We start from the raw sequence: 57,377 nt of genomic DNA, 5'->3' as shown, positions 1-57,377 counted from the left end.
CGCCACGATGCGCGTCTCGACCCACCACGCGTCCCCGTCGACGATGTCGCGCTTGGAGGCGGTCTCGATGAGGCGGGCGGCCGCGTCGAGGTCGTCCTCGCGGCGCTTTTCCTCGATCTGGGCCAGACGGTAGCCGGGACGCTTGCGCAGATCCGCCGGTACCGACGCCAGCGCACGGCCGCCGCGCCCGTTGTTGGTCGCGACCGCGATGCGCGCGTCGAGGTAGGCGCGCGGGCCGGTGCCGAGCCGGCCCCGCAGCGCCTGCGCCTCCTCGAACCGGTTGTTGGCGATCAGCTTGTCGATCCGCTCCAGGTGATCGTCGATGGTGAGGCGGGCCGCGAAGTCGTCGACATAGGCGGACTGCAGCCCGGTGCCCAGCGCGCGCTCGTGCCAGACCGAGCGCACCAGTTTCATGCCGCCGGCGACGTCCCCCTCGGCGATCATCGCGTTGGCGAGGAGGCGCTTGCCGACCAGCGAGGTGGCCTGCCCGCCCATCGCCTTGATGACGGCGTCGGCCCCCGGATTCTCGCGCGAGAGGGCCTCCTCGGCGCGGCCACGCACCAGCTCCGGCTCGGGCCAGTCGGGCGCGCGCACCGCATAGTCGGCAATCATCGCGGAGGACAGCTCGTTGGTGCCGGCGCGCACCAGGAAATAGTCGACGATCTTCTGATCGAGCGGGTCGCTCAGGCCGTTGCGACGCTGCAACGCCTCCTGGTACCGGTCGGCCTTCAGGGCATCGAGCGCGCCTTTGAGGGAGCTGGCCTGGCGACCCTCCGCGGCGAACGGAGAGGGTCCGCCCGCCCGCGGCGCTCCGTGCCCGGCGAGGAGCGCCGGCGAGCTGCTGCGCGCGGCGACCGCGGCGATGGAGGCCACGGGGGCGTTCGGGTCGGCCTGCTTCTCGGCGGCCTCGAACAGGGTCTTCATGGGGCCGCGGTCGGCGCGGGCGGCAAAGGCGGCCGCGGCCACCGGCACGGCCTGCCCGTTCTCGACGCGGCCGATGATCCTGGCGGACGGCAGCGCGGCACTGGTGCTGGTACTCGTGCCCGTTCCCGCTCGGGCCGCCGCGCGGGGATGGGGCTGCGGCACCGGCACGCGCTCGTCGACCATCAGGACGCCGGCCGCGACCGGAGCCCGTGGCAGCGACGAGAGCGGCGCGGCGGACACGGCGCCCACACTCGCCGCCAAAGTTAGTATCGTCACACTGTTCACAACGCAGAACCGCATTGCGTCCCCCAAAACGCCGGTGCACTACGGACCAGTATCAACTCTAGCTTACCTTTTCGGTAACGCATGCCGACAAGAGGGCGGTCCGTGCCCCACCCGCCGGATCGACACCCAACAAGAAAGGCCCGGCCATGTTCAAGGGATCAATGCCCGCACTCGTGACACCCTTCCGTGATGGGAAGGTGGACGAGAAAGCGTTCATCGATCATGTGGAATGGCAAATTTCCGAAGGATCTCATGGGCTTGTTCCCGTCGGCACGACCGGCGAGTCGCCCACGTTGACCCATGACGAGCACCAGCGCGTCGTGGAAATTTGCGTCGAGGTCGCCGCGGGGCGGGTGCCCGTCATCGCCGGCGCCGGCTCCAACTCCACCCGCGAGGCGATCTCGCTCGCCCAGCACGCCGAGTCGGTCGGCGCGACGGCCGTGCTCGTGGTGACGCCCTACTACAACAAGCCGAGCCAGGCCGGGATGAAGGCGCATTTCGCCGCCATCGCGCAGGAAACCAGCCTGCCGATCATCATCTACAACATCCCGCCCCGCTCGGTGATCGACATGTCGGTCGAGACGATGGCCGAGCTCGCCGCCGAACACGTCAACATCGTCGGCGTGAAGGACGCGACGGCCAATCTCGCCCGCCCCTCGCGCCAGCGTGCCGCGTGCGGTCCCGCCTTCGTGCAGCTGTCGGGCGAGGATGCGACGGCGCTCGCCTTCAACGCACACGGCGGCGTCGGCTGCATCTCGGTGACGGCGAACGTCGCGCCGAAGCTGTGCGCCGAGTTCCAGAACGCCTGCCTCGCCGGCGACTTCGCCAAGGCGCTGACGATCCAGGACAAGCTGATGCCGTTGCACGACGCGCTCTTCCTGGAGCCGAGCCCGGGCGGGGCGAAGTACGCGCTCGCCAAGCTCGGCCGGATGGCGAACGAGCTGCGCCTGCCCATCCTGCCAGTGTCAGGCAAGGTGGAGGCCGCGCTCGACAAGGCGCTCGCCCACGCCGGGCTCATTTAACGGCGAGGTCGCTGGTGGGGCGGGCGCGGGTCGGCTAGCATCGGCCCCGCGCGGGGAGGCAGGGGTTCCATGGGGCGACGAATCTTGCTGGGCCTTATTGCCTTCACGCTGTCTGGCTCCCATGTCATGGCCCGCCCTGCCACCTGCGTCACCGACGATGACGGCCGCTACGCGTGCGATTTCCGTTACGCCGGCGGTGACGGTAGCTTCACCGTCGGTGCGCCGGGCAAGCCGTTCTACACGGTGTCCCTCACCTCCCCCGGCGTTGCCGACGCGTTCGCGGACTTCGGCACCGGGCGGAACGTCCCGCTCCCCGGCCCGTTCCTCCGGTCCGAGCGGGATCGAGCCTGCTGGGTGTCGGACGCCACGGGCTATTCCATCTGCGTCTACTAGAGGACCTCCGTCGCGAGACTGAACCATGGCGAAGAACCCCCATCCCGCCTCGCGCACCGTCGCCGAGAACCGCAAGGCGCGGTTCAACTACGAAATTCTGGACGACCTGGAAGCCGGTATCCAGCTCCAGGGCACGGAGGTGAAGTCGCTGCGCGAGGGTCGCTCCAATCTGGGCGAATCCTATGCCGGCGAGTCGGGCGGCGAGCTGTGGCTCTATAACGCCTACATCCCCGAGTACCAGCAGGCGAACCGCTTCAATCACGAGACGAAGCGGCCGCGGAAGCTGCTGCTGCACCGGCGCGAGATGGGCAAGCTCATCGGCGCGATCGCGCAGGAGGGGCTGACGCTGGTGCCGCTCAGCATGTACTTCAACGCCCGCGGCATCGCGAAGGTGAAGCTCGGCCTCGCCAAGGGCAAGAAGACGCACGACAAGCGCGAGACCGAGAAGAAGCGCGATTGGCAGCGCGACAAGGCGCGTCTGCTGCGCGAGCGGGGCTGAGCGGCCGTGAACGCCGAGGCCGCCCCTCCGCCCGGCACCCCGCCGGACGCGGGCGAGCGTACCGCGAGCGAGCCGGCCGAACCCACGCGGACGCCGCCCGATGCGTCCTCCGCATCCGCGCCAGCCGCGTCCTCCGCATCCACGCCCGCAGCGCCGCTCGCCTCGCCCGCCGCCCCGGCGGTCCGTTCGGAGCGCGAGGCCAAGCCGCCCCTCGTCATCATCACCGGGGCATCGGGCGGCATCGGCCAGGCGCTGGCCGAGCGGCTGGCGCGGCCGGGTCTGGTGCTCGGCCTCGTGGGGCGCAATCCGAAGGGGCTGGAGGCCGCGATGGAGGCGGTCGAGCGCCGCGGCGGCCGGGCGATCACCAGCCGGATCGACATCACCACCCCGGCCTTCCAGCACTGGGCCGACGATACCGCCGAGCGCTACACCTTCGAGGCGCTCTACGCCAATGCCGGGCTCTCCGCCGGCCCTCCGGGCCCGAACGCGCTGGAGAGCGCGGAGGACACCGAGCGGCTGGTGCGCACCAACCTGCTCGCCAACATCAGCTGCATCCGGGTGATCGTGGAGCGCATGCGCCGGCAGACGGTGACGACACGGCCCGAGCGGCACATCGGCATCGTCGCCTCGACCGCCGGGCTGATGCCGACCCCCGACCTCGCCGTCTATTCCGCGACGAAAGCGGGGCTCATCGCTTACGGTCACGCCCTGCGCCCGCGCCTGATCAACGACGGGATCACCGTCACGGTGCTGTGCCCCGGCTTCGTGACGAGCCCGATGTCGGCCCGTCACAAGGGCGCCAAGCCGTTCGAGATCAGCGCCGAGCGGGCCGCGCGCAAGATCGTCGCCGCCACCGAAGGCGGGCGCCGCACGTCGGTCTTCCCGCTTCCCTTCCGGCTCCTGTCGCTGGGTGAAGCGATCGCGCCGGGCGGGATCATCGACCGGATCGTGCCCACCTTCCGCGCCGAGATCGAGCCCGACCCGCGGATCGAGCCCTCCTTCAAATCCCGCCGGCTGGACCGCGACCGCTTCGACGATACCCCGGTCGACGACGGCTGACGCCGAGCCGCCCGCGCAGCGCTTGTGCCTACCGCAAGCTGGCGGCGAGCTGGGTCAGGCCGGCGCCGTCCTTGCGGGTGCGCTCGAGGCATTCGGCCGTGAGGCGGACGGCGGTGTCGATGTCGTCTTCGGTGTGGGTGGCGTTGACGAAGAAGCGCAGCCGCGCCGCCTGCTCGGGAACGGCGGGGAAGATGATCGGCTGCACGTTCACGCCCGCCTCCGCGAGGCGGTGGGCGACGAGCGCGGAGACGATGGAATCGCCGATGATGACCGGAAGCACCGCGAGCCCCTCGGCGGTGCCGGTGTCGAGCCCCGCGGCCTTGGCGGCCTTGAGGAAATGCTGGCCGTTGTGGACCAGCCGGGCGACGCGCTCCGGCTCGGCCTCCAGCGCCAGCAGCGCCGCATTGGCCGAGGCGGCGACGGAGGGGGCGAGACCGACGGAGAAGACGAAGCCCGGGGCCGTCGCCTTCAGGTATTCCACCAGCGCCGTGGAGCCGGCGATGAAGCCGCCGCAGGACGACAGCGTCTTGGACAGCGTCCCCATCCAGATCTCGACGGCGTTGGGGTCGATCCCCTCCCGCTCGGCGAGGCCCCGTCCGGTCTGGCCGACGACGCCCAGCGCGTGCGCCTCGTCCACCAGCAGCCACGCGTCGTGGCGGGTCTTGAGGCGGATCAGGCGGTCGAGCGGCGGCGTGTCGCCGTCCATCGAGTAGAGGCCCTCGACCGCGATCAGCACACGGTTGAACTGGTGGCGCTTGGCCGACAAGAGCTCGGCGAGGTGGTCCATGTCGTTGTGGCGGAAGGTGAGCCGCGTCGCCCCGGCGAGCCGCACCCCCTCGACGATGGAGTTGTGGATGAACGCGTCCGCCAGCACCAGGTCGTTCGGCCCCAGGAGGTGGCCGATCGTGGTGACGTTGGTGGCATGGCCGGAGACCATCGCCACCGCGTCCTCCACACCCAGGAAGCGGGCGATGTTCTTCTCCAGCTCGCGGTGGAACGGCCGCTCGCCGGAGACGACGCGCGAGGCGGACACGGAGGTGCCGAAGCGCTCCATCGCCTCGCGGGCGGCGGCGGTGACGCGCGGGTCACCGTTGAGGCCGCAATAGTCGTAGGAGGAGAAGTTGATGTACTCGCGGTTGCCGATACGCGTGTGCGCGGCGGCCTGCACGTCGTGCGGGCGGAAGAACGGCACGTCGATGTTGAGCATCTCGGCGGCGGCGCGCTGGATCTTCAGCTGCCGCGCCGTCTCCAGCGTGGAGAAATCGAACGACTTGCCGACGGAGCGGCCGTCGGAGTTGTCCGGCACGAGGCGCTCGAGCTTGCGTTCGAGACCCGCCTGACGGGAGGCCCGCGCGGCGGCGAGGAGCTGATCCTTCGCCGCCGACTTGAGGGAGCCGATGCCGCGCTTCTTCATGACAGGATGGTCCTCACACCCGCGGTTCGCTCGCGCACCGCGGCTTCGATCGCCTCACGCGGCGCATCGGCGGACCCGATGTGGCGGGCGATCAGCTCGTCCTGGTCCTCGTCGCTCGCCTCTTCTCCGGTGGTGCGATGCACGACCTTCTTGGCGATGTCGGCGAGCGTGGCGCCCGCCGTGAGCGACATCAGCGGAATGTCGACGCCGAGCTTCTGCTCGGCGCTCATTCTGAGCTCCACGCCCATCAGCGAATCCATGCCGAGCGTGGTGAGCGGCTTGTGCGGGTCCACCTCGGAGGCCGGCATCTTGAGGATGCGGCTAATCTCCACCGCCAGCAGGCGCGTCACCTCGGCCACCGCCTCGGACGGCGAGAGGCCGGCGATACGCTCGGCGAGGTCCAGCGAGCCGGCGTCGTCGCCGTCCGCGTCGGCGGCGTCGGCGAGATCCTCGAACGCGGGGCTGCGGGCGATGATCAGCTCCTTGCGCGCCGTCGCCCAATCCACCTGACCGATCAGGCGCACCGCGGGTCCGGAGGTCATCGCCCCCTCGTCGAGGAAGCGCTTCAGGACCGCGAGCCCGTCGCCGGCGGTGATCGCGTGGCGGCCCAGCTTGCGGCGCAGCAGGTCGGACGTCTCCAGCGATCGGGCGAAGACGCCGGCGTCGGCGATCGCGCCCCAGGCGATAGTGAGCCCCGCCTGCCCGCGCGCCCGGCGGCGACGCGCGATCGCCTCCAGGTAGGCGTTGGCGGCGACGTAGTTGGCCTGGCCCGGATTGCCGAGCTGCACCGTGATCGACGAATAGAGCACGAAGAGGTCGAGCGGGATGTCCGCGGTCGCCGCCTCCAGCGCGTTGGCGCCGGCGATCTTGGGGTGCATCGCCGTCTCGAACCGGCCCGCGTCCAGCGAGGCGATCAGCGCATCGTCGAGCACCATCGCCATGTGGAAGACGCCGCCGAGCGGGCGCGTGGTGCCGATCTCGGCGACCAGCTCGCGCACCGCCGCCTCGTTCGTGACGTCGAGCGAGCGCACGTCGATGGCGATGCCCTTGCCGCGATAGGCCTCGATCGCCTCGGCGACGGCCTGGTCCTTGACGCCGGAGCGGCTCACCAGCACGAGGTCCTCGGCGCCGTGCTCGATCAACCATTCGGCGGTGCGGAAACCGAATCCGGAGACGCCGCCGACCAGGAGGTAGGCCTTGTCGGCCACGATGGCGACCGGCTGATGCGCCACCGTCGGCGCGACGGGCTGCGGCGGGGTGACGACGATTTTGCCGATATGCCCGGCGGCCTGCATCAGGCGATAGGCGTCCTTCACGCCGCCGGCGTCGAACGGGCGATAGGGCAGCGGCGTCAGGTCGCCGGAGTCCATCATCGCGACGATCTGGCCCAGCACCCGGCGCGCCACCTTGGGGCGGTGCTTCATCAGCTGGTCGGCGTCGATGCCGAAATAGCTGAGGTTCTGCCGGAACGGGCGCAGGCCGAGCTTGGTGTCGGCATAGAAGTCGCGCTTGCCCAGCTCGCAGAAGCGGCCGAACGGCTTCAGCGTGTCGAGCGAGCGCTCCATCGCCTCGCCCGCGAGCGAGTTGAGGACGACGTCGACGCCCTCCCCGTCCGTCGCGGCCTTGGCCTCCTCGGCAAAGGTCAGACCGCGCGAATCGAACACCTCGTCAGCGCCCAGCTCCCGCAGCAGTGCGCGCTTTTCCGGCGTGCCGGCGGTCACGAAGACGCGCGCGCCGCGCCACTTGGCGATCTGCAATGCCGCGAGGCCGACGCCGCCGGCGCCGCCGTGGATGAGGACGGTCTCGTCTTCCTCCAAGTGCGCCAATTCGATGAGGGCGTAGTAGGCGGTGAGGAAGGCGACCGGCATGGTCGCCGCGGCCTCGGCCGCGAGCTCCACCGGACGCGGGATCACCGACTGCGCCGTCACCGTGACGTGGCTGGCGAAGGACTGCGGCGCGAAGGCGAGCACCAGGTCGCCCGGCTTCACGTCCGTGACCTCCTCGCCCACCGCCTCGACCACACCGGCACATTCCATGCCGAGCGTCGGGCCGGCGAAGCCGTCCTCCAGCGCCTCGTGCGGCAAGAGGCCGAGGGTCCACATCACGTCGCGGAAGTTGAGGCCCGACGCCTCGACCTTGATGCGCACGTCGCCCGCGCCGAGCGGCGGATGCTGCGTCGGCGACCAGACGAGATTGTCGATCGAGCCGCGACGGGGCACGGCGAGGGTGAGCGCCTCGCCGGCGGTCTCCTCCGCCAGCGGCACGTAGCGCATCACGCTGCGGTGGTCGCTGGAGAGGACAATCTCGCGCTCGCCGTTGGGCTCGACCAGCTCGGCCATCAGGCGCACGGCCGCCTCACTGGCGTCGAACGACGCGGCGATGTCGACGAGGCGGATGTCGAGGTGCGGGAACTCGTTCATCGCGACGCGGCCGAAGGCGGAGACGGCGGCGGCGGTCGGGCGGACCTCCTTGGCTCCTTCCACCTGGGCGCCGAACGTCACCAGGGTCACGGTGCGCGCCTCGGTGCCGAGGGCGACGAGCCACGAACCGACGGCGGCGAGGCGCGCCGGGAGGTCGGCCGGCTCTGGCACGTCGACGGCGAGCACCACCGGCCCGTCGGGAGTGGCGGTCAGGTCGGCGAGCTCGGGCGCGTCGTCGGCCATCGCACGCAGGGCTTCCAGCGTGCGCCCGGCGGCCGGGCCGTCGGCGACGAGGGCGGGGAAGGTCTCGAGCGTCGGCGCCTTGACACCGGCGGCACGGCTCGCGGTGAAGATCATCGCGTCGGTCTCGTCCGACGGCAGGGTGTGCACGTCGATCGCTTCGAGGCCGGCTTCGGTGAGCGCAGCGGTCCACTCCTCGGGCGCATTGAGCGCACCGACGGGGCTTTCCGCATCGAGCGAGGCGGCCCACCAGTCGGTGGTGAGGCCGCCGATCACGTCGGCGAAGAGGTTGCCGGCGAGCGCGCCGCCCAGGAGCCGCCCGCCCGGCCGCAGGCACTCCGCCGCGGCGGCGACGTCCATCGGTCCGAACTGCGGCGTCATCACGACGAGGTCGTACCGGTGCTCGCGGGCGGCGGAGAACGGCTCCAGGTGGACGCCCTCGTGCCGGTCCCACACCAGCGCGGTGCGCTCCAGCGTGACGGGGCAGGTATCGGTGATCGTGAGGCGGACCCGCTCCGGATCGATCAGCGCGGCCACCTCCCGCGCGAAGGCGACGTTGCCGGCGCCGACGAGGCAGACCGTCAGTGCCGCGCCGCTGGAGCTGAGCGCCGTGTCGGTCAAGGCGCCGATCGCGGCGTAGAGCGGCGCGGTGAACGGGGCGCTGACGAGGAGCTGGTCGAGGAGCGCGTCGGATGCCGGGTGCTCGGCGGCGAGGCCGGAGCGGAAGGTCTCGGCGAGCCACTCGGGAAGCGCGGCGAGGAGCGTCGCCTCGGCGAGCCGCTCGGGATGCTCCTCGATCAGGAGGGTGACGATCTCGGAGATGTCGACCGGTTCGCCGGTGAGCGCGAACGTGCCGCCGTCCTCCTCGGCGAGGCCCGCGGCGACGAGCGCCGGCAGCACGCGCGCGGCCAGCGGCACGGCGTTGCCGGCGAGGCGCCCCTCGGCGACGCAGCTCTGCAGCGACGCCGGCGGCGTCAGGATCGGCCCCAGCGCCTCGACCGCGGCGGCGAGCACCCCGGCCTCGACGAAGAGTGCGGTCTCGGACGGCTCGGTCGCGGTATCGACCGACGGGGCCAGCGGCGGCAGGTCCGATGCGGGCGCGCTGACGCGGGCGACGCGGCGCAGCTTCGGCGCGGCGACCACCGGCTCGCCGACCGCGTGGGCCAGCGGCACGGCCTGGAAGCGCACCGCCTCGGCGGTGGCGACGACGGCGCCGGCGGCATCGCGCAGCACGAAGTCGGCCTCGACGATCCCCTCGGTCGGGCGGCGAACGGTGATGTCGGCTTCGGTCGGCGTCGCGGCGTCGGCGGCGAGCGTCAGGCGGCCGAGACGGATCGGCAGGACCGCCACGCCGCGGACCTCGTCGCGCCCCGCCAGGAAGGCGAAGAGGCCATGGAAGCAGGCGTCGAACATCGTCGGGTCGAGCGCCAGCTTGAGGCGCGCGGTGGCCGGATCCGGCGGGCTGAGGCGCACGTGAATGTGCGAATCGTCCACCAGGGTGACGAGGTTGGCGCGGCGGAAGACCGGGCCGTAGGGGAGCCCGAACTGCGCGGTGATCTCGTAGAGCCGTGCGGCCGGCACCGTCGGCGCGCCCTCCGGCACCGCGATCGCCGCACCGTGCGGCGCGGCGGGGGCCTTGGCGACCGTCGCCTTGACGTGCGGCGACCAGCCGTCGTCGGCCCCGCGGATGCGGCTCTCGATGACGAAGGTCTGCGGCGCGATCTCGCGCGTGCGCACGGTGCGGTCGTCCGACGCGTCGAGCACCAGCGGGGCGATGATGTCGAGCCCGCGCACCTCCACCGGGTGGCCCGGATAGAGCACGCGGCCCACCGCCAGCAGCATCTCGGTGAAGCCCGCCGCGGGGAAGACGACCGACGTCTCGACCGTGTGGTCGGCGAGGAAGGGCAGCACCACCGGGTCGAGCCCGATGCGCCACTCGTGGATGTCCTCGCGCACGCGGTCGCCGAGCAGCACGTGATCGCGCCGCTTCATCAGCCAGACGATCTCGTTCGACTCGGCCTTCTTGTAGCGCTGGTGCTGCCAGGGGTAGGTCGGCAGCAGGTCCGGCGCGGCACGTCGCTCGCCGAACAGCGCCGCATCGTCGATGGCGGTCCCGTTGGCGATCAGCGTGCGCAGAACCTCGGCGACCGGCTCGGCCGCGCCCTCGCCCTGGCGGAAGGACGGCAGCACGGTGGCGCGGATCTCGGCGGTGCGCAGCGCGTCGTTGAGGTAGCCGGTCAGCACCGGGCGGGGCCCGATCTCCACATAAAGGCGGTGGCCCTCCTCCAGCGAGGCGAGGACGCCCTTCTGGAAATCGACCGGCTGGCGCACGTTCTCCCACCAGTAGTCGGCGCCGAGCCGCGTCCCGTCGACCGGCTCGCCCGTCACGGTGGAGATCATCGGGATGGTGGTCGGCCGCGGCGCGATGGCGCTCAGCGACTGCAGCAGTGGTCCGCGGATCGGCTCCACCAGCGCGCAGTGGAACGGATAGTCGAGGTCGAGCCGCTTCATCGCCCAGCGCTTCTTGCGGGCGTCCTTGCCGAAGACGGCGAGCTGCTCGGTCGGTCCCGAGATGGTGACGGAGCGGCTGGAATTGACCGCCGCCAGCTCCAGCCCGTGGTAGGGCGCGATCGCCTCCACCGCCTCTTCGGCCGGCAGCAGCAGCGCCGCCATCCCGCCGAGGTGACGGGTCACCTCCTGGTGCGTGGAGCGGGCGTGGATCACCTTGACCGCATCGCTCAGCGACAGCGCGCCGGAGGCCCACGCGGCGGCGACCTCGCCCACCGAGTGGCCCATCACCGCCGACGGGGTGACGCCGCGGCGCTCCAGCGCGTCGGTCAGCGCGACCTGGATCGCGAACAGCAGCGGCTGAGCGATCTCGGTCCGCTCGATCTCGGTCTCGAGGTCGCCGGAGAACAGCATCGTCACCAGCGACCAGCCCGCGACCGACATGAAGAGCCGGTCCGTGCGGTCGAACGAGAGGCGGAAATCGGTCTCGCCCTGGTAGGCGGCGCGCCCCATGCCGGCCCACTGCGAGCCGTTCCCCGAATAGACGAATACCGGCTTTTCGCCCACCGAGGCCGCCTCGCCGACGGCGGCGAGCGGGTGGTTCTGCCCCTCGGCGACGGCGTTCAGCGCCGCGACCATGGCGCTGGCGTCGTCCGACGCGATCACGGCGCGGTGCGACAGGCGCTGCCGGCGGTGCGCGGCGGCGTTGACGTGGGCCGCGAGGCGGGCGGCATCGGCGCCGCCGAGGGCCTTGGCGGTGGCGGCCGCGAGCTCGCCCAGCGCCGCGCGGGTGGCGGCGCTGACGACCAGCGGTGCGTCGCCCTTGGGCGCAGCCGCCTCGCCGATCGGCTCCCCGTCGGCCATGACGACGTGCGCGTTGGCGCCGCCGAAGCCGAACGAATTGATACCGGCGAGGCGCGGTTCCGGCGCCCGCGCCAGCGTCGTCGCCTCGGCCGCGACGGTGAGGTTCAGCTCGGTGAAGTCGATGTCCGGGTTGGGGACCTCGAAATGGAGCGAGGCCGGCAGCAGGTTGTTGGCCAGCGCCAGCTGCGACTTCAGGATACCGACGAGGCCGGAGGCCGGCTCCAGATGGCCGAAGTTGGTCTTCGACGAGCCGATCAGCAGCGGATCGCCGTGCTTCTGGCCCAGCACGGTGCCGATGGCGTTGGTCTCGATCGGGTCGCCGACGCGCGTGCCGGTGCCGTGCGCCTCCACGAAGGCGAGGCGTGCCGGGTCGATCCCGCCCGCCTCGTAGACCTGGCGCAGCAGGTCGGCCTGCGCCGTGGGGGACGGCAGCGAGAGGCCCGCGGTCCGCCCGTCGGCGTTGATGCCGGAGCCGACGAAGCGGGCGCGAATCGGGTCGCTGTCCCGCCGCGCCGCCTCTTCGGAGCGCAGCACCATGACGACGGCGCCCTCGGAGCGCACGTAGCCGTCCGCGCCGGCGTCGAACGCGCGGCACAGGCCGCCCGCCGACAGCATCGACGCGCGCGAGAAGCCGATGAACGGAATGTGGTTGAGGAGCAGCGAGACGCCGCCGACGATGGCGGTCTCGATCTTGCCGGCGCGGATGTCCTCGATCGCCTGGTGCAGGGCGATGAGCGAGGACGAGCAGGCGGTGTCGACCGTGTAGCTGGGGCCGCGCAGGTCGAACACGTAGGAGACGCGGTTGGCGACGATGGAGAGCGTGTTGCCCGTCATCGACTGCGGCTCGATCGACATCGGGTCGAGCTGCGCCTCGTTGGAATAATCGAGCGAGGACGCGCCGACATAGACGCCGACCTGCTGGCCGGCGAGGCGGTCGGCCGGGATGCCGGCGTTCTCCAGCGCCTCGACGGCGACCTCCAGGAGGACGCGCTGCTGCGGGTCCATCGTGGCGGCCTCGCGCGGCGAGATGCCGAAATAGCCCGGGTCGAAGTGATAGGGGCGCGCGATCTGGCCGGCCGCGAACGTCACCGAGCGGCCGGGCTTGGAGCGGTCCGGGTGCAGGTAGGGCAGCGTGCCGAATCGCTCCTCGTCGAGCGAGGAGATCACGCACTTGGCGTTGACGAGCACATCCCAGAACGCCTCCAGCCCTTCAGCTTGGGGGAGGCGGCAAGCGGACCCGACAAGAGCGACACGCGAGTCCGTAACCGTCATACTGGCGATCCTTCAGTCCAACCGGCGAACCGAGACAAGACGAACCGGCTCATTCGAGATTCATCCTGCCCCCAAGTCGCAAAAACTGCATCGTCCGGGCGATACAGACGCATAGGCGATCGAGGTTTTCCAAGCAACAAAGGCGGAGGCCTCAGGCGAGCGGGAACAACGGTCCACCGATTTCTGTATGTTTCGGCATGACGGCTCCTCGCTTCGTACACGCAACCGCGGCGACCGATTGCGCTGTTCCGATGACGTCGGTCAACCGCGCCTCGGTCAGCGCGTGGAGCGACGGCCCGGCCAACAACTTTCCACATTGGAGTGATGCTAATAAACCTGCCATGAACGCATCTCCAGCCCCGACTGCATCGACAACCTCGACTCGGCGCGCCGCGACATGCACCGACGCACCCGCCGTCCAGGCCGAGACCCCTTCGCCGCCGCGCGTCAGGACCGCCAAAGCGGCGCCGGCCTGCAACATACGGTGCAGAAACGCCTCCGCGTCGTCCACCCCGATCATCGCCAGGTCGGCCTCGCTCGCCTTCACGATTCCCGCCCGCGCCGACATCCGCTCCAGCCGCCCCCGGTAGCGCGGCAGGTCGGTGATGCTCGGCAGCCGCACATTATAGTCCATCGCCACCAGCGGCGCCGCCATGGCCAGCGCCTCCAGCCGATCCGCCACCGGCTCCTGCGCCAGCACCGCCGAGCCGACCACCAGGATCGACGCGCCGGCCGGCAATGCGGGCGGATCGGTATCGTGCATCACCCGGTCCGGATCGGCGATATTGTACCGGGGCTCGGAGCCCGACAGATCGACGATACCCACAGGAGTCGCCCGCGCCGAACGCCGGACGGCGGAGATGTCCACCCCCTCGTTCGCCAACGCCTCGGCGAAGGCGCAGCCCAGCCGGTCGCTCGACAGCTCCCACAGATAGGCCGCCCGCCCGCCCAGACGCGCCACGCCCAGCGCCACGTTGTAGGGCGAGCCCCCCAGCACCGGCCGGTAGATCAGTTCGCCGTCCAGCTCCTCGGGCATGAGGTCCACGAGCGCTTCGCCGCACGACACGATCACGCCGCTGTTCCTTGCCGGGGCCGCTGCACCATCCGCCTCATACCGATACAATTGGGGAGCGACATAGAGATGTGTTGCGCGCGGAACGCAAGTAAACGATTCTCACCGTCAGGGATAAGTCGCACCCTTCCCCCGAATCACGAAGAGCGTTGTGGGCATCTCAGAGTTGTCGGATCGCTTGAGCTGTGCGCCGAGCGCATAGCGGGGCCGACAATTCTGCAACACCACCACAGTGGTGTGTGGCAAAGGCGCCATTTGGTAACATGCTGCAACACCATTTGAGTGCGTCAGGCCGGTTTCGGGCCGCCCGGTAACTCCAAAGTATCGAAGCGCATGCTACTTCACAGGACATGCAAGCGCTTCACATCGCCTCCATCGGTGCCGGCTCCTTCGGACGCCATCATGCCAGGCACCTCAGCCAACACCCGCTGGTCGGTCAGGTCACCATCGTCGACCGCGACGGCGCGCGTGCGGCCGAGCTGGCGGGCGATCTCGGCACCGCCTGGACGAGCGACCTCGCCTCCATCACGCCCGACGCCGCCGTCATCGCCGTGCCGACCGAGGCGCACCGCGCCATCGCCGAGCCGCTGATCGCCAAGGGCGCCTCCGTCTTCATCGAGAAGCCGATCGCCGGGACCGACACCGACGCCGCCGCGCTGGTGGCCGCCGCCGAACGCGCCGGCGTGATCTTGCAGGTCGGCCATATCGAGCGCTTCAACCCCGCGTTCGCCGCCCTCGCCTCCCAGGCCCGCGGCGTCACCCATATCGCCGCCCGCCGGCACAACCCGCCGCGGCCCGTGCCGCCGGTCGTCGACGTCGTGCTCGACCTCATGATCCACGACATCGACCTGGCGCTGACGCTGGCCGGCGCGATGCCGCGCACCGTCACCGCGCAGGCGCCGGACGGCGGCACCGAATCGGCGATCGCCACGCTCCACTTCGCGAACGGCGTCACCGCGGACCTCTCCGCCAGCCGCCTCTCGCCCGTCACCGAGCGCGTCCTCACCGTGCACGATGCGGACGGGGTGTGGCGCGCCGACCTCGCCGCGGGGCGCCTCGCCCGCACCGCCGGCGGCGCCATCGCCGCCGACGAAGCGGTCGCCCCGCGCGACAACCTCTTCACCGAACTCGACGAGTTCGTGCGGGCCGTCCTGGGCGGCCCGCGACCCACGGTGACCGGCAAAGCCGGCGCCGCAGCCCTCGCGGTCGCCGAGCGGATCCGCGCGGCGATCGCCACCTCTTCGTTCCAGTTGTCTGCCTGAAAGGTCGAACATGACTGCCATCCTCGCACGGGCCCCGGTTACCGATTCGCCGATCCCGTTGTTCGACCTGAAGCGTCAGCAGGCCCGTCTGCGGTTCGACATCGACCGCCGCATCGCCAAGGCGCTCGACCACGGCCAGTACATCCTCGGCCCCGAAGTCACCGAGCTGGAGCATGATCTCGCCGCGTTCTGCGGCGTGAAGCACTGCATCGCCGTCTCCTCCGGCCGCGACGCGCTCATCATGGCGCTGATGGCGATGGGGATCGGCCCCGGCGACGCCGTCCTCGTCCCGGCCTTCACCTTCTCGGCGACCGCGGCGGTGGTGCTGACGGTCGGCGCGACGCCGATCTTCGTCGACGTCGACCCCGCGACCTACAACATGGGCGCCGCCGAGATCGACGGCGCGGTCGCCTCCGCCAAGGCCCGCGGGCTGACCCCGAAGGCGGTCATGCCGGTGGACCTCTTCGGCCGCCCGGCCGACTACACCGCGCTGAAGGCCGTGGCCGACATGCACGGCCTGCCGCTGATCGCCGACGCCGCGCAGTCCTTCGGCGGCTCGGTGGGGGCCAAGCGGGTCGGAGCGCTGGCGCCGATCTCGTGCGTCTCCTTCTATCCGACGAAGCCGCTCGGCGCGTTCGGTGACGGCGGCGCGGTGCTGACCGACGACGACGACCTCGCCGGCATCGTGCGCCAGATCCGCACCCACGGCCGCCAGGGCGACGGCGACGAGGCGATGCGCATCGGCATGACCGGCCGGCTCGACACCATCCAGGCGGCGATCCTCCTGTCCAAGCTCTCGGTCTTCAAGGCCGAGCTGAACCGCCGGGCCGAGCTCGCCGCGCTCTACCAGTCGGAACTCTCCGACATCTGCACCCAGCCGCCGGCCGACACCAAGAGCGTGCGCTCGGCCTGGGCGCTCTACACCGTGCGCGTGAAGTACCGCGACGCGGTGCGCCAGGCGCTGACCGACCGGCAGATCGGCACCGGTCTCTTCTACCGCGTGCCGCTGCACCGCCACCCGGCCTTCGCCGCGTCGCTCACCGGCGAGGAGCATTTGCCGGTGTCGGAGATGCTGGCGAACGAGGTGCTGAGCCTGCCGATGGGCCCCGACCTCACCGACGAGGAGGCCCGCCACGTGTGCGACAGCCTCGCCGAGGCGATCGAGACCGTCTGAGCCTCCCGGCTCGAACGCGAAGCCGGCCCCCGAGGCCGGCTTTTTCGTGTCCGGGGACCGGCTGCGGCGCCGCTTGGCAATCCTTCGACAACCGTGCAAGCTCCGGCCGTCGACCGCGGTTTTCGCGCGCGCCCTGAAGGGGTTGGCGCCGAGGCCATGGTCCCCCGGCTCGTTGATGGAGAATGGATCATGAGATCCCTCGCACTCGCCCTCCCCCTCGCGCTCGCGCTCCTCTCCGGCCCCGCCGCCGCGCAGACCACCTTGCGCATGGCCAACTGGCTGCCGCCCGGCCACCCGTTGATGAAGGACGTGATGGTCCCCTACGCCGCCGCCATCGAGCAGGCGACCGAGGGGCGTGTGACGGTCGAGATCCTGGACGCGCCGCTCGGGCCGCCGCCGGCGCACTACGACTTCGCCGTCAACGGCATCGCCGACATCACCTACGGCGTCCACGGCTACAATCCCGGCCGGTTCAAGACGATCTCCATCGCCGAGATGCCGTTCCTGGGCGACAGCGCGGAGGTGATCTCCGTCGCCTACTGGCGCGTCTACGAAAAGATGCTCGCCGCCGCGGGCGAGGCGGACGACGTCAAGGTGCTGGCCGTCTTCACCCACGGCCCCGGCGAGATCTTCACCGAGGGGACGGACCTTGCCGCCGACATGCCGCTGCAAGGCACGAAGATCCGCGTCGGCGGCGGGATCGCCGGCGATGTCGCCGCGGCGCTGGGTGCGGCGCCGGTGCTGGCGCCGTCGTCGAAGACCTACGAGCTTCTGTCGGGCGGGGTGGCGGACGGGATCCTCTTCCCCTTCGAATCGGTCACCTTCTTCAAGCTCGACAGCCTGCTCGACAAAGGGCTCGTGATCCCCGGCGGGCTCTACAACACCTCGTTCTTCGTGGTGATGAACAAGGCCCGCTGGTCCGCCCTCGCCGACGAGGACAAGGCCGCAATCGACAAGGTCTCCGGCGAGGCGCTGGCAAGGATGGCCGGCTCGGCCTGGGACGCCGCCGACGCCGCCGGCCGCGACGCGATGAAGGGCCACATCGCCCTCGAGGAGGCGAGCGCGGCGCAGATGGCCGCGTTCGAGGCCGCGTTGCAGCCGGTGATCGACGCCAAGCTCGCGGAGGTCGCCTCCACCGGGGTCGACGCCAAGGCTGCCATGGAGGCGCTGAAGGCCGAGATCGCGGCCGTCGCGGCCGAGTGAGCCGCCCGCCGGCCCCGCCCGCCGAGGGCGCCGCGGCGCCCCGCCCCCGCCTCGGGCCGATCCGCATGGCGCTGGCGGGGCTCGCGGCGGTGCTGCTCCTGGCGCTGATGGGCGTCACCGTGGTGGACGTCGCGGGGCGTTACCTCTTCAACAGCCCGATCTTCGGCGCCACCGAGCTGACCGAGCTGATCCTCGCCGCGGTCATCTTCTGCGGCCTGCCGGCGGTCTGCCTCGACGACGGGCACGTCACCGTGCGGCTCTTGACCGCGCGGCTCGGCGCGCGGGGCCGTCGGATCGAGCTCGCGGTGGCGCGCGTGCTGACCGCCGCGGCGCTCGGCGTCGTCGCCTGGCGCCTCGCCGTGCAGGGGATGCGCACCGCGAGCTACGGCGAGGTGACGACCTACCTGCGCCTGCCGGTCGGCCCGATCGCCTACACCGCGGCGGCGCTGTGCGCTCTCGCCGCGGTGCTGACGCTGGCGCTCGTCGTGCTGCGGGCCGAGCGCGGCGGCACCGGCGCCTCGGTCTGACCCGCGCGATGCCCCACCCCTCGCCCGACAGGAGCCGCTGACGATGGATTGGCCGTACGGCATGGCGATCCTTCTCGTCCTCATGATGGTCGGCGTGCCGATCGCCTTCGCGCTGATGGCGGTGGGGGTGATCGGCACCGCCACGATCATCGGCTTCGGCCCGGCGCTGTCGCTCCTCGGTCAGACCTATTTCGACAACGCGCGCAACTACTCGCTCTCCGTGCTGCCCCTCTTCCTGATGATGGGCAACTTCGTCATGCAGTCGGGCATCGCCGACGACCTCTACACCGCCGCCAACGCTTGGCTGCGCCACCGCCGCGGCGGCCTCGCGATGGCGACCGTCGTCGCGTGCGGGGGGTTCTCCTCGGTGTGCGGCTCGTCGCTGGCGACGGCGGCGACGATGTCGAAGATCGCGCTGCCGTCGATGCGCCGCTACGGCTACCCGGACGGGCTCTCCAGCGCGTCGATCGCGGCGGGCGGCACGCTCGGCATCCTGATCCCGCCGTCCGTGATCCTCATCTTCTACGGGATCATGACGAGCCAGGACATCGGCTCGCTGTTCCTCGCCGGCGTGGTGCCGGGGATCATCGGCGTGCTCTTCTACATGATCGCCGTGCGCCTTTCGCTGGCCGCCGGCCGGATCGACCTGCCCCGCGAAGCGCCGCTGCCGCTCGGCGAGCGGATCCGCGCGCTGAAGGGGATCTCCGGCACGCTTCTCCTCTTCGCGTTCGTGATGGGGGGCATCTACTTCGGCGTCTTCACCGTCACCGAGGCGGCGGGGTGCGGCGCGGCCGGGGCGCTGGTGCTGACGATCCTGCGCGGACGGCTGAAGCCGGCCGAGACGTTCGCCACCCTCTTCGAGACCGCGAAGATGACGGCGATGATGTTCTTCATTCTGTTCGGCGCCCTCACCTTCGCCAACTACGTCACCCTCTCCGGCATGACGAGCGACATCCGCACCCTGTTGGGCACGCTCGACAGCCCGCTCGCCATCATCCTGACGATCTTCGCGATCTACCTCGTCCTGGGCTGCGTGCTGGAAAGCCTCTCGATGATCGTCCTCACGGTGCCGATCTTCTACCCCGTCGCCCAGGCCGCCGGGTTCGACCTCGTCTGGTTCGGCATCTTCGTCGTCGTCGTCACCGAGATCAGCTACATCACGCCGCCGGTCGGAATGAACGCGTTCGTCCTCACCTCGGTGGTGCCGGACCTGCGCCTTGCGACCGTGTTCCGCGGGCTCGTCCCGTTCGTGCTGGTGGACCTGGTGCGGATCGCGCTGCTGATCGCGGTGCCGTCGCTGGCGCTCTTCCTGCCGCGAACCATGTAAGGCGGACAATCGCCACTGGACCGCAGAAATTTTAGGCTTAAAATAACGGTGCGACGACAGGCCGAGCGACGGAGGAGCCCATGAAGATCACGGTGATCGGAGGCGGACCCGGCGGGCTCTACTTCGCGCTTCTGACCAAGAAGCGTCGGCCCGACTGGACGATCGAGGTCTACGAGCAGAACCGCGCCGACGACACGTTCGGCTTCGGCGTCGTCTTCTCCGACGAGACGCTGGGCGAGTTCCTGTCGCGCGACCGCCGCTCGTTCCAGCACATCCGCGCCGAGATGGAGTACTGGGACGACGTCGCGGTCCACAAGGATGGCGTCGAAATGCGCTGCGCGGGCAACGGCTTCGCCGGGATGAGCCGCAAGCTGCTGTTGTCGATCCTGCAGCACCGCTGCCGCCAGGAGGGCGTGGACCTCGTCTTCTCCGAGCCCGTCCCGGCCGACGAGGTGGCGACCCGCTTCGCCAGCTCCGACATCATCGTCGCGGCGGACGGCATCAACTCGAAGATCCGCGAGCACTACCGCGACGCCTTCCAGCCGGAGGTGGCGATCAAGTCCAACCGCTTCTGCTGGATGGGCTCGACGCGGCCGATGGACGAGTTCAACTACTTCTTCAAAGAGACGGCGCACGGCATCATCTGCGCCCACACCTACCAGTACGAGGCCGGCCTCTCGACCTGGATCTTCGAGATGGACGACGCCTGCTGGCACGGCCACGGCTTCGACGCGCTCGACGAGGAGGCCTCGGCCGAGAAGCTCGCCGCGCTCTACGCCGAGGAGCTGCAGGGCCATCCGCTGCTCCTCAACCGCTCCAACTGGCGCCAGTTCCCGCGGATCTACTGCCATCACTGGTGGCACCACAACATCGTCCTCCTGGGCGACGCCAAGGCCTCGGCGCACTACTCCATCGGCTCGGGCACCAAGCTCGCGATGGAGTGCGCCATCGCCCTCTCCGACGCGGTCGTCGACCACGGCGAGGCCGACATCGAGGCCGCCTTCCAGGACTACGACGACAAGCGCCGCACCGCCTGCGAGATCATCCAGCACAACGCGGACGTCTCGCTGGCGTGGTTCGAGCACATGAACCGCTCGTGGGACATGAGCCCGGAGCAGTTCGCGATGGTCGTCATGTGCCGGGCGAAGTCGATCACCTACGACAACCTGATCGTGCGCGATCCGGGCTTCGTCGAGAAGGTGGACACCGCGTTCTATGAGCGCGTCTTCGCCGAGACCGGCTACGATTACCGCAAGAGCCGGCCGACGCCGATGTTCACCAAGTTCCGCCTGCGGCAGATGGAGGTGGAGAACCGCGTCGTCATGAGCCCGATGGCGCAGTATTCCGCCGACGAGGACGGCAACCTCACCGACTGGCACTTCGTCCACTATACCAGCCACGCGCTCGGCGGCCCCGGCATCGTCTTCGCCGAGATGACGTGCCCGTCGGCGGACGCGCGCATCACGCTCGGCTGTCCGGGCCTTTGGACGGACCATCACGAGGCGCAGTGGGCGAGGATCGTCGACTTCGTCCACACCCACTCCAAGACCAAGATCGCGATGCAGCTCGGCCACGCCGGCCGCAAGGGTGCCACCCAGCTCGGCTGGGAGACGATGGACCATCCGATCGAGGACGCGGGCAAGCGCTGGCCGCTGTTCTCGGCCTCGCCGATCCCGTATTTCTCCGGCGTCAGCGCCGCGCCCAAGGCGATGGACCGCGCCGACATGGACCGCGTGACGGCCGACTTCGTGCAGGCGACCGAGCGGGCCGCGCGCGCCGGGTTCGACCTCCTGGAGCTGCACTGCGCGCACGGCTACCTCCTGGCCTCGTTCCTCTCCCCGCTCACCAACCGCCGCACCGACGAGTACGGCGACACCATCGAGAACCGCCTGCGCTACCCGCTGGAGGTCTTCGCCGCGATGCGCGAGGTGTGGCCGGCGGAGCGGCCGATGTCGGTCCGCATCTCGGCGAGCGACTGGAAGGACGGCGGCATCTCGGAGGAGGACGTGCTGGCGATCTCCGAGGCGTTCGCCGAGGCCGGATGCGACCTCGTCGACGTGTCGGCCGGGCAGACGGTGCCGGACCAGAAGCCGGTCTACGGGCGCATGTTCCAGGTGAAGTTCGCCGAGGCGGTGCGCAACGCGGGCCCGGCAAACGCCCGCCCGATGGCGACGATGGCGGTCGGCGCGATCACGGACGCCGCGCAGGTCAACACCATCATCCACACCCGCCGGGCCGACCTCGTCGCGCTGGGGCGGCCGCATATGTGGTCGCCCTACTTCGCGCGCGATGCGGCCGCCTGGTACGACACGCGCAACCAGCACTGGCCGCGGCAGTATCATGCCGGCCGCGATCAGGCGCACCGCGAGATGAAGAAGCGCCGCGAGCAGCACCTCGAGCTGCGCCGCAAGGCCCGCCCCCGCCCGCACGCCCCGGCGAGCGAAGGCGCGGCCGGTGAGGCCAAGGGCGAAGCCAAACCGGGCGAGGCCAAGGCGGCCGAGTGACACGCGTGGGGCGCGGTCCCACGCACCGTGGGCCGCCGGGTCGGATCGCTGATATCCCGCGCGGCCGACCCGTATTCACCCGCATTCGCCCGGTCGCGCGGCAGGACGCGCCCGGTCTTTCGGCACCGCGCCATTTGTTGCGCCATAGTGTGTGAGACGTTCACCATCGTGGGTGCCCCCTGTTGCCGGCAATTATTTTATGCGTAAAGTAATTCCCAACGGCCTCGGGCATCCGGCACGCAAGGTCTGATGCGCTCACCGTCAACAAGCCTTAAGGTCGCGATCAAACAACTGGTTGGAGAGACGAGGATGAGGACAATTCGCACACTCGCCGCCGCCGCCCTGGCGACGACGATGCTCGCCGGTGCCGCCGTGGCGCAGGACGGCGTCAAGGTCGGCGTGATGGTCACCCTGTCCGGCCCGCCGGCGGTGCTGGGCGAGCAGGCCAAGAACGGCTTCGAGCTGGCGGTGGAAGAGATGGGCGGCCAGCTCGGCGGCATCCCGACCGAGATCGTGGTCGTCGACGACGAGCTGAAGCCGGACGTCGCCGCCACCAAGGCCCGCGAGCTGGTCGAGCGCGACGGCGCGAACTTCGTCGTCGGCCCGATCTTCTCCAACATCATGATGGCGATCGCCAAGCCGGTGACGGACGCGGGCGCCTTCCTGATCAGCCCCAACGCCGGCACGTCGACCTTCGCCGGTTCGGAGTGCAATCCGAACCTCTTCGTCGCCTCCTATCAGAACGACCAGGTGCACGAGGTGCTGGGCAAGTACGCGCAGGACCAGGGCTTCGGCCGCGTCTTCCTGATGGCGCCGAACTACCAGGCCGGCAAGGACGCGCTCGCCGGCTTCAAGCACTCCTACGAGGGCGAGGTCGTGGGCGAGGTGTTCGTGCCGCTCGGCCAGCTCGACTTCTCAGCGGAGCTGGCGCAGATCGCCGCCTACCAGCCCGACGCGATCTACACCTTCATGCCCGGCGGCATGGGTGTGAACCTCGTCAAGCAGTACCGCCAGGCGGGGCTGGACAACATCCCGTTCCTGTCCGCCTTCACGGTCGACGAGACGACGCTGCCGGCGCAGCAGGACGCCGCGGTCGGCTTCTTCGGCGGCGCCAACTGGGCGCCGGACCTCGACAACGAGGCCTCCAAGGCCTTCGTCGCGGCCTATGAGGAGAAGTACGGTGCGGTACCCGGCACCTACGCCATGCAGGCCTACGACGCGGCCCAGCTGATCGACAGCGCCATCAAGGCCGCCGGCGGCGACGTGTCGGACTCCGACGCGATCCGCAAGGGCCTGATGGCCGCCGACATCACCTCGCTGCGCGGGGACTTCAAGTTCGGCCACAACCACTATCCGATCCAGGACTTCTATCTGGTGAAGGTCGCCAAGCGCGACGACGGCAAGTACGAGACGCGGATCTCCGAGAAGATCTTCGACGACTACGTCGACAACTACGCCGACCAGTGCGAGATGGCCGAGTAATCGCAACCGCCATGCCGGCCGGGTCCGCCCGGTCGGCCCCACCTGATCTTGCCAAGATGCCCGAGGACATCCGCCCGTCGCCGATGACGCACCGATGACCAATCTTCTTCTGCTCCAGGCGCTGAACGGGCTTCAGTTCGGCATCCTCTTGTTCCTCGTCGCCGCGGGGCTGACCCTGATCTTCGGGATCATGGACCTCATCAACCTCGCGCACGGCGTGCTCTACATGGTCGGCGCCTACCTCACCGCGACGTTCACCGCGTGGACGGGCGACTTCTTCCTCGGCCTCGCGATCGCGCTGCCGGCCGCGCTCCTCTTCGGCATCGCGCTGGAACGGCTGATCTTCGCCCACCTCTACGACCGCGATCACCTCGAGCAGGTTCTGGCGACGTTCGGCCTCATCCTCATCCTCAACGAGGGGGTGAAGATGATCTGGGGTGCCGCGCCCCTCTCCGTGCCGATCCCGGACATCCTCTCGGGCTCGATCCCGCTGGTCGGGCCGCTGCGCTACCCGGTCTTCCGCATCGTCATCATCGCGGCCGGCCTTCTCACGGCGGTCGGGCTGTGGGTGCTCGTCAGCCGCACGCGCATCGGCATGCTCCTGCGCGCGGGCGCCACCAACGCGCCGATGGTCTCGGCCCTCGGCGTCGACGTGAAGCGCCTCTTCATGCTGGTCTTCGGCCTCGGCGCGATGCTCGCAGGGTTCGCCGGCGCCATGGTCGCGCCGATCCTCTCGGTCGAGCCGGGGATGGGCAACAACGTCCTCATCCTCACCTTCGTCGTCATCGTCATCGGCGGCGTCGGCTCGATCCGCGGTGCGTTCGTCGCGGCGATCCTCGTCGGCGTGGTCGACACGGTGGGCCGCACCTTCGGCCCCATCGTCCTCAGGAGCCTCATGGATCCGGCCGCCGCCGCGCAGACCGGCCGCACCCTCGCCCCGATGCTGATCTACATCCTGATGGCCGCCGTGCTGTTCGCGCGCCCCACCGGCCTCTTCCCCAAGAAGGGCGCCGCGTGAGCGCGACCGACCCCGCCGCCAGCCCCGCGATCGACGACGCCGTCGCTGCCGATGCGCGCCGGCCGCGCCTCGCCGCCCGCGGCGCGCTCGTTGCCGGGGTGATCCTCCTGGCGCTGTTCGCTGCGCTGCCGCCGGTCGCAACCGCCATCGGCGACCCGTTCCTCGTCGTCACCGCGACGCGCATCCTCATCTTCGCGATCGCCGCCCTGTCGCTCGACCTGGTGCTCGGCTTCGGCGCGATGGTCTCCTTCGGTCATGCCGCCTTCCTGGGCTTCGGCGCCTACGCGGTCGCGATCCTCGCCACCGCGGGCGTCGACGACGTCCTCCTGCAGATGATCGTCGCGGTGCTCGGCTCGGGCCTCTTCGCGCTCGTCACCGGGGCGATCTCGCTGCGGACCAAGGGCGTCTACTTCATCATGATCACGCTGGCGTTCGGGCAGATGGCGTATTTCTTCTTCGTCTCCCTGTCGGCCTACGGCGGCGACGACGGGCTGACCTTGCAGCACCGCTCCACCCTCTTCGGCCAGAGCGTGTTCGAGAACGACGTCGCGTTCTACTATCTCGCGCTCGTCGTCCTGGCGGCGGCCTTCTTCCTCCTGCGCATGGTCGTCGCGTCGCGCTTCGGCCGCGTGCTGCGCGGCACGCGCGACAATGCGATGCGCATGCAGGCGATCGGCTTCGCGCCGTTCCGCTACCAGTTGACGGCGTACGTCGTCGCCGGGGCGCTGTGCGGGATCGCGGGTGTCCTCCTCGCCAACCAGACCGAGTTCGTCTCCCCGGCTTTCATGACGTGGCAGCGCTCGGGCGAGCTCATCGTCATGGTCGTGCTGGGCGGCATGGGAACGCTGGCGGGCGCCATCGCGGGCGCTGCCGGCTACCTCATCCTCGAGGAGGTGCTGTCCTCGACGTGGGAGCACTGGCACCTCGTCTTCGGCGCGCTCATCATCCTCCTCGTCCTCTTCACACGCGGCGGGATGGCGGGGCTCGTGGGCCGCATCTTCGGGGGCCGCGCGTGACCGCGCTCCTGTCGATCCGCGACCTGAGGAAGTCGTTCGGCGCCCTCGCCGTCACCGACGGCATCTCGCTGGACGTGCCGGAGGGCGAGCTGCACGCCATCATCGGCCCCAACGGCGCCGGCAAGACGACGCTGATCCACCAGCTCTCCGGCTCGCTGAAGAGCGATTCGGGCCGCGTCTCCTTCGCCGGCGCGGACATCACCCGCCTTCCCATGGTGGCGCGCGTGCGCCGGGGGCTCGCCCGCTCGTTCCAGATCACCTCGATCCTCGACGGGTTCACGGTGCTCGAGAACGCCGCCACCGCCGTGCAGGCGCGCTCCGGCTCCTCGTTCCGCTTCCTCGCCCCGGCGGCCGGCGAGCGGGACCTCAACGATCAGGCGATGGCCGCGCTCGCCCGCGTCGGCATCGCCGACCGCGCCCACCGCCGCGCCGGCGACCTCTCTCACGGCGAGAAGCGCCAGCTCGAGATCGCCATCGCGCTCGCCACCGGCGCGAAGATGCTGCTTCTCGACGAGCCGCTCGCCGGCACCGGGCACGAGGAAGGCGCCGTCCTGGTCGACCTCATGCGCGAGCTGAAATCGACCCACACGATCGTCCTCATCGAGCACGACATGGAGGCCGTCTTCGCGCTCGCCGACCGCGTTTCGGTGCTGGTCTACGGCCGGCTGATCGCGACCGGCGACCCGGCGACGGTCCGCGCCGACCCGGACGTGCGCGCCGCCTACCTCGGGGAGGAAGCCTGATGCTCGTCGTCGAGGGTCTGGAAGCCGCCTACGGCCAGTCGCGCATCCTCTTCGGGATCGACCTGCGGGTGGAGGCCGGCGAGGTGGTGACGCTCCTCGGCCGAAACGGGATGGGCAAGACCACGACGGTCAAATCCATCTTCGGCCTGTTGAAGCCCGCCGGCGGGCGCATCACCATCGACGGCGACGACGTCACCGGCAAGGCGCCGCACGTCGTCGCCCGCCACGGCCTCGGCCTGGTGCCGGAGGGGCGGCAGATCTTCCCGACGCTCAACGTCGAGGAGAACCTCGTCGCCACGCACCGCAACGAGGGCACGTCGCGCTGGACGCTCGACAGCGTCTACAGCCTCTTTCCGCGCCTCCAGGAGCGGCGGCGCAACATGGGCAACCAGCTCTCGGGAGGCGAACAGCAGATGCTCGCGATCGGCCGCGCGCTCATGACCAACCCCCGCCTCGTCGTCCTGGACGAGGCGACCGAAGGCCTCGCCCCCCTGATCCGCGAGGAGATCTGGGACTGCCTGAAGGCCATCAAGGCCGCCGGCGAAGCCATCCTCGTGATCGACAAGAACGTCGACGCGCTCGCCAAGTTCGCCGACCGTCACGTCGTCATCGAGAAGGGCCGCATCGCCTGGGAAGGCACCACCGCCGACCTCCGGGCGACCCCCGACATCAAGGACCGATTCCTGCATGTTTGAACCAAGGAGAACGCCCCAATGACAATGACAGCCGGCGTCACCAAGCACGGCGAGGGCATGGACGGGATCGTCTGGAACATCCTGGGCCAGATCTACGTGCCCAAGCAGCTGACCGAAGCCTGCCTCTCCTGGCACGCGACCTTCCCGCCGGGGACCTTCGTGCCGCCGCACATCCACCCGACGCAGGACGAGTTCATCTACATGCTGGAGGGCAAGCTCACGACGGTGCTGGAAGGCACCGAGGGGTTTGCCGAACCGGGCGATCTCATCCGCCTTCCCCGCGGGCGCCCGCACGGGCTCTTCAACAAGTCCGAAGCGCCGGTGAAGTGCGTGTTCTGGGTGACCCCGGCGGCACGGCTGTACGATCTCTTCTGGGCGTTGCACAATCTGGGGCCCGAGGCGGACCCGGCGGAGGTCGTCGCCGTCTCGGCCAAGCACGAGGTCGACTTCCTGCCCCCGCCCGACGCCGCTTGAGGGAGGTGCACCGATGAAGGTCTTGATCGCCGGCGCCGGTATCGGCGGCCTCACCACCGCGCTGATGCTGCACCGCCGCGGCATCCGCGCCACGATCTACGAACAGTCGCCGCAGGTGCGCGAGGTGGGCGTGGGCATCAACACGCTCCCCCACGCGATCCGCGAGCTGGCCGAGATCGGCCTCCTCCCGGCGCTCGACGCCGTCGCGCCGCGCACGCGCGAGCTCTATTATTACAACCGCTACGGCCAGGAGGTCTGGCGCGAGCCGCGCGGGATCGACGCCGGTCACCCGGTGCCGCAGTTCTCGATCCACCGCGGCCGCCTGCAGAAGGTGCTCTACGACGCGGTGATCGAACGGCTGGGGCCGGACGCGATCCGCTGCGGCCTCGGCCTCGCCGGCTTCATCGAGGACGAGGGCGGCATCACCGCCCACTTCGTCGACTCGGTGCTGGGCGGCCCCGGCCACACCGCACGCGGCGACGTCCTCGTCTGCTCCGACGGGATCCATTCGGTCGGCCGGCGCACGTTCTATCCGAACGAGGGGCCGCCGAAGTGGAACGGCGTCGTCATGTGGCGCGGCGCGACCGAGTTCACGCCCTGGCGCGACGGCCGCACGATGGCGATCGGCGGCGGCATGGGGGCGAAGTTCGTCCTCTACCCGATCGCGCATGCCGAGGGCGGCAAGCAGCTCATGAACTGGGTGGTCAACATCAAGATGGCCGACGGTGAGACCTCGCCGCCCCCCAAGGAGAGCTGGTCGCGCCCGGCGCAGCGCTCGCTGGTGATCCCCTACGCCAAGCGCTTCAAGATCCCGGACTATGACGTCAATGCCCTCGTCGCCGCGACGGCGCAGGCGTTCGAGTACCCGATGTGCGACCGCGATCCGCTGCCGCGCTGGACCTTCGGGCGCGTCACGCTCCTGGGCGACGCCGCGCACCCGATGTACCCGGTCGGCTCCAACGGCGCGTCGCAGGCGATCCTCGACGCGCGAGCGCTCGCCGATGCGCTGCAGAAGGCCGAGCACCCGCGCCAGGCGCTGCACGCCTACGAGGCGGACCGCCGGCCCAAGACCGCCGAGATCGTCCGCCTCAACCGCAAGGGCGGGCCGGAGCGCGTGATCGACGAGGCCGAGAAGCGCGCCCCCGCGGGCTTCGAGAGCATCGACGAGGTGATGACGAAGGCCGAGCGGGCCGCCATCGTCGGCGGCTACGCGGGCAAGGCGGGGTTCGCCGCGGCGAGCCAGCGCGCCAGCTACGCCGCCGCCCCGGTGACGGCCGCCACGACCCCCGTCGCCGCCAAGTAACGGCGCGGGCGCGACGCTTGGGATCGACCGGCCGCGACGCCGGTCGATCCGAACCCGGTTGCCGTGGTGCGGCCGGAAAGTTTAAGCTTGAAGCATTACCCAGCGAGAATCGAAGTGAGTTCGTCCGAGCCTGCCGCGCGTCACGTCCTCGTCACCGGTGCCACCCGCGGCATCGGCCGGGCGATCGCGGCCGCCTTCGTCGCCGCCGGCGACCGCGTCACCGTGCTCGGCCGAACGCCCCGGAGCGCCGCGGCCGCCGCCGAAGCGCTCGGCCCCACCGCCACCTCGGTAGCCGCCGACGTGACCGACGCCGCGGCCCTCACCGCAGCGCTCGCCGCAGCGGCCGACGCGTCGGGCCCGATCGACGTGCTGGTGAGCAACGCCGGCGGGGCCGACACCGCGCCGCTCGCCAGAATGTCCGTCGACGCGCTGCGGGCGATGATGGCGCTCAACGTCGAGCCGCTGCTCGTCGCCGCGCAAGCCGTCGTGCCGGCGATGAAGGCGCGCGGCGGCGGGCGGATCATCACCATCGCCTCCACCGCCGGGCTCAAGGGCTACGCCTACGTGGGCGCCTATTGCGCGGCCAAGCACGCCGCCGTCGGGCTCACCCGCGCGCTGGCGCAGGAGCTGGCCCGCAGCGGCGTCACCGTCAACGCCGTCTGCCCCGGCTTCACCGACACCGACCTCGTCGCCGGCTCGCTCGACGCGCTGGAGGCCAAGACCGGGCGCGACCGGGCCGACCTCCTGGCCGAATTCACCAAGGTGAACCCCATGGGCCGGCTGATCACGCCCGACGAAGTCGCCGCCGCGTGCCTGTGGTTGGCGAGCCCCGCCGCGGGCGCGGTCACGGGCCAGGCCATCGCCGTCGCGGGGGGCGAACTGTGAGCGCGTCCGAAGAGGCCGTCCCCCCCGGCGAAGCGCGCGAGGACCACAGCGCCGAGCTGCGTTTGTGGCTGCGACTCCTCGCGGTCAGCAACCTCATCGAGAGCGAGATCCGCAAGCGTCTGCGCGAGCGCTTCGCCACCACGCTCCCCCGGTTCGACCTGATGGCGCAGCTCGAGCGCGCGCCCGAGGGCATCCTGCTGGGCGAGCTGTCGCGCCGCATGATGGTGTCCAACGGCAACGTCACCGGCCTCGTCGAGCGGCTCACGCAAGAGGGTCTCATCGTGCGCGAGACGCTGGAGAACGACCGCCGCGCCTCGCGCGTCAGCCTCACCCCGGCCGGCCGCACCGCCTTCGCCGAGATGGCCGCCGAGCACTCCGAATGGGTGGCCGAGATCGTCGGCGGCCTCGACGCCGCGGCACTCGGCGACCTCTACCACCGCCTCGGCGATCTCAGAGCCTCGGTCACGTCCGCCACCGAAGGCCCCACCAAAACGCGGACTGGAGACGCCTGATGGCCCACAATGCAATCGCCGCGCCGCTGCGCGCCTTCACCGCGACGCACTTCCAGTGGTGCGTGTCGGGCGCCGTTGCGACGATCACCCTCGACCGCCCCGAGCGCAAGAACCCGCTCACCTTCGACAGCTACGCCGAACTGCGCGACACCTTCCACGCCCTGCGCCACGACCGGGACATCAAGGCGGTCGTCGTCACCGGCGCCGGCGGCAACTTCTCCTCCGGCGGCGACGTGTTCGAGATCATCGAGCCGCTCACCAAGATGGGCGCGGCGGACCTTCACGCCTTCACCACGATGACCGGCGACCTCGTCAAGGAGATGCGCGCCTGCCCGCAGCCGATCGTCTCGGCGGTCGAGGGGATCTGCGCCGGCGCCGGCGCCATAATCGCCATGGCCTCGGACCTGCGCGTCGCGGGGGCCGGCGCCAAGGTCGCCTTCCTCTTCAACCGCGTCGGCCTCGCCGGGTGCGACATGGGCGCGTGCGCGATGCTGCCGCGCATCGTCGGCCAGGGCCGCGCCTCGGAGCTGCTCTATACCGGCCGCTTCCTCGGCGCTGAAGAAGGCGAGCGCTGGGGCTTCTTCAACCGCCTGACCGACACCGGCGGCGCGCTCGCCGCCGCGCACGAGCTGGCGGCCGCGATGGTCGCCGGGCCCACCTTCGCCAACGGCGTCACCAAGAAGATGCTGCAGATGGAATGGGCGATGGGCATCGACGAGGCGATCGACGCCGAGGCAATGGCGCAGGCCTTCTGCATGACCACCGGCGACTTCACCCGCGCCTTCAACGCCTTCGCCGCGAAGCAGAAGCCGGTCTTCGAGGGCAACTGATGGGCGACACGACCTTCCTCGACTGGCCGTTCTTCGAGCCCCGCCACAAGGCCCTCGCCGAAGAGGCCGACGCCTGGGCCGCCGCCAACGTCCCGGCCCTCGTCGACCACCGGGACGTCGACGGTTCGTGCCGCCGCCTCGTCGCCGCGCTCGGCCGAGCGGGCTTCCTCGCCTACGCCGTGCCGCCGGACGGCGCCTTCGACGTGCGCGCCCTCTGCCTCCTGCGCGAGACGTTCGCGCGGCACGATGCGCTCGCCGATTTCGCCTTCGCCATGCAGGGGCTCGGCACCGGGTCGATCACCCTCTTCGCCTCCGACGCGGTGAAGCTCTCCATCCTGCCGCGCGCCAGGGCCGGCACCGCGATCACCGCCTTCGCCCTCACCGAGCCGGACGCGGGGTCCGACGTCGCCGCCCTCGCGCTGGCCGCCACCCCCGAGGGGAACGACGCGGTGCGCCTCGACGGCGAGAAGATCTGGATCTCCAACGGCGGCATCGCCGACAGCTACGTGGTCTTCGCCCGCTCCGGCGAGGCGCCCGGCGCGCGCGGCCTCTCCGCCTACTGGGTCCCGGCCGCAACGCCCGGCCTCACCGTCGCCGAACGGCTCGGCACCATCTCGCCCCACCCCCTCGCCCGCCTCGCGTTCGACGGGGTGACGGTGCCGGCCTCGCACCGGATCGGCGCGCCGGGCGCCGGGTTCAAGGTGGCGATGGCGACGCTCGACGTCTTCCGCACCACTGTGGGCGCCGCGGCGCTCGGCTTCGCCCGCCGCGCGCTCGACGCCGCGCTCGCCCGCGCCAAGGGCCGCGCGATGTTCGGCGGCACGCTTTCCGACCTCCCCCTCGCCCAGGCCTCGCTGGCGGAGATGGCGACCGAGATCGACGAGGCCGCCCTCCTCGTCTACCGCGCCGCCTGGACGCGCGACGCCGGCGCCCCCCGCATCACCCGCGAGGCGGCGATGGCCAAGATGGTCGCCACCGAGAATGCGCAGAAGGTGATCGACCGCGCCGTGCAGCTCCACGGCGGCGACGGCGTCCGCGCCGGCTCCGTCCCCGAGACGCTCTACCGCGATATCCGCGCGCTCCGGATCTACGAGGGCGCGACCGAAGTGCAGAAGCTCATCATCGCCCGTCAGTTGCTCTCCGAGCCCAGTTGAGAGGGAGGCGCTATGCCGTCTTCGTGCCACGTCGATACGTTCGTCCTCGACAATCTGCCCCCCGTGGCGGAGCAGCCGGACTTCATCAACCTCGACGCGCTCGGCTACCCCGAGATGCTGAACGCGACCGTCGAGCTGGTGGACCGGAACGTCGCCGAGGGCCGCGGCGACAGTGTCGCCCTGATGGCGCCCGGCGTGCGCTGGACCTACGCCGACCTCGCCGGGATGATCGACCGCATGGCCAACATGCTGGTGAGCAGGCTGGGCATGGTGCCCGGCAACCGGGTGCTTCTGCGCTCGGCCAACAACCCCACGAAGGTCGCGCTCTATCTCGCGGTCATCAAGGCGGGCGGCATCGTCGTCGCGACCATGCCGCTGTTGCGCGGTGGCGAGATCGTCAAGGCGCTCGACAAGGCCGAGATCGGCCTCGCCTTCTGCGACGCCAAGCTGGTCGACGAGATGAACCGCGCCGCCGCGATGGCGAAGGCCGCGCCGCGGATTGTCACCTGGGAGGGCACCGCCGGGGGTGAGCTGGGCGCGCTGATGGAGGGTATGGCGGGCACGTTCCAGGCCGCGCCCACCCGCGCCGACGATCCGTGCCTCCTCGGCTTCACCTCCGGCACGACGGGGATGCCGAAGGCGACCATCCACTATCACCGCGACCTCCTCGTCATCTGCGACTGCTACGCCAAGGAGATCCTCCAGGCCGAGCCGTCGGACGTCTTCATCGGCTCGCCGCCGCTCGCCTTCACCTTCGGCCTCGGCGGGCTCGTCCTTTTTCCGTTCCGCGTCGGCGCCTCGGCGGTGCTCCTCGAGAAGGCCGGGCCGTCGGACCTCGCCGCCGCGATCGAGGAATACCGCGCCACCATCACCTTCACCGCGCCGACCGCCTACCGCGCGATGATCCCCAAAGCGCGCGAGTTCGACTTCTCGTCGCTGCGCAAGGGCGTCTCGGCCGGCGAGACCCTGCCCCGCCCCACCTACGACGCGTGGCTGGAGGCGACCGGGATCAAGCTGATGGACGGCATCGGCGCCACCGAGATGCTGCACATCTTCATCGCCGCGCGCGAAGAGGACATCCGCCCCGGCGCCACCGGCAAGCCCGTCCCTTTCTACGAGGCGATGGTGGTCGACGAGACGGGCGCGCGCTGTCCCACCGGCACGCCCGGCCGCCTCGCCGTGCGCGGCCCCATCGGCTGCCGCTACCTCGCCGACGAGCGGCAGAAGCGATACGTCGAGAACGGCTGGAACATCACCGGCGACACCTTCGTCGAGGACGAAGACGGCTACTTCTGGTTCAAGGCCCGCAACGACGACATGATCGTCTCCGCCGGCTACAACATCGCCGGGCCCGAGGTGGAGGCGGCGCTGCTCGCGCACCCGGCGGTCGCCGAGGCCGGCGTCGTCGGCGCACCGGACGCGGAGCGGGGCCACATCGTCAAAGCCTACGTGGTGCTGCGCGACGGGCACGTCGCCGATGCGGCGCTCGTGAAAGCGCTGCAGGACCACGTCAAGGCCGAGCTGGCGCCCTACAAATATCCCCGTGCGATCGAGTTTCTCGACGCTTTGCCGAAGACCGAGTCGGGCAAATTGCAGCGCTTCGCCCTGCGCCAGCGCGCCGAAGCCGTGCCCGCCACCCAAGGAGACGCTTCGTGAGCGACACCCAGGACGACGCCGTGACCGCGGGGCTGACGGTCCTGCAGCCGGCGGGCTGGACCAAGCCGAAGGGCTACGCCAACGGCATCGCCGGCCGCGGCACGGTCGTCCTCACCGGCGGCCTCATCGGCTGGGACGAGAACGAGGAATTCGCGGACGGCTTCATGCCGCAGGTCGAGCAGACGCTGAAGAACGTCATCGCCGTGGTGCGCGAGGCGGGCGGCGAGGTGGAGCACATCGCCCGCCTCACCTGGTACGTGCGCTCGGTCGACACCTACCGCGCGTCGCTGGGCGAGCTCGGCGCCGTCTACCGCGAGCTGATGGGCCGCCACTACCCGGCGATGGCGCTTGTGGGCGTCGCCGACCTGGTGGAGCCCAAGGCGCTCGTGGAAATCGAAGCGACAGCGATTATACCGGACGTATGACAAACACGCAGATCTGGACCGGCGGCGACCCGGTCACCGACATCGACGTCGCCTGGGACAACGGCGCGGCCATCCCCGGCGCGGCCGAGTACACGCCGCGCTGGGCCGCGGCGGCGAAAGCCTTCCGCGACGAGCTGGCCGCCGCCGGGCGCGCCAAGCTCGCCGTGCCCTACGGCGACGCGCCGCGCCGGCACTACGACCTCTTCCTGCCCGAGCGGGCGCCGGCGGGCCTCGCCGTCTTCGTCCACGGCGGGTACTGGAAGGCGCACGTGATCGGCAACTGGTCGCACTTCGCGGCCGGGGCGCTGTCCCGCGGCTTCGCCGTGGCGCTGCCGGAATATACCCTCGCGCCAGAGGCGACGATCCCCGAGATCACCCGCGAGATCGGCGCCTTCCTGGACCATATCGCCGGCGAGGTCGGCGGGCCGATCAACCTCTCCGGCCACTCCGCCGGCGGGCATCTGGTGAGCCGCATGCTGTGCACCGACGCGCCGATCGCCGAGGCCACCGCCGCGCGGATCGGCAAGGTCGTATCGATCAGCGGCGTGCATGACCTGCGCTGCCTGCTGCCGGCGTCGATGAACGAGATCCTCGGAATGTCGCTGGAGACCGCGCGGGCCGAGAGCCCGGCCCTCCTGGAGCCGCGTGCGGGCGTGGACCTCACCTGCATCGTCGGCGGGGCGGAGCTGGCCGAATTCCGCCGCCAGAACGTCCTGCTCGCCAACGCGTGGCACGGCTTCGGCGTGAAGACCGTGGCGCTGGAGGCGCCGGGCCGGCATCACTTCGATGTGGTGGATGCGCTGCGCGATCCGGACAGCGTGGTCGTGGGCGCTCTCACCAGCCGCTGAGTGGGCGCGGGGGCGCGGCCGGCCCGACCGCGCCTCAGCCCACAAACCAACTGATCACGAGCAGCGCGACGACCACGACGGCTCCCGCCGCGCCGAGCGTGAGGAGCCATGCAGAGCTGATGCGGCGCACGTTGCCGCCCGATTCCGGTTGCTTGGCCATTCGCTCGCTCTCCTGCCGACGCTTCGACCGCGCCCGCTCGGCGTCCGGCGCTTCTCGTCCATCAACGCGGCGGGGGCCTTCGGGGTTCGCCGATCGGCGGCGCGGGGCCCCGCCGTGCCTCAGCGGTAGGGCGAATCGGCGGCGATGTTGGCGGCGATCTCCCGCTCCCAGCGGTCGCCGTTGGAGAGCAGCTTCTCCTTGTTGTAGAGCAGCTCCTCGCGCGTTTCGGCCGAAAATTCGAAGTTAGGACCCTCGACGATCGCGTCCACCGGGCAGGCCTCCTGGCACAGGCCGCAGTAGATGCACTTCACCATGTCGATGTCGTACCGGGTGGTGCGGCGGGTGCCGTCGTTGCGGCGGGGGCCGGCCTCGATGGTGATGGCCTGGGCCGGGCACACCGCCTCGCACAGCTTGCAGGCAATGCACCGCTCTTCGCCGTTGGGGTAGCGCCGCAGCGCGTGCTCGCCGCGGAAACGGGGCGAGATCGGGTTCTTCTCGAACGGGTAATTCACCGTCGCCTTCGGCTTGAAGAAGTACCGCATCGCCAGGAAGAAGGCGGAGACGAACTCCGTCAGGAAGATGGACTTAGCGGTGCCCTGGAGCGTGGCCATGATCAACTCGATCCGTTCGGACGTAGACCCTTTCTAATTGGCGCGAATGGCGCTCCGCTGCAACGCCCAAGACGCCCCGACGCTGTCCGGCGCGACCGAAAGCCCAATTTTTTTCGGGAGTCGGCCGCGCCCCACGCCATTCACGGCGGCGTTGCACCACAGCGTACGAAAACGTCGCAGGCAGATGGCGATCCGGGGACGAGGGCCGCGGTGCGCCGGCCGGGCGGCCTCAGCGGCCGGAGCCGCAGCCGGGGTCCTGCACCCAGCGCGGACGGTCGGGGGTGCCGATGTTGATCGGCTTGCAGCGCTTGGCGATCACGGTGTCCGTCGGCGGGGCGACGACCGGGGCGGTCGCGTGTGCGATTTGCGGCAGAACCATGGCCGCCGCGACTAGAACCACCCGCATCGTCAACGGCATAGCCGCATCCTCCAAGACCTGACCAGCCGAAGATGGGATGCGCGGCGGCCTTCCCAAGGTGGCCGGGGCGCGATCAACCAAATGTGACGATCAAATAAGGATGAGCCGGTCGCGCCGGGCGCGCGAATAAGTGTCCCATTTGGGCAGCTCGTCGCCGCACAGGTAGAACGAGACGCGCTCGCTCCAGAAGGCGTGGCCGGCCGGATCGAGGCGCAGGGGATCGTGTGCCAGCGCGCCGTTGAGGTAGGTCTCGTCCGCCAGCATCGAGCGGTCGCGGTAGAGGGCCGCCGCGCCGCACAGACCGCAGAAGCCGCGGGTCACGTCGAGCGAGAGGCCGGGGCGCCACAGCGTCGGGCCGGACACGTCGACGCTCCGGCTCGGGAACCCGACCCAGAGCGAGACCGGCGCGCCGGCGCTATAGCGACATTCGTTGCAGTGGCAGTAGACGGTCCAGACAGCCGGAACGCGAGCGCTGAACGAGAGGGCACCGCAGGGGCACTCTCCCGTGAGCGGCTTCACCCCCGCCAACCCGTGATTTTGAGGACCAGCGCGACGACCACCACGGCACCGAGCGAGGTGGGAAGGAAGACCTTCCAGCCGAGCCGCATGAGCTGGTCGTACCGGTAGCGCGGCACGATCGCCTTCACCATCGCGAACATGAAGAACACCGCGAAGCACTTCAGCACGAACCAGATGACGCCCGGGATCCAGGTGAAGGGCGCCACGTCGAGCGGGGGCAGCCAGCCGCCCATGAAGAGGATCGTCGTGAGCGCGCACATGAGGCCGATCGAGACGTACTCGCCCAGCATGAACATCATGTACGGGGTGGAGCCGTACTCGACCATGAAGCCGGCGACGAGCTCGGACTCGGCCTCCGGCAGATCGAACGGCGGACGGTTGGTTTCCGCCAGGGCGGAGATGAAGAAGATCACGAACATCGGCAGCAGCGGCAGCCAGTACCAGTTCAGGATCGACAGCCAGGGCACGCCGAGCATGGTGGCGAGGCCGGTCTCCTGCGCGGCGACGATGGCCGTGAGGTTCAGCGAGCCGACGCACAGGAGGACCGTGATGATGACGAGGCCGATCGACACCTCGTACGAGATCATCTGCGCCGAGGAGCGCAGCGCGCCCAGGAAGGGGTACTTCGAGTTCGACGCCCAGCCGCCCATGATGACGCCGTAGACGCCGAGCGAGGAGATCGCCAGCACGAAGAGGATGCCGACGTTGAGGTCGGCGATGACCCATCCGTCGGCCACCGGGACCACGACCCAGGCCGTCAGCGCCAGCGCCGTCGTCACCAGCGGGGCGAGGAGGAAGACGATGCGATCGGCGCCCGCCGGGATGACCGGTTCCTTCAGCGCGAACTTCAAGAGGTCGGCGAAGGACTGGAAGAGGCCGAAGGCGCCGACGACGTTGGGGCCGCGACGCAGCTGGACTGCCGCCCAGATCTTGCGGTCGGCCAACAGCGCGTAGGCGATGATGATCAGCAGCACCACCATCATCACCACGCTCTGCAGCGCGATGATGAGCGGCGTCAGTACGTAGGTGCTCCAAAAGTCCGGCATCATCGATCCCTAGTCGTCCAGCCCGAGTCGTCCAACTCGATCGCAGTTGTCCTGAACCGTCGCCGTGCATCTTGCAAGACGATCCGGTCACGCCCGGGGCACCGTCGCCGGCGTCCCGTCATCTCGTCCGGCACCATAGCGCCGGTCGGCGGTGCCGCAGGTGGTCCCTGCCGCGCCGCGATCGCCGCACGATCACTCCACGATCACCCTGCGATCACGTCGACGAAGCGGGTGAAGACCCAGCCCGACCGACATGGTCCGGAATAATCCTGCAGCGGCAGAGGCGTATCGACGCCGCAATCCGACGAGCTGCCGGACGGAGGATACACCACCCCTTCCCAGTCGGCCACTCTCTCGCACAGGTTGAGGAGGTCGCCGGTGTGCAGCCGGTCGACGATCGGATAGCCCGTGCCGGGTCCGGCCCGCACGGCGAGGAAATTGTCGCCGGCGGGGTTCAACCCGGTGACGCGGCCGAGGCCGGGGCAGGAGTCGATCTCCTCGTCCACCGTGCCGACCCGCACACTGAGCATCGCCGCCTGCGCGAGCGCCACCGGGACGGCGGCGACGGCGAGCGCCGCCAGCGTCACCGCCGCGCCGACGAGGATCGCGGCGTGGCGCACTATTCGGCCGCCACGCTGACGAATTGTTCCTCGGCCCACAGCTTGGCGCACTCGGCCATCACCTTGGAGGCGCGGGCGATCGGGTTCGTCAGATGGAACTGCCGCATCGGGTTGATGAACGGCGCATCGTCGATCCCGCCGGCAGCCCCGGTCAGCGCGCCGACGGCGGCGGGGTCGGCCGGTGCGAGACGGTCGTAGAGACCCAGGAAGGGCGCGTTGTCCACCATCGCGCGGTGCAGCGCGGCGAAATTGTCGTAAGGGAGCCGGGCGCCCAGCTCGGCCGACAGGGCGCGCAGGATCGCCCAGTCCTCGCGCGCGTCGCCCGGTGCGAAGGCCGCGCGGGTCAGCCGCTGCGGCCGCCCTTCCATGTTGACGTAGGTGCCCGACTTCTCGGTATAGGCCGCGCCCGGGAGGATCACGTCGGCGATGTGCGCACCGCGATCCCCGTGGGTGCCGATGTAGACGACGAACGGCGCCTCGAGATTGCGCTCGTCCATCTCGTCGACGCCCATGAGGAAGAGGACGTCGAGGTCGAACGAGCGGCCCGCGGTGAGGATCTCCTTGCCGGTCTTGCCGCCGGGACCCGGAACGCAGCCGACGTCGAGCCCGCCGACGCGCGAGGCCGCCGTGTGCAGGACGCCGAAGCCGTTCCACCCGTCCTTGACCGCGCCGACGTCCTGCGCCAGCTGCGCGGCGGCCGCCAGCGCAGCCGCCCCGTCCTCGCGGGTCAGCGCGGCCTGGCCGATGATGACGACCGGGCGCTCGGCGTTCGCCAGCACGTCACGGAAGTCGCCGAGGTCCTTCAGCGTCGCGCCGCCGGCACCGAGGTACTGGTAGGGATAGGTGAGGTCCACGCGCTCGCCGATCAGGCCGATCCTGGCCCGGTTGCGGACCCACGCCTGGCGCAGTCTGGTGTTGACGATCGGCGCGTCCCAGCGCGGGTTGGCGCCGATGATCAGCACCGCGTCCGCCTCCGCCAGGCCGGCGATCGTCGGATTGAAGAGGTAGGAGGCGCGGCCGACGGCCGGGTCCAGCGGCACGCCGTCGGTCCGGCAGTCGACCGAGGCGACGCCCAGGCGCCCCATCAGGTCCTTCAGCGCGAACAGCTCCTCGGCGGTCGCCAGCTCGCCGCCGAGCGCGGCGATGCGGTCCTTGGGCGACGCCTCGACCTTGGCGGCGATGGCCCTGAACGCCTCGCGCCAGGAGGCGGGGCGCAGCCGGCCGTTCTCCTTCACGTAGGGGCGGTCGAGCCGCTGGGTCTTGAGGCCGTCCCAGACGAAGCGCGACTTGTCGGAGATCCACTCCTCGTTCACCGCGTCGTTGGTGCGCGGCAGGATGCGCATCACCTCGCGGCCGCGCACGTCGACCCGGATGTTGGAGCCGACGGCGTCCATCGCGTCGATCGTCTCGGTCTTGGTCAGCTCCCACGGGCGGGCCTGGAAGGCGTAGGGCTTGGAGGTCAGCGCGCCGACCGGGCAGAGGTCGATCACGTTGCCTTGCAGCTCGGAACGCATCGCGCTCTCGAGGTAGGTGGTGATCTCCATGTCCTCGCCGCGGCCGATGGCGCCGAGGTCGGGCACCCCCGCCACCTCGGTCACGAAGCGCACGCACCGGGTGCACTGGATGCACCGGTTCATGATCGTCTTGACCAGCGGGCCGATGTGCTTGTCCTCGACGGCGCGCTTGTTCTCGGCGAAGCGGGAGCCGGAGACGCCGTAGGCCATCGCCTGGTCCTGCAGGTCGCATTCGCCGCCCTGGTCGCAGATCGGACAGTCGAGCGGGTGGTTGATGAGGAGGAACTCCATCACCCCTTCCCGCGCCTTCTTCACGAACTCGGTGTTGGTGTTGATCGTCGGCGGGGTGCCGTCGCGGCCGGGGCGCAGGTCCTTGACGCCCATCGCGCAGGACGCCACCGGCTTGGGCGGCCCGCCGACCACCTGCACCAGACACATCCGGCAGTTGCCCGCGATCGACAGCCGCTCGTGGAAACAGAAGCGGGGGATCTCGGCGCCGGCCGCCTCGCACGCCTGGAGCAGCGTGTAGTGATCGGGCACCTCGATCTCTTCACCGTCGATGATCAGATTGGCCATAGGTCCTCACACCACTCGCGTCGTGCCGCGCGCCCGAGGTCTATCCCCGCGCGGCGACCCCGTCATCACCCAAAATGCTCGCCACGGCAACGCCTTCCACATTGAACTAAGGCTAAACTGGACATCCGGGCGGCCGACCGAGGCCGGCGCCGGGCATCGCCGCGGTCGCATCATGGGGTTTCATCCTATCTCGGATGTTGCCAACCTCGCCCGCGCGGTCGATGACCCCACGACCGCGCCGCCGATCATCCCCCGGCGCCAGAAACGGAGACGCGTCCATGAAAATTTCCCACCGCCCCTTCGCCGCCCTCGCGGCGGTCGCGCTGATGACGGCGGCGATGGTCGGAGCCCCGAACGCCGCGCCGCTGAACCGGAGCGGTTCGGCCCCCGCCGCCGCTACCACAGTCGAGCAGGTGAAGGACAAGGGGCAGCACAAGCCCGGCCGGTTCGACCTCCAGGGTTCGTGGCGCCTTGTCGCGCTCGACCGCGAGACGCTGCCCGACTGGGCGCGCAAGACCGCGACGATCAACTTCGAGAGCGACAGCCGCCTCGCCGGCCAGGCGGTGTGCAACAACTTCAGCGCCCGCTACGCGCGCCGCGGCTCGGAGATCATCATCCAGGATATCGTCAGCACGAAGAAATATTGCGAGCGCGGCGCCTCGCTGGAGGAGCAGATCCTCAACGCGCTGCGCCGGGTCGACAGCGTCGCGGCCGGCGAGAACGACACCATCATCCTCAGCACGCGCGGCACGCCTCGCCTGCGCTACCGCCGCTACTGAGCCTCTGCTCGCGGGCGCCCCTTGCGTGGGGTACCCGCGAGCGCCGCGCGATGCGGCCGGTCAGATACCGCGCAGCCGCTTCACACCGCGGCCCCGCAGCAGGTTCAACACCTCGACGAAGCCGCCGAACACCATCGCCGCGTAAATGAAGCCACGCTCGATGTGATAGTGTAGGCCGTCGGCCACCAGCGCCATGCCGATCATCACCAGAAAGGCGAGCGCCAGCATCTTGGTCGACGGGTGGCGCGCGACGAACGCGGCGATGGGCCCGGCCGCCACCATCATCACCGCCACCGCGATGACGACGGCCGCGACCATCACCTCCAGGTGGTCCGCGACGCCGACGGCCGTGATCACCGAATCGATCGAGAAGACGAGGTCGAGCAGCATGATCTGGCCGATCACGCTCGCCATGCCGGCCCGCACTGCACCGGCCGCCTCGTGGTGCTCCTCGCCCTCGACCTCGGCATGGATCTCGGTGGCGGCCTTGTAGATCAGGAAGAGGCCGCCCGCGATCAGGATCACGTCACGCCAGGACAGGCCGAACCCGCCGATCTCGACGAACGGCTGCGACAGCGACACGATCCAGGCGATCGACGCCAGCAGCAGGATCCGCAGCACCAGCGCGCCGATGAGGCCGATGCGGCGCGCCTTGCCGCGCTGCGCCTCCGGCAGGCGGTTCGATACGATGGAAATGAATATCACGTTGTCGACCCCGAGCACGATCTCGAGGACGACGAGTGTGGCAAAGCTCGCCCACACGGCGGGGTCGGTCAAAAGCTCCATAGGCCTCGTCTCGTCGCACCGGCACCAGCGCCGCGCATTGCATCGCCAACGCGCGACGTTGCCCACGCGATCCCCGCCCATGCAACTCGGCGGACGAGAAATCGCGCGTGACGAGCGGCCCCGCGCGGGCACGCATCGTCACCGAGCCGGCACGTCGATGCCACGACGATCGCCCGTGCCCACTGCACAACAATGAAACTCGCACTACACTTGATTTAACAAACGGCCGCGGCCACGGTTCAAGTCTCACCCTGACGCGAAAGACATATGGCTGATTTCTTCGACGAGATGAACGGCACCGGCGACACCACGCGGCCGGCCTACGAGATCATCAAGTCCTGGCTCGACGGGGTCACGCCCGAGGCGCTCAAGGCGCGCTCGCGCGAGGCGGAGATGCTCTTCCGACGCATCGGCATCACCTTCGCCGTCTACGGCCAGCAGGACGCCGAGGAGCGGCTGATCCCCTTCGACCTGGTGCCGCGTGTGCTGACCTCGGCCGAGTGGGCCGCCATGTCGCGCGGGCTGGAGCAGCGCGTCAAAGCGCTGAACATGTTCCTGGCCGACATCTACGGCGCCGGCGAGATCATCAAGGCCGGCGTCATCCCGCAGGAGCTGGTCTACCAGAACACGTACTATCGGCCCGAAATGGTCGGCGTGAAGGTGCCGCACGACATCTACACCCCGGTGTGCGGAATCGACATCGTGCGCGTCGACGCCGACACCTTCTACGTTCTGGAAGACAACCTGCGCACGCCGTCGGGGGTCTCCTACATGCTGGAGAACCGGGAGGTGACGATGCGCATCTTCCCCGACCTCTTCTCCGAGCACGTCATCCAGCCGGTCGAGCAGTACCCCAACGAGCTGCTCGACACGCTGCAGTCGATCGCGCCGCGCACTGCGATGCGCGAGCCGAACGTGGTGATCCTGACGCCGGGCCAGTACAATTCGGCCTTCTACGAGCACACCTTCCTCGCCGACCGCCTCGGCGTGGAACTGGTCGAGGGGCGCGACCTCTTCGTGCGCGACGACGTCGTCTACATGCGCACCACCGAGGGCGCGATGCGCGTCGACGTGATCTACCGCCGCCTCGACGACGACTTCCTCGACCCCCTCGCCTTCCGTCCCGATTCGGTGCTGGGCGTGCCGGGTCTCCTGTCCGCCTTCCGCGCCGGCAACGTCACGGTCGCCAACGCGATGGGCACCGGCGTCGCCGACGACAAGGCAGTCTACACCTACGTTCCCGAGATCATTAAGTTCTATCTCGGCGAGGAGCCGATCCTGAAGAACGTGCCGACCTGGCGCTGCCGTGAGCCGGAGGCGCTGAAGCACGTTCTCGACCATCTGCCCGAGCTGGTGGTGAAGACGGTGTCGGGCTCGGGCGGCTACGGCATGCTCGTCGGCCCCGCCGCCACCAAGGAGCAGATCGAGGAGTTCCGCGCCAAGCTGAAGGCGGACCCGGACGAGTTCATCGCCCAGCCGACCCTCGCCCTGTCCACCTGCCCCACCTTCGTGGAAAGCGGCATCGCGCCGCGGCACGTGGACCTGCGCCCCTTCGTGCTGTTCGGATCCAAGGGCATCAAGACCGTCGCCGGCGGCCTGACGCGCGTCGCGCTGAAGGAGGGATCGCTGGTGGTCAACTCGTCGCAGGGCGGCGGCACCAAAGACACCTGGGTGCTGGCATGAGCGAGCCCGGCCCGAGACGCCCCGGCCCGAGACGCCCCGACCTGCGCCGCGCCGGTCCGCTCGCCCCACGCCCCCAGCGGTCCCCCATCTTTTCGGAGCTTGCCTGATGCTTCTGTCGCGCGTTGCCAACGACCTCTTTTGGCTCGCCCGCTACGCCGAACGCGCCGAGAACACCGCCCGCATCCTCGACGTCGCCTCCCGCCTCTCCGCGCTGCCCTCCACCTACGGCGGCACCACCAACGAGTGGGAATCGGCGATGATCGCCACCGGCGGCGAGTATCTCTTCCGCGAACGGTACGACGAAGCGACCCGCAACAACGTCATTCAGTTCCTCGCCTTCGATGCGGACAACCCGTCGTCGATCTACTCCTGCATCGCCGTCGCCCGGCGCTCCGCCCGCGCGGTGCGCACCGCCATCACGCGCGAGATGTGGGAGGCGATCAACGACGCCTGGCTCGACCTGCGCCGCTACAAGAACGAGAAATTGTCGCCCCGCCAGCTGACCGAGTTCCTCGACGGGGTGAAGGCGGCGTGCCTGAAGTTCGACGGCTCGGCCTTCCGCACCATGCTGCGCACCGACGCGCACGCCTTCTTCCGCCTCGGCACCTACATCGAGCGCGGCGACGCCACCGCCCGCATCCTCGACGTGAAGTACCACGTGCTGCTGCCGGAGACGGACCCCGTCGGCGGCGGGCTGGACTATTTCCAGTGGTCCTCGATCCTGCGCGGCGCCTCGGCGCTGACGGCTTATCAGTGGGTCTTCCGCGACAGCTTGCGGCCCTGGCGCGTCGCCGAGCTCTTGACGTTGCGCAAAGAGCTGCCACGCTCCATCGCCAACTGCGCCAAGTTCACGCTCGACTTCCTGGACGATCTCGCCAACGATTACGGGCGCCAGGGCCCCTCGCAGCGAGCCGGCCGCGCCTATCACGCCAGGCTCGCCAACTCGTCGGTCGACGCCATGTATCGGGAGGGGCTGCACGAATTCCTGCAGCGGGCGATCCGGGAGAACAACTCGCTGTCCGAGACCATCGAAGCCCAGTACCTGCGCTAGGAGCCTATGCGACTTTCGATCTGCCACGAGACCGACTACCGCTACGACGAGGCGCCGAACTCGGTCATCGAGTTGTTGCGCCTGACGCCGGCCTCGACCGCCAACCAGACGGTGCGGTCCTGGCGGATCGACGTTTCGGGTGACGCGGCGCTGCGCCGGTCGGAGGATGCCTTCGGCAACCTCGTCCACACCTTCTCGGTCCTGTCGCCGGGCGAGAACCTCACCATCACCGCCACCGGCACGGTCGACACCGAGCCGACCAACGGCGTCGTCACCGGCACGCCCGAGCGGCTCCCCGTCGGGGTCTACCTGCGCAACACCCCGCTCACCGAGCCGGACGACGCGATCCGCGACCTCGCCGCGGCCGCGCGGGCCAAGTCCGGCGGCGCGCCGCTCGACCGGGCGCACGCGATCAACACCATGGTCTTCGAATCGATGACCTACGAGACCGGTCGCACCACCGCCGCGACCACCGCCTCGGCCGCGCTGGAATCCGGGCTCGGCGTGTGCCAGGACCTCACCCACATTCTCATCGCGGCCGCCCGTGTCGACGGCCTGCCCGCCCGCTACGTATCCGGCTACCAGTACGTCGAGGGCCGTCCGCGGGCGATGCACGAAAGCCACGCCTGGGCCGAGATCCACCTGCCCGATCTCGGCTGGGTCTCCTTCGACCCGACCGTCGGCATGTGCGGCACCGACCATTATGTCCGCCTCGCCGTCGGTCTCGACACGATGAGCGCGTCCCCGCTGCGCGGCGCGATCTACGGCGGTCTGGGCGAAGTCCTCGACGTCACGGTCACCGTCGACTGCGTGTTCGGGCCGAGCGGGCGGCAGCGCCAGACGCAGAGCGGACCCGGCGGGAGCCAGTCCCAGTCCATGGACTGACGCGAGCCCGGCGCCAGCCTGCACAATATCGCGCTAGGGTTCGCGGCGGACTTGGGTTAGATCACGCGGCCCAACCTTCGAGCCCCAACGGATGCCCGCGATGACCTACTGTGTCGGCCTCCTCCTGCGCAAAGGCCTCGTGATGGTCGGCGACACCCGCACCAACGCCGGGGTCGACAATATCGCCACCTTCCGCAAGCTGCAGATCTTCGAGGTGCCGGGCGAGCGCGTCGTGGCGATCTCCACCGCCGGCAACCTCGCCGTCACCCAGGCGGTGGTGAACCACATGCTGGAGGGTCTGCCGGGACCGGACGGCGACGTGCAGACCCTCTACACCATCCCCTCCATGTTCGAGATGGCGCAGTTCGCCGGGCGCGCGGTGCGGACCGTGCGCGAGCGCGACGCCGAGGCCCTCTCCCAGGACGGCAGCGGGTTCGACTGCTCGCTCCTCGTCGCTGGCCAGATCGGCGAGCGGCGCCTGCGCCTCTTCATGATCTACCGCGCCGGCAACTTCCTAGAATCGACCGAGGACACGCCCTTCCTGCAGATCGGCGAGCACAAGTACGGCAAGCCCATCATCGACCGCTCGGTCGCGTTCGAGACCCCGCTCGACGAGGCGTTGAAGATCGCCCTCATCTCGATGGACTCGACGATCCGCTCCAACCTCGCCGTCGGCATGCCGCTCGACGCGATGATCCTGCCGCGCGATGCGCTGGCCTGCACGGTCAACGTGCGCATCACCGAGCACGACCCCTACTTCGCCCACGTGCGCGACTCCTGGTCGAACGCCCTGCGCGAGGCGCACCTGTCGATTCCGGACCCGCCCTACGGCTACTGAGGCCCACGGCCCCAGCCAGGGACCAGCGTCGGCGGCCACTATCGCGCGGACCTGTTAGCGATCCGAGCGGGGAGCTGTCCGATGATCGGCGCGTTCCAGCAACTGATGCTGTCCGCCAGCATCTACATCGTTTGCGCCTTCGTGCTCGGTCTCGTCTTCGACCGGTTCGGCGGCGGCCCGTTGCGTCAGGCCGTCTCCGGCACGTTGATCGCCGTCGTGGTCACCGCGTTGCAGATCGCCCCGCTCGAGGTCGGCGCCTTCGCGATCGACGTCGACACGCCCCTCCTCCTCGTCTCCACGCTCTACGGCGGGCCGATCACCGCCGCCGTGGTGCTGCCCGCGCCGATGCTGGTCGCGATTTTCTCCGAAAGCCCCACATTGATGGCCGACCTTCTCGCCATCGTCGCGCCGGTCCTCGTCGGCCTGACGGTGCTCGCCATCTGGATGGCGCTCGAGTGGCCGATCGACAAGCGGGCCGTCTGCATCTCGGCGGTCCTGGCGCCGTTGACGCTCCTGCCCTCGATCCTGCTGCCGGCCGGTGAGATCGACCTCGAATCGCTCAGCTCGATCGCCTTCTGGACCGCTCTCGGCACGCTGGTCTTCGGCCTGACGCTCGCCAACGAGACCCGCCGCGCCAAAGCCTCCCGCCGACGCCGCAAGGAGCGCCTCTTCCACTCGCTCACCGGCACCGTGCCGCGTACCGCCTTCCGCCAGCACTTGGAAGAGCAGTGGAGCCAGTATCAGCGCCTCGGCCAGGAATATACCTGCCTGATGATCGCGATCGACGGTGCGGCGGCGCTGCGCCGGTCGATGTCGGCGCAGGAGTGGGACCGGATCCGCGCCGTCGCCGCCGCCGCGATCACCGAGGCGACGCGCGATTCGGACGTGTGCACCCCCATCGAGGAGGACCGCTTCGCGCTGATCCTGCCCCACGCCAACCTCTTCCACTCGCTCCCCGTCGCGCGGCGCGTGCAGGACGCGATCGACGCCGCGATCAGGCGCACCCGGCCGGACTTCGCCCTCACCGTCTCGATCGGTTGCGCCGAGGTGAGCGGAACGCTCGCTCCCGGCGAGGTCGAGGCCGATGCCGAGGGGCAGCTCTACGCCGCCACGGCCAACGACGTTCCCGGCACCGTCTTCCCCCCCGCGCAGACCGTGATCGACACCACGGTGCGCCCCGCTCCCGCCGCGACGGTCGGCGAGATCGCCGGCCCGACGGCCGGGACTCCCCGCCGAGCCGACCTGCACGCCGTCGCCACCGCCTGACCGGCGCGCCGCCGGCAGCCGGCTCCGGCGCCCGGCCGCCGAGCGGGCGCGGCGCGCCTCATTCGTGCTCGCGAGCATCTTTGCCACGAACGGTCGTTCCCAGGCCGGCGCTTATGCATTAAGTCCCGCCCTCAAAGATGCGGGAGATATTCATGAGCGACTGGCCGATCCACGGCACCATCACCGGCCCCATCGTCATGATCGGGTTCGGCTCCATCGGGCGGGGAACGCTGCCGCTCATCGAGCGCCACTTCGAGTACGACAAGAGCCGGCTCGTGGTGATCGACCCGTCCGACGCCGACAAGCGGCTGCTGGACGAGCGCGGCATCGAGTTCATCCAGCTCGCCATCACGCCCGAGAACTACCGCGAGGTGCTGACCCCGCTCCTCACAAAGGGCGAGGGCCAGGGCTTCTGCGTCAACCTCTCGGTCGACACCTCTTCGCTCGACCTCCTGAAGCTCACCCGCGAGCTCGGCGTCCTCTACATCGACACCGTGGTCGAGCCGTGGCCCGGCTTCTACTTCGACGAGAACGCCAAGCCCGAGACGCGCACCAACTACCACCTGCGCGAGACGGTGCGGCGCGAGAAGCGCGCCAACCCGGGCGGCACCACCGCGGTCTCCTGCTGCGGCGCCAATCCCGGCATGGTCTCCTGGTTCGTCAAGCAGGGCCTGATGGACCTGGCGAAGGAGCTCGGCCACGCGACCGAGGCGCCGACGACGCGCGAGGGCTGGGCGAAGCTGATGCAAAGCGTCGGCGTGAAAGGCGTCCACATCGCCGAGCGCGACACGCAGCGCGCCAAGGCACCCAAGCCCATGGACGCGTTCTGGAACACCTGGTCGGTCGAGGGCTTCATCTCCGAGGGATTGCAGCCGGCCGAGCTCGGCTGGGGCACGCACGAGGCCTGGATGCCGGACAACATGTGCGTCCAGCCCGAAGGGTCGGGCTGCCGCGCGGCACGCTTCCTCTTGCAACCCGGCGCCAACACGCGCGTGCGCACCTGGTGCCCGACGCCCGGCCCCCAGTACGGCTTCCTGGTGACGCACAACGAGAGCGTCTCCATCGCCGACTACTTCACCGTCGGCGAAGGCCTCGACCCGGAATATCGCCCCACCTGCCACTACGCCTACCACCCGGCCAACGACGCGGTGCTGTCGCTGCACGAGATGTTCGGCAACGGCGGCCATGCGCAGCCGGTCAAGCACATCCTCGACGAGAACGAGATCGTCGACGGCATCGACGAGCTGGGCGTACTCCTCTACGGCCACGCCAAGAACGCCTACTGGTACGGCTCGCAGCTCTCCATCGAGGAGACGCGCCGCATCGCGCCCTACCAGAACGCCACCGGACTACAGGTGACGTCGGCGGTGCTGGCCGGCATGGTCTGGGCGCTGGAGAACCCCGAGGCCGGCATCGTCGAGGCCGATGAGATGGACCACGCGCGCTGCCTCGAGGTTCAGCTCCCCTACCTCGGCCCGGTGAAGGGCTACTACACCGACTGGACGCCCATCGACGGCCGCCCGCACCTCTTCCCGGACGATATCGACACCGCCGATCCCTGGCAGTTCAAGAACGTCCTGGTGCGCTGAGCCTGCGATGACCGTGCTGGACCGCGACGCCGTCGTCGGCGTCTTCGAAGCGATGCTGGGGCGCCCGCCCGAGAACGAGAGCGTCGTCGAGCAGTTCCGCGCCACCCCCTCGGTGGCGGAGCTGGTCGGCATCCTGGCGCAATCGGGCGAGTTCCAGGGCAGGCTGGGGGCGCCGGTCGCCCCCTCGCCGTTCGTGTTCTACAACAAGGTGTTCGACGGCGAGGCGCTGGTGATGCGCCATGTCGACCCCGCGCGCGGCCCGGCGGAGGGGATGCGCGTCAACTCCTTCGGCGTGAAGGTGCCGGAGAAGGTGATCCCCCGCGCCATCGTCGCCCAGGTCCCGCCGGTCGAGGCCTCGCCGATCCCCAGCAACTGGCACGCCGACACGGCCGAGTTCGCGGCCGCGCTCCGCGCCGTCGAGCTCGCCGGCGAGACCTTCACCATGCTGGAGCTCGGCTGCGGCTGGGGCTGCTGGATGAACATCACCGGCGTCGTCGGACGGCGCGCCGGCAAGCGGGTGCGGCTCGTCGGCGTGGAGGGGGACCGCTTCAACTTCGGCCTCGCCGAGGAGACGCTGGCGGCCAACGGCTTCACCGCCGAGGACTTCACGCTGCACCACGGCATCGCCCACGCGCAGTCCGGCACCGCGGCGTTTCCGCAGCAGCAGGCGGGCGAGGATACCTGGGGCCTCGCCCCGGTCTTCTCCACCGACCCGGACGCCTACGCCGCCGCGATCGAGACCGGCCGCTACACCGAGCTGCCGATGATCGCGTTCGACGCGCTCGCCGCCGAGCACGGCCGGTTCGACCTCGTCCACATCGACATCCAGGGCGGCGAGCGGGACCTCGTCGCCGCCGGCATCGAGGCGCTGACGCGCACCGCGGCCTACGTCGTCATCGGCACCCACAGCCGCGAGATCGAAGGCGCGGTGATGGAGACCTTCGCCGCCGCCGGCTGGACGCTGGAGGTCGAGCGGCCGGCGATCCTCTCGGTCCCGACCCGCGAGGTGACGGTCGACGGGGTGCAGGGCTGGCGCAACCCGCGCCTGGTCTGAGCCGTCGGGGCATGAACGCCGCGGCGATCGCCCGCCCTGCCATGCGGCACAGGCGCGCTTTCGCGAACCTGTCGCGATCGTGAATTGACCGTCTCCTGATAGGCCGAAGGAAGTACGGCCCCAAAGCCAGCGGAGGCGGCGCCATGTCCGCGCTCGGATCGAGCCTTTTCACCCACCTGGGGCTGCGGCCCAGCGAGATGGAGCGACTGCCGCCGCGGATCGCCGCGCTGATGGAGCAGGAGGAGCTGCGTTCCGAGCGGGCCATCTCCTGGGTACAGCTCGGCCTCACGATCTCCTTCGCCGTCCTCTATTTCCTGGCCCCGCGCCCGGTCGACGCGGCGATGCTGGACGAGCCGGTGCCCTGGGCGCTCGGCAGCTACTTCATCTTCACGATGGTCCGCCTGGTGCTCTCCTACCGCGGCTGGCTGCCGGGGTGGTTCCTTCTCCTGTCGATGCTGGCGGACGTCGTCCTGCTCTACTCCCTGCTGTGGCAGTTCCACATGAGCTACAACCAGCCCGCCTCGTTCTCGCTGCGGGTGCCGACCTTCACCCACATCTTCATCTTCATCGCGGTGCGGGCGCTGCGGTACGACCCGCGCTTCGTCATCACCCAGGGGGTGCTGGCGTTCGCCGGCTGGGCGCTCATCGTGGCGCTGGCGATCTGGCAGATGGGACCGGACGCGATCACCCGCTCGTTCGTCGCCTACATGAAGGGCGACGGCATCCTGATCGGCGCGGAGGCCGACAAGCTCATCAGCATCATCGCCGTGACGGCGGTGCTGGGCGCCACGCTCTACCGCGCGCGCTACACGCTTCTGACGGCGGTGCGGGAGGGGGCCGCCTCGCGCGAGATGCGGCGCTACTTCGGGGCCGGCGTCGCCGATGCGATCACCGACCGGGCCACGGCGCCGATGGCGGGCGACGCGGAGGCGCGGGACGCGGCGATCCTGATGCTGGACCTGCGTGGTTTCACCCCCTTGGCCGCCACCCTCGCCCCGGCCGAGACGGTGCGCATCCTGACCCGTTATCAGAGCCTGGTGATCCCCATCATCGAGCGTCACGGCGGGGTGATCGACAAGTTCCTGGGCGACGGGGTGATGGCGACCTTCGGTGCGGTGAGCCCGCTGCCGACCGCCGCGGCGGACGCGCTGGCCGCGCTGGGCGCCGTGGTCGACGTGGCCGAGCGCTGGTCGGGCGATCTCGCCGCGGACGGGCACCGGGCGCTGCCGATCAACGGCGCGGTGGTGGCCGGCCCGGTGGTCGCCGCCACCGTCGGTACCGAGCGGCGGCTGGAGTTCACCGTCATCGGCAGCGCCGTGAACCTTGCCGCGAAGCTCGAAAAGCACAACAAGACCGCCGGGACCATGGCGCTCACCACCGCCGAGACCTACGCTCTCGCCCGCCAGCAGGGCTTTCGGCGCCGGGGGACGAACATTCCGGCCGCGACGGTGGCCGGGGTGTCCGACCCGCTCCATCTGGTCAGGCTCGGATAGAGGGGACGGACGATGGGCTACATGCTGAATGGGACCTGGCGCACCGGGGCGCCGGGCTTTGCCGACAGCGACGGCGAGTTCAAGCGCAAGGCATCGAACTTCCGCAGCTGGGTGACCGCCGACGGCCGTGCCGGCCCCACCGGCGAGGGAGGCTTCAAGGCCGAACCGGGGCGCTTCCACCTCTACGTCGCGCTGGCCTGCCCGTGGGCCCATCGCGCGCTCATCATGCGCCGCCTCAAGGGACTGGAGGACATGGTCGGACTGTCCGTCGTGCACTGGCACATGGGCGAGGACGGCTGGACCTTCGAGGACGGGCCCGGCGTCATCCCCGACATGATCAAGCACGCCCGCTTCCTGCGCGAGGTCTACCAGGCGGCCGATCCGGACTATACCGGCCGCGTGACCGTCCCCGTGCTGTGGGACAAGGAGCGCGGGACGATCGTCAACAACGAGTCCGCGGAGGTGATCCGCATGCTGGGCTGCGCGTTCGACGAGGCCGGCGCCGAGGCGGGCGACTACCGCCCCGAGGCGCTGCGCGAGGAGATCGACGCGGTGAACGCGCGCATCTACGACACGGTGAACAACGGCGTCTACAAGGCGGGCTTCGCCGGCCACCAGCGCGCCTACGAGGCCGCGGTGACGGAGCTCTTCGCCAGTCTCGACTGGCTGGAGGGGCGGCTCGAGGGCAAGGACTACCTCGTCGGCGACCGCCTGACGGAAGCCGACATCCGGCTCTTCACGACCTTGGTGCGGTTCGATCCGGTGTACCACGGGCACTTCAAGTGCAACGTGCGGCGAATCGTGGACTATCCAAACCTGTGGCGATACCTGAAAGCGCTCTATGCGGCGGACGGGTTCGGCGACACGACAAACCATTTTCACATCAAGCAGCATTATTATACCAGCCACCCATCGATAAACCCGACGGGAATCGTCCCGCTCGGGCCGGATATCGACTACAGCTGAGGCGACCTTGCTCCAGAGGCTCTACGACAAGACCATGGCGCTGGCCGCGAGCCGGCACGCCACCCCCGCGCTGGCCGGCGTCTCGTTCGCGGAAAGCTCGTTCTTCCCGATTCCGCCGGACCTGTTGCTGGTGCCGATGGTCCTATCGCAGCGCTCGAAGTGGATCTTCTACGCCGCGCTGTGTACCGTCGCCTCGGTGGTGGGGGGCATGGCCGGCTACCTCATCGGCTCGCTCCTGTACGAGACGGTGGCCCAGCCGATCCTCGCCTTCTACGGGTATGCCGACAAGTTCGCCGACTTCACCGAGCGCTTCAATCGCTACGGGGCGTGGATCGTGTTCCTCGCCGGGATCACCCCCTTCCCCTACAAGGTGATCACCATCGCGTCGGGCGCGACGGGGCTGTCGTTGCCGGTGTTCCTGCTGGCGAGCGTGCTGGCGCGGGGCATCCGCTTCTTCATGGTGGCGGGGCTGCTCTATGTGTTCGGGCCGCCGATCCGGGCCTTCATCGAGGAACGGCTGGCGCTGGTGTTGGCGCTCGTGGGCGCGGCGGCCGTCCTGGGCCTGATTGCGGTGAAGCTCCTATGAGACGGGTCATCTCCTCGGCGTTCGTCTTCGCGGCGCTGATCGTCATGGTCGTGGCGATCGCGGCGGTGTGGACCTTCCAGCTTCAGGGCTTCCAGCCTTGCCCGCTGTGCCTCGAGCAGCGCACCGGCTACTATCTCGCCATTCCGCTGGCGCTCGCCGCGCTGGCGCTGCGCGGCCCGCTGCCGCGCCTCGCAACGTTGCTGACCCTGCTGGCCGCGGCCGCGATCGCCTGGAGCGCGGGCCTCGGCGTCTACCATGCCGGCGCCGAATGGGGCTACTGGCCGGGGCCGAGCACCTGCGCCGGCGGCGCCGGCGGGGCCGACATCTTCGATAATCCGGGCGGCCTCCTGGGCGCGTTGGACCAGGAAGTGGTGGTGAGCTGCACCGAGGTGCAGGGCCGCCTGTTCGGCCTCAGCTTCGCGGGGTGGAACGTCCTCAGCGCCGGCACCGCGGCGGTGCTCCTGCTCCTCTCGGCCACCTTCGGCACCCGCCACGAGGCGGTGCCCGCCGCCCGCTGATGGATACCGACACCTTCGCCCGCCTCGCCCGGGCGCAGTACGAGGCGCTTCCCGACGAGGTGCGCGCGATGACGCGGGACATCGAGCTGCGGGTCGCCGACGAGGCCACGCCCGAGGTGCTGGCGCAGATGGGGATCGACCACCCGGACGACCTCCTCGGCCTCTTCGAGGGGCTCGGCCTCAGCCAGGGCGCGGTCGACCATTATACCGGCGCGATGCCCAACCGGATCTGGCTCTACCGCCTGCCCATCCTGGCCTTCCAGGCGACCGGCGAGGACAGCCTGGAGGACGTGGTGCGCCACGTCCTGGTGCACGAGATCGGCCACCACTTCGGCCTCAGCGACGACGACATGTACGCGATCGACGACGCCGAGGACTGAGCGGCGCGGTGCGCTTCAGCGCGTCGCCTTCATCCAACGGGCCGCCGCCTCGGTGACGACGCGGTGGGCTTCGGACACGTCGCCCCAGCCGGAGGTGCGCGGCCGCGACGTCTCCTCCACGTCGCGGTAGTGGACGAAGAAGTTGGCGATCGCCCGCAGGTCCGCGCGCGGCATGTCCTTGTAGTTGACGATGCTGTTGTAATGGTTGGTCAGCCGGGCAGCCGGGACGCACAACAGCGTCATCTCGTCCCCTTCCGCGCCGCTCACATAGAGGACGCCGATCGGCCGCGCGCCCAGGACGATCCCCGGCGCCAGGACGTGCTCGCCCAGCACCAGCGCGCTGACGGGCCGGCCGTCCTCGCCCTGCGTCTGCGGGATCAGACCGACGTTGCCGGGGCAGCGCATGGTGGTGTGGAACAGCCGTTCGACGGTCAGCCGGCCGGCACCGTCGACGGCGAGGCTGAGCGGCAGCGTGCCGGTCGCGGCGACGACGACGACGTTGACGTCCTGCGGCGGATCGACCGCGAAAGGGAGATCGCCGAAGGACGCGGCGTCAGTCGAGACTGTCAGAATCGGGCACCCCTTGGTCGAAACCGTATGCGACCTTCGCGACCTTCACGTCGCGGAACATTTCGTCGGCTCCGGCGACGGGGCGGCCGCCCATCGCCTCGTAGAAGCGGCAGGCGGGATCGTTGTCGGCCAGGCACCATACGACCAGTGCGTCGTGCCCGCGGCGGACGAGGCGCTGCTGCACCGTGCGGAACAGGCGCCGGCCGAACCCGAGTCCGGCATATTCGGGCTGGACGTACAGCTCGTACACCTCGGCACGGTAGGGCAAGGTGCGCACGCGGCTGCCGCCGTAGGTCACGTACCCGCGCACGAGCCCGCCATTCTCCAGCACCACGATGGGCACGCGCCGGGTGATCGCCTTGTGCCACCAGGTGGGGCCGCGGCGGGAGATCATCCGCTCCAGCTCGACGCCGGGGAGAATCCCGCGATAGGCGAAGCGCCACGCTTGGTCGTGCACCTCGGCGAGGCCGGGCGCATCGGTCGCTTTCGCAGTTCGTATAGCAATCGCCGCAGTGCTCATGGGTCGATGGTGCTGTCACATCGGGCGAGGCGCAAGTCATTTTGTAGTGCCGCAAAGCCGACCCGCGCTCACATCAGGTTGCAAGGCCACGTGGTCCGGCGCATATCTTCCCCGTGAAGACAAAGCCCGCCCCTATCGACGTCGTGACCTTCGGCTGCCGCCTCAATGCGCTCGAGAGCGAGAACGTGCGCGCGCTCGCCGGCGCCGCCGGCCATGACGATCTCGTCGTGATCAACACCTGCGCGGTGACGGCCGAAGCCGTACGCCAGGCCCGCCAGACCATCCGCCGGATCCGCCGCGAGCGCCCGAACGCGACCATCGTCGCCACCGGCTGCGCCGCGCAGACCGAGCCCGGCACCTTCGCCGCCATGGCCGAGGTGGACCACGTCGCCGGCAACGGCGAAAAGGTCTCGCCCGGGTTCTGGCAGGGCCTCAACCGCGACGAACGCGTCGTCGTGAGCGACGTCATGGCGCTGGCGCAGACCGCCGAGCACATGGTCGACGCGTTCGCGGCCCGCACCCGCGCCTTCGTCGAGGTGCAGAACGGGTGCGACCACCGCTGCACCTTCTGCATCATCCCCTACGGCCGCGGCCCGTCCCGCTCGGTGCCGATGGGCCGCGTGGTCGACCAGGTGCAGCGCCTCGTCGACTCGGGGCACCGCGAGGTCGTCCTCACCGGCGTCGACCTGACGAGCTACGGGCCCGATCTTCCCGGCACGCCGAAGCTGGGGGACCTCGTGTCGCGGATCCTCGATCTGGTGCCGGACCTGCCGCGCCTGCGCCTGTCGTCCATCGATTCGATCGAGGCCGACCCGGCCCTGCTCGACGTGTTCGCCTCCGAGCCGCGCCTGATGCCGCATCTGCACCTCTCGCTGCAGGCGGGCGACGACATGATCCTCAAGCGCATGAAGCGCCGCCACCTGCGCCACGACGCGGTCGCCTTCTGCGCCGACGTGCGCGCCCGCCGCCCCGAGACCACCTTCGGAGCCGACATCATCGCCGGCTTCCCGACCGAGACCGAGGCGATGTTCGAGAACACCCTCGCCATCATCGAGGATTGCGGCCTCTCCCATGTCCACGTCTTCCCCTTCTCGCCCCGCGCCGGGACACCGGCCGCGCGCATGCCCCAGCTCCCCCGCCAAGTGGTGAAGGAGCGGGCGGCGCGCCTGCGCGAGGCGGCGGAGGCGGCGATGGCGAGGACCCTCGCCGCGACGCTCGGCACCGAAGTCGAGGTGCTGGTCGAGGACGACGGGCGCGGGCGCACCGCCACCTACCTGCCGACGCGCGTGGAGGATGAGGTCGCCCCCGGCAGCTTCGTGCGCGGCAGGGTGCGGGACGTGGTCGACGGGACCTTGCGCGTCGCGGCGATGGCCGAAGCGGCATGAGCGAGCGTCGTTCGTTCTGGGGCTTCGGCCGCCGCAAGTCGGCCGAGCCCAAGCCCGAGGCCGCCGAGACGCACCCGGCGCCGATCCCGGCCGCTCCGGCCCCCGCCGAGCCGCAGCCGGCCGCGCCGGACGACGGCGCGACCGCCGAAGCGGCGAGCGTCCCGGCCGCCGGCGCGCAGGATCCCACCCCACCCGCCGCCGCGCCGGCCCCCGCTCCGACCCCGGCTTCCGCTGCGGTTTCCGCGCCGGCGTCCGACGAGGAGGCGAAGGGCGGCTGGTTCTCGCGGTTGCGCAAGGGGCTCGGCCGCTCGTCCAACCGGCTCGGCGACCAGGTCTCCAGTCTCTTCACCAAGAAGAAGCTCGACGCGTCCTCGCTCCAGGACCTCGAGGACATCCTCATCGAGGCCGATCTCGGCGTCGACACGGCGATGGCGATCACGGACCGGCTGTCGACCGGCCGCTACGCCCGCGGGATCGAGGCGGACGAGCTGCAGGAGGTTCTGGCGGACGAGGTGGAGAAGGTGCTCGCCCCCCTCGCCCGGCCGCTCGAGATC

The 57,377-nt window shown here is 70.1% G+C and carries 53 protein-coding genes (2 of these 53 cut by a window edge); 39 read left to right on the top strand and 14 right to left on the bottom strand.

Going from position 1 to position 57,377, the window contains the following annotated elements:
- On the bottom strand, positions 1-1,224 hold the 5' portion of the coding sequence (locus MRB58_RS19555; RefSeq protein WP_244778765.1) for a lytic transglycosylase domain-containing protein. It extends 1,122 nt beyond the left edge of the window; 1,224 of the gene's 2,346 nt are visible here — the first part of the coding sequence; it begins with the start codon at positions 1,222-1,224; the stop codon falls past the left edge of the window.
- A gap of 131 nt (positions 1,225-1,355) precedes the next feature.
- Between MRB58_RS19555 and dapA the strand changes: the two genes are divergently transcribed.
- From dapA to MRB58_RS19535, 4 genes are all read left to right on the top strand, one after another.
- The gene (gene dapA / locus MRB58_RS19550; RefSeq protein WP_244778764.1) at positions 1,356-2,231 is read left to right on the top strand and encodes a 4-hydroxy-tetrahydrodipicolinate synthase; all 876 of its coding nucleotides are present in this window, start codon (positions 1,356-1,358) and stop codon (positions 2,229-2,231) included.
- Positions 2,232-2,357: 126 nt separating this feature from the next.
- Positions 2,358-2,624, top strand: coding sequence for a hypothetical protein (locus MRB58_RS19545; RefSeq protein WP_244778763.1), 267 nt, complete (start codon positions 2,358-2,360; stop codon positions 2,622-2,624).
- A 25-nt stretch (positions 2,625-2,649) separates the two neighbouring features.
- Positions 2,650-3,123, top strand: coding sequence for an SsrA-binding protein SmpB (gene smpB, locus MRB58_RS19540; RefSeq protein ID WP_244778762.1), 474 nt, complete (start codon positions 2,650-2,652; stop codon positions 3,121-3,123).
- A 6-nt stretch (positions 3,124-3,129) separates the two neighbouring features.
- A complete protein-coding gene (locus tag MRB58_RS19535) occupies positions 3,130-4,182 on the top strand; it encodes an SDR family oxidoreductase (protein ID WP_244778761.1) in 1,053 nt (350 codons plus the stop codon).
- Between the two features lie 28 nt (positions 4,183-4,210).
- Here the strand turns inward: MRB58_RS19535 and MRB58_RS19530 are convergent, their stop codons facing one another.
- From MRB58_RS19530 to MRB58_RS19520, 3 genes are all read right to left on the bottom strand, one after another.
- Entirely contained in the window at positions 4,211-5,596 is a 1,386-nt protein-coding gene (locus MRB58_RS19530; RefSeq protein WP_244778760.1) for an aminotransferase class I/II-fold pyridoxal phosphate-dependent enzyme, read from the bottom strand.
- Positions 5,593-12,900 carry a type I polyketide synthase gene (locus MRB58_RS19525; RefSeq protein ID WP_244778759.1) on the bottom strand — a complete coding sequence of 2,436 codons (7,308 nt, stop codon included), beginning with the start codon at positions 12,898-12,900 and terminating at the stop codon, positions 5,593-5,595. Before MRB58_RS19525 ends, MRB58_RS19530 begins: the two co-directional genes overlap by 4 nt.
- A 151-nt stretch (positions 12,901-13,051) precedes the next feature.
- Positions 13,052-14,023 carry a carbohydrate kinase gene (locus MRB58_RS19520; RefSeq protein ID WP_244778758.1) on the bottom strand — a complete coding sequence of 324 codons (972 nt, stop codon included), beginning with the start codon at positions 14,021-14,023 and terminating at the stop codon, positions 13,052-13,054.
- Positions 14,024-14,295: 272 nt separating this feature from the next.
- Between MRB58_RS19520 and MRB58_RS19515 the strand changes: the two genes are divergently transcribed.
- From MRB58_RS19515 to MRB58_RS19420, 20 genes are all read left to right on the top strand, one after another.
- Positions 14,296-15,234: a Gfo/Idh/MocA family protein gene (locus tag MRB58_RS19515; RefSeq protein WP_256461745.1), complete on the top strand. Its 939-nt coding sequence runs from the start codon at positions 14,296-14,298 to the stop codon at positions 15,232-15,234.
- A gap of 10 nt (positions 15,235-15,244) precedes the next feature.
- The gene (locus MRB58_RS19510) at positions 15,245-16,408 is read left to right on the top strand and encodes a DegT/DnrJ/EryC1/StrS aminotransferase family protein (RefSeq protein WP_244778756.1); all 1,164 of its coding nucleotides are present in this window, start codon (positions 15,245-15,247) and stop codon (positions 16,406-16,408) included.
- Between the two features lie 189 nt (positions 16,409-16,597).
- A complete protein-coding gene (locus MRB58_RS19505; protein WP_244778755.1) occupies positions 16,598-17,611 on the top strand; it encodes a TRAP transporter substrate-binding protein in 1,014 nt (337 codons plus the stop codon).
- Positions 17,608-18,138, top strand: coding sequence for a TRAP transporter small permease (locus tag MRB58_RS19500; protein WP_244778754.1), 531 nt, complete (start codon positions 17,608-17,610; stop codon positions 18,136-18,138). The genes MRB58_RS19505 and MRB58_RS19500 overlap by 4 nt, the downstream gene beginning before the upstream one ends.
- 43 nt (positions 18,139-18,181) lie before the next feature.
- Positions 18,182-19,465 (top strand): TRAP transporter large permease, encoded by a 1,284-nt coding sequence (locus tag MRB58_RS19495; RefSeq protein WP_244778753.1) that lies wholly within the window; start codon positions 18,182-18,184, stop codon positions 19,463-19,465.
- 80 nt (positions 19,466-19,545) lie between these two features.
- Positions 19,546-21,969, top strand: a complete 2,424-nt coding sequence (locus tag MRB58_RS19490) for a bifunctional salicylyl-CoA 5-hydroxylase/oxidoreductase (RefSeq protein WP_244778752.1) — start codon at positions 19,546-19,548, stop codon at positions 21,967-21,969.
- A 309-nt stretch (positions 21,970-22,278) separates the two neighbouring features.
- Positions 22,279-23,451, top strand: a complete 1,173-nt coding sequence (locus MRB58_RS19485; protein ID WP_244778751.1) for an ABC transporter substrate-binding protein — start codon at positions 22,279-22,281, stop codon at positions 23,449-23,451.
- 94 nt (positions 23,452-23,545) lie between these two features.
- Positions 23,546-24,469: a branched-chain amino acid ABC transporter permease gene (locus tag MRB58_RS19480; RefSeq protein WP_244778750.1), complete on the top strand. Its 924-nt coding sequence runs from the start codon at positions 23,546-23,548 to the stop codon at positions 24,467-24,469.
- Positions 24,466-25,485 carry a branched-chain amino acid ABC transporter permease gene (locus MRB58_RS19475; protein ID WP_371747204.1) on the top strand — a complete coding sequence of 340 codons (1,020 nt, stop codon included), beginning with the start codon at positions 24,466-24,468 and terminating at the stop codon, positions 25,483-25,485. Before MRB58_RS19480 ends, MRB58_RS19475 begins: the two co-directional genes overlap by 4 nt.
- Positions 25,482-26,228: an ABC transporter ATP-binding protein gene (locus MRB58_RS19470; RefSeq protein ID WP_244778749.1), complete on the top strand. Its 747-nt coding sequence runs from the start codon at positions 25,482-25,484 to the stop codon at positions 26,226-26,228. Before MRB58_RS19475 ends, MRB58_RS19470 begins: the two co-directional genes overlap by 4 nt.
- Positions 26,228-26,923 carry an ABC transporter ATP-binding protein gene (locus MRB58_RS19465; protein ID WP_244778748.1) on the top strand — a complete coding sequence of 232 codons (696 nt, stop codon included), beginning with the start codon at positions 26,228-26,230 and terminating at the stop codon, positions 26,921-26,923. Before MRB58_RS19470 ends, MRB58_RS19465 begins: the two co-directional genes overlap by 1 nt.
- 18 nt (positions 26,924-26,941) lie before the next feature.
- Positions 26,942-27,397, top strand: coding sequence for a cupin domain-containing protein (locus MRB58_RS19460; protein ID WP_244778747.1), 456 nt, complete (start codon positions 26,942-26,944; stop codon positions 27,395-27,397).
- A gap of 13 nt (positions 27,398-27,410) precedes the next feature.
- Positions 27,411-28,700, top strand: coding sequence for a flavin-dependent oxidoreductase (locus tag MRB58_RS19455; RefSeq protein ID WP_244778746.1), 1,290 nt, complete (start codon positions 27,411-27,413; stop codon positions 28,698-28,700).
- Between the two features lie 114 nt (positions 28,701-28,814).
- Positions 28,815-29,585, top strand: a complete 771-nt coding sequence (locus MRB58_RS19450) for an SDR family NAD(P)-dependent oxidoreductase (protein ID WP_244778745.1) — start codon at positions 28,815-28,817, stop codon at positions 29,583-29,585.
- The gene (locus tag MRB58_RS19445) at positions 29,582-30,097 is read left to right on the top strand and encodes a MarR family winged helix-turn-helix transcriptional regulator (RefSeq protein ID WP_244778744.1); all 516 of its coding nucleotides are present in this window, start codon (positions 29,582-29,584) and stop codon (positions 30,095-30,097) included. The genes MRB58_RS19450 and MRB58_RS19445 overlap by 4 nt, the downstream gene beginning before the upstream one ends.
- A complete protein-coding gene (locus tag MRB58_RS19440) occupies positions 30,097-30,927 on the top strand; it encodes an enoyl-CoA hydratase family protein (RefSeq protein WP_244778743.1) in 831 nt (276 codons plus the stop codon). Before MRB58_RS19445 ends, MRB58_RS19440 begins: the two co-directional genes overlap by 1 nt.
- The gene (locus tag MRB58_RS19435; RefSeq protein ID WP_244778742.1) at positions 30,927-32,081 is read left to right on the top strand and encodes an acyl-CoA dehydrogenase family protein; all 1,155 of its coding nucleotides are present in this window, start codon (positions 30,927-30,929) and stop codon (positions 32,079-32,081) included. The genes MRB58_RS19440 and MRB58_RS19435 overlap by 1 nt, the downstream gene beginning before the upstream one ends.
- Positions 32,082-32,093: 12 nt before the next feature.
- Complete coding sequence (locus MRB58_RS19430; RefSeq protein ID WP_244778741.1) at positions 32,094-33,737, top strand: AMP-binding protein; 1,644 nt, start codon at positions 32,094-32,096, stop codon at positions 33,735-33,737.
- Positions 33,734-34,162, top strand: a complete 429-nt coding sequence (locus MRB58_RS19425) for a RidA family protein (RefSeq protein ID WP_244778740.1) — start codon at positions 33,734-33,736, stop codon at positions 34,160-34,162. Before MRB58_RS19430 ends, MRB58_RS19425 begins: the two co-directional genes overlap by 4 nt.
- Positions 34,159-35,010 carry an alpha/beta hydrolase gene (locus MRB58_RS19420; protein ID WP_244778739.1) on the top strand — a complete coding sequence of 284 codons (852 nt, stop codon included), beginning with the start codon at positions 34,159-34,161 and terminating at the stop codon, positions 35,008-35,010. The genes MRB58_RS19425 and MRB58_RS19420 overlap by 4 nt, the downstream gene beginning before the upstream one ends.
- A 34-nt stretch (positions 35,011-35,044) precedes the next feature.
- Here the strand turns inward: MRB58_RS19420 and MRB58_RS24850 are convergent, their stop codons facing one another.
- The 7 genes from MRB58_RS24850 to nuoG all read right to left on the bottom strand — a co-directional run bounded on the left by MRB58_RS24850 (position 35,045) and on the right by nuoG (position 40,474).
- Positions 35,045-35,170 (bottom strand): hypothetical protein, encoded by a 126-nt coding sequence (locus MRB58_RS24850; RefSeq protein WP_256461686.1) that lies wholly within the window; start codon positions 35,168-35,170, stop codon positions 35,045-35,047.
- A 119-nt stretch (positions 35,171-35,289) separates the two neighbouring features.
- Entirely contained in the window at positions 35,290-35,781 is a 492-nt protein-coding gene (gene nuoI / locus MRB58_RS19415; protein WP_244778738.1) for an NADH-quinone oxidoreductase subunit NuoI, read from the bottom strand.
- A gap of 229 nt (positions 35,782-36,010) precedes the next feature.
- Positions 36,011-36,199, bottom strand: coding sequence for a hypothetical protein (locus tag MRB58_RS19410; protein ID WP_244778737.1), 189 nt, complete (start codon positions 36,197-36,199; stop codon positions 36,011-36,013).
- 90 nt (positions 36,200-36,289) lie between these two features.
- The gene (locus MRB58_RS19405; protein WP_244778736.1) at positions 36,290-36,718 is read right to left on the bottom strand and encodes a GFA family protein; all 429 of its coding nucleotides are present in this window, start codon (positions 36,716-36,718) and stop codon (positions 36,290-36,292) included.
- A complete protein-coding gene (gene nuoH / locus MRB58_RS19400; RefSeq protein WP_244782051.1) occupies positions 36,715-37,764 on the bottom strand; it encodes an NADH-quinone oxidoreductase subunit NuoH in 1,050 nt (349 codons plus the stop codon). Before nuoH ends, MRB58_RS19405 begins: the two co-directional genes overlap by 4 nt.
- Positions 37,765-37,967: 203 nt before the next feature.
- Entirely contained in the window at positions 37,968-38,384 is a 417-nt protein-coding gene (locus tag MRB58_RS19395; protein ID WP_244778735.1) for an integron, read from the bottom strand.
- Positions 38,384-40,474, bottom strand: a complete 2,091-nt coding sequence (gene nuoG / locus MRB58_RS19390) for an NADH-quinone oxidoreductase subunit NuoG (protein ID WP_244778734.1) — start codon at positions 40,472-40,474, stop codon at positions 38,384-38,386. The genes MRB58_RS19395 and nuoG overlap by 1 nt, the downstream gene beginning before the upstream one ends.
- Before the next feature lie 278 nt (positions 40,475-40,752).
- On the opposite strand from nuoG, the gene MRB58_RS19385 reads away from it, so the two are divergent.
- On the top strand, positions 40,753-41,253 hold the full coding sequence (locus MRB58_RS19385; protein WP_244778733.1) for an META domain-containing protein: 501 nt from the start codon (positions 40,753-40,755) through the stop codon (positions 41,251-41,253).
- Between the two features lie 60 nt (positions 41,254-41,313).
- On the opposite strand, the gene MRB58_RS19380 is transcribed toward MRB58_RS19385, so the two are convergent.
- Positions 41,314-42,039 carry a TerC family protein gene (locus MRB58_RS19380; protein WP_244778732.1) on the bottom strand — a complete coding sequence of 242 codons (726 nt, stop codon included), beginning with the start codon at positions 42,037-42,039 and terminating at the stop codon, positions 41,314-41,316.
- Between the two features lie 267 nt (positions 42,040-42,306).
- Here MRB58_RS19380 and MRB58_RS19375 point away from each other — a divergent pair, with 267 nt between their 5' ends.
- From MRB58_RS19375 to MRB58_RS19320, 12 genes are all read left to right on the top strand, one after another.
- Entirely contained in the window at positions 42,307-43,722 is a 1,416-nt protein-coding gene (locus MRB58_RS19375) for a circularly permuted type 2 ATP-grasp protein (RefSeq protein ID WP_244778731.1), read from the top strand.
- 106 nt (positions 43,723-43,828) lie between these two features.
- Positions 43,829-44,773 (top strand): alpha-E domain-containing protein, encoded by a 945-nt coding sequence (locus MRB58_RS19370; RefSeq protein WP_244778730.1) that lies wholly within the window; start codon positions 43,829-43,831, stop codon positions 44,771-44,773.
- Positions 44,774-44,779: 6 nt separating this feature from the next.
- Complete coding sequence (locus MRB58_RS19365; RefSeq protein WP_244778729.1) at positions 44,780-45,658, top strand: transglutaminase family protein; 879 nt, start codon at positions 44,780-44,782, stop codon at positions 45,656-45,658.
- 100 nt (positions 45,659-45,758) lie between these two features.
- Positions 45,759-46,496, top strand: coding sequence for a peptidase (locus MRB58_RS19360; RefSeq protein ID WP_244778728.1), 738 nt, complete (start codon positions 45,759-45,761; stop codon positions 46,494-46,496).
- 81 nt (positions 46,497-46,577) lie between these two features.
- Positions 46,578-47,762: a diguanylate cyclase gene (locus MRB58_RS19355; RefSeq protein WP_244778727.1), complete on the top strand. Its 1,185-nt coding sequence runs from the start codon at positions 46,578-46,580 to the stop codon at positions 47,760-47,762.
- A 152-nt stretch (positions 47,763-47,914) separates the two neighbouring features.
- Entirely contained in the window at positions 47,915-49,351 is a 1,437-nt protein-coding gene (locus MRB58_RS19350; protein WP_244778726.1) for a homospermidine synthase, read from the top strand.
- 7 nt (positions 49,352-49,358) lie between these two features.
- A complete protein-coding gene (locus tag MRB58_RS19345; protein ID WP_244778725.1) occupies positions 49,359-50,405 on the top strand; it encodes an FkbM family methyltransferase in 1,047 nt (348 codons plus the stop codon).
- A gap of 143 nt (positions 50,406-50,548) precedes the next feature.
- Entirely contained in the window at positions 50,549-51,898 is a 1,350-nt protein-coding gene (locus tag MRB58_RS19340) for an adenylate/guanylate cyclase domain-containing protein (RefSeq protein ID WP_244778724.1), read from the top strand.
- 12 nt (positions 51,899-51,910) lie between these two features.
- Positions 51,911-52,864, top strand: coding sequence for a glutathione S-transferase family protein (locus tag MRB58_RS19335; protein ID WP_244778723.1), 954 nt, complete (start codon positions 51,911-51,913; stop codon positions 52,862-52,864).
- A 7-nt stretch (positions 52,865-52,871) separates the two neighbouring features.
- Positions 52,872-53,450, top strand: a complete 579-nt coding sequence (locus MRB58_RS19330) for a YqaA family protein (protein WP_244778722.1) — start codon at positions 52,872-52,874, stop codon at positions 53,448-53,450.
- Positions 53,447-53,968 (top strand): disulfide bond formation protein B, encoded by a 522-nt coding sequence (locus tag MRB58_RS19325; RefSeq protein ID WP_244778721.1) that lies wholly within the window; start codon positions 53,447-53,449, stop codon positions 53,966-53,968. Before MRB58_RS19330 ends, MRB58_RS19325 begins: the two co-directional genes overlap by 4 nt.
- Positions 53,968-54,348 carry a metallopeptidase family protein gene (locus tag MRB58_RS19320; RefSeq protein ID WP_244778720.1) on the top strand — a complete coding sequence of 127 codons (381 nt, stop codon included), beginning with the start codon at positions 53,968-53,970 and terminating at the stop codon, positions 54,346-54,348. The genes MRB58_RS19325 and MRB58_RS19320 overlap by 1 nt, the downstream gene beginning before the upstream one ends.
- Before the next feature lie 15 nt (positions 54,349-54,363).
- Here the strand turns inward: MRB58_RS19320 and MRB58_RS19315 are convergent, their stop codons facing one another.
- Positions 54,364-54,783: an inorganic diphosphatase gene (locus MRB58_RS19315; RefSeq protein ID WP_256461744.1), complete on the bottom strand. Its 420-nt coding sequence runs from the start codon at positions 54,781-54,783 to the stop codon at positions 54,364-54,366.
- Positions 54,784-54,901: 118 nt separating this feature from the next.
- Positions 54,902-55,438, bottom strand: a complete 537-nt coding sequence (locus MRB58_RS19310) for a GNAT family N-acetyltransferase (RefSeq protein WP_244778718.1) — start codon at positions 55,436-55,438, stop codon at positions 54,902-54,904.
- A 113-nt stretch (positions 55,439-55,551) separates the two neighbouring features.
- Between MRB58_RS19310 and mtaB the strand changes: the two genes are divergently transcribed.
- Positions 55,552-56,823, top strand: coding sequence for a tRNA (N(6)-L-threonylcarbamoyladenosine(37)-C(2))-methylthiotransferase MtaB (gene mtaB, locus MRB58_RS19305; protein ID WP_244778717.1), 1,272 nt, complete (start codon positions 55,552-55,554; stop codon positions 56,821-56,823).
- Positions 56,820-57,377, top strand: the 5' portion of a protein-coding gene (gene ftsY / locus MRB58_RS19300; protein ID WP_244778716.1) for a signal recognition particle-docking protein FtsY. The gene runs 618 nt beyond the window's last position; the window shows 558 of its 1,176 coding nt (coding positions 1-558); it begins with the start codon at positions 56,820-56,822; its stop codon lies off the right edge, out of view. The genes mtaB and ftsY overlap by 4 nt, the downstream gene beginning before the upstream one ends.

The sequence above is a fragment of the Acuticoccus sp. I52.16.1 genome (genome assembly GCF_022865125.1).
Lineage (GTDB): Bacteria > Pseudomonadota > Alphaproteobacteria > Rhizobiales > Amorphaceae > Acuticoccus.
This window is presented reverse-complemented; position numbering and strand designations above follow the sequence as displayed.

What these genes read in the sequence shown, in the direction of transcription:
- dapA (WP_244778764.1), top strand. Translation starts at nt 1,356, where the DNA reads ATGTTCAAGGGATCAATGCCCGCACTCGTGACACCCTTCCGTGATGGG.
- MRB58_RS19320 (WP_244778720.1), top strand. Translation starts at nt 53,968, where the DNA reads ATGGATACCGACACCTTCGCCCGCCTCGCCCGGGCGCAGTACGAGGCG.
- nuoH (WP_244782051.1), bottom strand. Translation starts at nt 37,764, where the DNA reads ATGCCGGACTTTTGGAGCACCTACGTACTGACGCCGCTCATCATCGCG.
- MRB58_RS19310 (WP_244778718.1), bottom strand. Translation starts at nt 55,438, where the DNA reads ATGAGCACTGCGGCGATTGCTATACGAACTGCGAAAGCGACCGATGCG.
- MRB58_RS19505 (WP_244778755.1), top strand. Translation starts at nt 16,598, where the DNA reads ATGAGATCCCTCGCACTCGCCCTCCCCCTCGCGCTCGCGCTCCTCTCC.
- MRB58_RS19430 (WP_244778741.1), top strand. Translation starts at nt 32,094, where the DNA reads ATGCCGTCTTCGTGCCACGTCGATACGTTCGTCCTCGACAATCTGCCC.
- MRB58_RS19485 (WP_244778751.1), top strand. Translation starts at nt 22,279, where the DNA reads ATGAGGACAATTCGCACACTCGCCGCCGCCGCCCTGGCGACGACGATG.
- MRB58_RS19455 (WP_244778746.1), top strand. Translation starts at nt 27,411, where the DNA reads ATGAAGGTCTTGATCGCCGGCGCCGGTATCGGCGGCCTCACCACCGCG.
- MRB58_RS19385 (WP_244778733.1), top strand. Translation starts at nt 40,753, where the DNA reads ATGAAAATTTCCCACCGCCCCTTCGCCGCCCTCGCGGCGGTCGCGCTG.
- MRB58_RS19510 (WP_244778756.1), top strand. Translation starts at nt 15,245, where the DNA reads ATGACTGCCATCCTCGCACGGGCCCCGGTTACCGATTCGCCGATCCCG.
- MRB58_RS19495 (WP_244778753.1), top strand. Translation starts at nt 18,182, where the DNA reads ATGGATTGGCCGTACGGCATGGCGATCCTTCTCGTCCTCATGATGGTC.
- MRB58_RS19435 (WP_244778742.1), top strand. Translation starts at nt 30,927, where the DNA reads ATGGGCGACACGACCTTCCTCGACTGGCCGTTCTTCGAGCCCCGCCAC.
- MRB58_RS19345 (WP_244778725.1), top strand. Translation starts at nt 49,359, where the DNA reads ATGACCGTGCTGGACCGCGACGCCGTCGTCGGCGTCTTCGAAGCGATG.
- smpB (WP_244778762.1), top strand. Translation starts at nt 2,650, where the DNA reads ATGGCGAAGAACCCCCATCCCGCCTCGCGCACCGTCGCCGAGAACCGC.
- MRB58_RS19375 (WP_244778731.1), top strand. Translation starts at nt 42,307, where the DNA reads ATGGCTGATTTCTTCGACGAGATGAACGGCACCGGCGACACCACGCGG.
- MRB58_RS19410 (WP_244778737.1), bottom strand. Translation starts at nt 36,199, where the DNA reads ATGCCGTTGACGATGCGGGTGGTTCTAGTCGCGGCGGCCATGGTTCTG.
- MRB58_RS19545 (WP_244778763.1), top strand. Translation starts at nt 2,358, where the DNA reads ATGGCCCGCCCTGCCACCTGCGTCACCGACGATGACGGCCGCTACGCG.
- MRB58_RS19530 (WP_244778760.1), bottom strand. Translation starts at nt 5,596, where the DNA reads ATGAAGAAGCGCGGCATCGGCTCCCTCAAGTCGGCGGCGAAGGATCAG.
- MRB58_RS19350 (WP_244778726.1), top strand. Translation starts at nt 47,915, where the DNA reads ATGAGCGACTGGCCGATCCACGGCACCATCACCGGCCCCATCGTCATG.
- MRB58_RS19370 (WP_244778730.1), top strand. Translation starts at nt 43,829, where the DNA reads ATGCTTCTGTCGCGCGTTGCCAACGACCTCTTTTGGCTCGCCCGCTAC.
- MRB58_RS24850 (WP_256461686.1), bottom strand. Translation starts at nt 35,170, where the DNA reads ATGGCCAAGCAACCGGAATCGGGCGGCAACGTGCGCCGCATCAGCTCT.
- MRB58_RS19360 (WP_244778728.1), top strand. Translation starts at nt 45,759, where the DNA reads ATGACCTACTGTGTCGGCCTCCTCCTGCGCAAAGGCCTCGTGATGGTC.
- MRB58_RS19355 (WP_244778727.1), top strand. Translation starts at nt 46,578, where the DNA reads ATGATCGGCGCGTTCCAGCAACTGATGCTGTCCGCCAGCATCTACATC.
- MRB58_RS19525 (WP_244778759.1), bottom strand. Translation starts at nt 12,900, where the DNA reads ATGACGGTTACGGACTCGCGTGTCGCTCTTGTCGGGTCCGCTTGCCGC.
- MRB58_RS19340 (WP_244778724.1), top strand. Translation starts at nt 50,549, where the DNA reads ATGTCCGCGCTCGGATCGAGCCTTTTCACCCACCTGGGGCTGCGGCCC.
- nuoI (WP_244778738.1), bottom strand. Translation starts at nt 35,781, where the DNA reads ATGGCCACGCTCCAGGGCACCGCTAAGTCCATCTTCCTGACGGAGTTC.
- nuoG (WP_244778734.1), bottom strand. Translation starts at nt 40,474, where the DNA reads ATGGCCAATCTGATCATCGACGGTGAAGAGATCGAGGTGCCCGATCAC.
- MRB58_RS19460 (WP_244778747.1), top strand. Translation starts at nt 26,942, where the DNA reads ATGACAATGACAGCCGGCGTCACCAAGCACGGCGAGGGCATGGACGGG.
- MRB58_RS19440 (WP_244778743.1), top strand. Translation starts at nt 30,097, where the DNA reads ATGGCCCACAATGCAATCGCCGCGCCGCTGCGCGCCTTCACCGCGACG.
- MRB58_RS19480 (WP_244778750.1), top strand. Translation starts at nt 23,546, where the DNA reads ATGACCAATCTTCTTCTGCTCCAGGCGCTGAACGGGCTTCAGTTCGGC.
- MRB58_RS19490 (WP_244778752.1), top strand. Translation starts at nt 19,546, where the DNA reads ATGAAGATCACGGTGATCGGAGGCGGACCCGGCGGGCTCTACTTCGCG.
- MRB58_RS19335 (WP_244778723.1), top strand. Translation starts at nt 51,911, where the DNA reads ATGGGCTACATGCTGAATGGGACCTGGCGCACCGGGGCGCCGGGCTTT.
- MRB58_RS19380 (WP_244778732.1), bottom strand. Translation starts at nt 42,039, where the DNA reads ATGGAGCTTTTGACCGACCCCGCCGTGTGGGCGAGCTTTGCCACACTC.
- MRB58_RS19420 (WP_244778739.1), top strand. Translation starts at nt 34,159, where the DNA reads ATGACAAACACGCAGATCTGGACCGGCGGCGACCCGGTCACCGACATC.
- MRB58_RS19365 (WP_244778729.1), top strand. Translation starts at nt 44,780, where the DNA reads ATGCGACTTTCGATCTGCCACGAGACCGACTACCGCTACGACGAGGCG.
- MRB58_RS19325 (WP_244778721.1), top strand. Translation starts at nt 53,447, where the DNA reads ATGAGACGGGTCATCTCCTCGGCGTTCGTCTTCGCGGCGCTGATCGTC.
- MRB58_RS19465 (WP_244778748.1), top strand. Translation starts at nt 26,228, where the DNA reads ATGCTCGTCGTCGAGGGTCTGGAAGCCGCCTACGGCCAGTCGCGCATC.